A 55209-nucleotide genomic window follows, 5' to 3' on the forward strand; every position below is an offset into this window, starting at 1 on the left:
ATTAGGCACGCCGCCAGCGTTCGTCCTGAGCCAGGATCAAACTCTCCGATAAATGGATCACAGACTAAGTTCACTGCATCCTGCAGTAACGTCTGTGTGATCTGCATCGTGCAGACCTTAGTTTGACTGACTACGCACATCGCTGTGCGATTTATTTAAAACTTTGAATTAACAGGTACGTTTTGTCTTGTTTAGTTTTCAAAGATCATTACCGCTTGTTGAAGCAGCTTTATTATCTTACCACTCAGCTTCTTTTATGTCAACAACTTTTTTCAAGTCGTTTTCGAAGCTTTTTATTTTGTCTGCTGTTCATCAGCGACGAATAATAATATACCATGCATCCGCTAAATATAGCAAGTGTTTTTTTCATCTTTTTTTAAAACTATAATTCGTTATATTCATCTCCGCTACAGCATACGATGTAATCAAGCATGGACAAGATAAGGAGGCGTCATCAGTGAACCACTTCTACGTGTGGCACATCAAAAGGATAAAACAGCTGCTTATTATTATTATTGCCGCATTTGCAGCAGCCAGCTTTTTTTATATACAGAGAGCTGTCCCCCTTCCTGTATTTTTGACTGATAACGGTCCAAAAGCGATTTCTAAAGGGGAGACGAAATCAGACGAAGTGGCATTAACATTCGATATCAGCTGGGGTGATGAAAAGGCGGTTCCGATTCTGAACGCGCTGAAGGCAAACGGCATTAAAAACGCCACTTTTTTTCTGTCAGCTTCTTGGGCGGAACGGCACCCGGACACAGTCGAACGTATGATTAAAGACGGGCATCAAATCGGAAGCATGGGCTATGCGTATAAGAACTATACCAGTCTAGAGGATCAAGACATCAAGAAGGATATCCTCAGAGCCCAGACAGCATTTAAGAAGATGGGTGTGAAGAATGTTCATTTACTCCGCCCGCCGACCGGACAATTTAATAAAAAGGTTCTTACCATTGCACAGCAGTACCACTATTCAGTGGTTCATTACAGCATTAACTCACAGGATTGGAGAAATCCCGGCCCTGATAAAATCATTGAAAATGTAAACAGTCATATAAAAGGCGGCGACATTGTTCTGCTGCACGCCTCTGATTCAGCAACGCAAACCGAAGAAGCGCTCCCCGCCATCATTCACAATTTAAAACAAAAGGGTCTTAAAAACGTGACTGTCGGTGATCTGATCGCAAATACTGACGTCAAGTCATCAGAAGTGAAATAGGCTACCTCTGGGCAAACTTCGGCAGCATTAACAGCTGAAATGCGTTGCAGCCCATCAGCGGAATCAGCATCAAATAAAGCCAGTCCTCATTATTCACCCTTAACGCAGGAACCCATTCAAGCGCTGTAATTACGACCATTAAAAATAACGATGAAACGAACGTATTTTTTGAGGACTGCTTTTGTTTTATATATGCCGTCAACAGGCCGACGGCAAGAAGAGCAAGCGGAAGCCAGACAAACCCTGCAATCGAGTCATCCCGCTCACCAAAAAACAAAAATCTCACATACATTAAATCAAAAGCAACAAACAGAATGATAAACAGCTGAAGCAGATTCCAAAGCGAGCTTGATCTGAGGATTTCAAGGGCAAAACGGTGCACTGTCAAAAATACGAAAAATCCCATTTGACTGATCACACTGAAGATCATGCCTACTCCGATAAACCAGATCAGAACGGAGAAAATCTGACCGGCCTCAAAATTCAGAAAGAACCCCTTGTACTCCCCCCACTTCAGTGCAAATCCCACGACGCTTGTAATAAGAGCGCCCACAGCTAAAATCGAAAAGAAAAATCGAACAAGCCCGCGGCTTTTCATCTCTTATTCATCCCCCTGACAATCGCGTTCAGCGATATTTTGTTATGTATAAATCCATTCTGGTGAATCATATTAAAAGTAAGAACAAGTAAGGAAGGAGCTTACGCATGTCAAAAGCCAAAACGCTATTGATAAGCTGTTTTGTTGTATTATCTGTAACAGCTTGCGCTCCAAAAGACCAAGCAGCGGATATGGATTATGACCAGACTAAAAAAATGGTTGTCGATATATTAAAAACAGATGATGGAAAAAAAGCAATTAAGGAAATATTAAATGACGATGCGATGAATGAGGCATTGGTGATTGATCAGAATGCCATTAAAGGCACAATAGAGAAAACCCTCACCTCTAAAAAAGGGGCGGAGTTCTGGAAAACCATCTTTGAAGACTCAAAGTTCGCCGAGAGCTTTGCAAAGACACTTCAGCCCGAGCACGAAAAAATCATAAAAAAACTGATGAAAGACCCTGATTATCAGAAAAGTTTTATGCAGATCATGCAGGACCCCGGCATGGATAAAAAATACTACGAGCTGGTGAAAAGCCAAAAATTCCGCAGTTACTTAGAAGATGTGATTACAGAGACACTTTCCAGCCCGCTTTTCAAAAAGCAATTTGAGGATGAACTGAAAAAAGCGGCTTCAAGCTCAGAAAAAGAAAGCTAATAAAAGGCCGGGCCGTTTGATCCCGGCCCCTTTTTTATTCAGCTGTTTTTTCAATAACTTTTTGGGCGATCCCCATATAAATTTCTCCGATCGGATGGCTTCTGTCATAAACAGAAGGCGCAAACTGGTCTTTGTCCCAATCAGGCTGTTTTAAAGGAATTCTGCCAAGCAGCGGCACCTGCAATTCCTCTGCAAGCTTATCCCCTCCGCCTTGGCCGAACACGTATTCTTTCTCGCCGGTTTTTGCACTTTCATAGTAAGCCATATTTTCAATGACCCCTACCACTTCATGATCTGTCTTAATCGCCATAGAACCCGCTCTCGCCGCTACAAATGCAGCCGTAGGGTGCGGCGTTGATACGATAATCTCTTTGCAGCTCGGAAGCATCGTGTGTACATCGAGCGCAACATCACCCGTACCCGGCGGCAGATCGAGAACGATATAGTCAACCTCTCCCCAGTCAACCTCATGGAAGAAGTTGTTCAGCATCTTACCGAGCATAGGCCCTCTCCAAACAACCGGAGCGTTCTCTTCGACGAAAAAGCCCATAGACATGACCTTTACTCCAAATCTTTCGACAGGAAGCAGTTTTTCTCCTTCTACTGTAGGACGAACTGTAATACCCATCATGTCAGGCACGCTGAATCCGTATATATCCGCATCGATCAGACCGACTTTTTTGCCGAGCCGAGCAAGAGAAATGGCCAGATTGACGGAAACCGTTGATTTGCCGACTCCGCCTTTTCCGCTTGCCACTGCCAGAAAGACCGGCGGATGTTTCCTATTCAGCAGGGTTTCGCTTTCAGACGCCGGCTGGCTGAATTTCGCCAATGTCTCTTCCGGCAGCTCTTCAAACCGAAGACCGACAGTTTCCGCTCCTGCTTCTTTCAGAACGGATACCATTTCCTGCTGAATGCTCATTTGCTCAGCCGTCCCCGTTTTTGCCAATGCAATTTTCACACTGACATGCCGTTTTTCCGGCTTGATCTTTACTTCCTTAACGGCATCCAATTCTCCCAGCGGTCTATGAAGAAAAGGTTCGCGCATTTTTCCGATTATATTTCTTACTTCATCTTCTCTTATCATCGAACCCTCACCCTTTGTGTATTCGTTTACAAATGGTATTATACCATATATTAATTATAGAATCGGCGAAAAACCCTCCTTACTCGGGAGGGTCGCCTTTCTCTGTGAAGTATCTCAATACGCCCTTATACACGGAAGAAGCGATGATATCCTGATATTTAGGCTGGCCGAGCCTCTTCGCTTCTGCCGGATTGGATAAAAATCCGATCTCCACCAGCGCGCCCGGTTTGGTTACATTCTGCATTAAATATATGCCGTGTATCCGTTTCGCCTTTCTCGTCGTATTCTCCAGGTTAATTCTCAGTTCATCTTGTATATACTTTGCCACTTTTTCATTCTCTTCGTATTTTCCATAGTAGAAACTTTGGGCGCCGCTCCATCTCGGTGACGGTATGGCGTTCAAATGAATGCTGATATAAAGCTCCGCCTCTGAACGGTTGATGAGTTCCACACGCTTTCTAAGGTCTTCCGCTTTGCGTCTGCTGTAGCCTTTCGTCCCTTCAGGCGCCAAGTCGGTATCCGTCTCCCGCGTCATGATGACCAAAGCCCCTTGCTCCTGTAAATAGTCTCTCACCCTGGAGGCCACCTCAAGAGTAATATCTTTTTCAAGATGACTGCCTCCCGTAGCGCCGCCGTCCGGTCCGCCGTGTCCCGGATCGAGATAGATGATTTTCCCGCTCAGCGGCAGGCTCCACGGCCGCCAGGAATCATCATTATGAAATTGAAACCGGAATAAACATAATAATATGATAAAGCCAAGTAAAAAACCGAGCCATTTCAGTTTTTTTCTCATACTTTTCCCTCCCGCTTGTCCCCGTTATTAATAAGTATGGGACAAGGGAAGAAATTATGATTACCTCATGCGGAGCTTACATTGTTTTTCTCTTTGCAGGAATCCTTCCGTCCACCAGCTGTTGATAAACCGGCAGGACGCTTCATAGATTTCTTTTTGTTCTACTGAAGAGTATTGCTCATGCGTCCAATTGCAAAGATATTCAAAAAAATCGACCGTCAGTTCTTCCTCTTCTTCAGCCGAACGCGCGTTTGCCCTCTGCAGGGACTCGCCATAATAGCCAAAGACGCCGAACCGGCCGCCTAATAAATACGCTTCTATTGCAAAATCTATGCATCCTTCACTGAGAATGCCGTTTTCGTCCTGAAAAAAGGGAAACAAGGGGGTAAGACACGCTTTTACGGATTGAATGATTTGCGTCAGTGACAGCTCCTTGAGTAAATTTTTCTCAAGCTCATAATCCTTCTGCCGTTTCACGTCTGAAAAAGATAAAACCTCTGCCATTGCCATTTCACTCTCCTTTTTACTGTTATTTTGAAAGGAATAAGGAAAAAGCATGCTTTGTTGATAGTGGAAATCCTCCCAAATGAAGGGGTTTCATGTTAACTGGGAGAATAAAGAGCAGAGGTGACGTTATGAAAAAGCTGTTTCAATACAATTGGACGGTGCGTGATGAGTGGTTTGCGATATGTGAGAAGCTGAGCCGAGAGGAACTGACGAAATCCCGGACGGGCGGAATGGAGAGCATCTTGCGGACTTTATTTCATATCATTGATGTCGAGATCAGCTGGGCTCGTGCCATTTTAGGTAAAGCTGATGTTTTGCCTGCTGAGTCTGATTATGCCAGCATACAGGATCTCCGGAAGCTCTCTGAACAGTATCGGGAGGATGTCATTCAAGCGGTCTCCGGCAAAGGAACGGATCTTGTTAAGCCGGGCTGGATGGACCAAACCTTTCATAAAGACGATATTCTCCGCCACATCCTTGCGCATGAGATTCACCATATGGGACAACTATCGGTTTGGACCAGAGAAATTGGAATAGAACCGGTTTCAGCTAATGTGATCAGCCGTCCGCAGTAAAAAGCCGCAAAAAAACAGCACCGGTGACGGGATGCTGTTTTTATATTTTGATGCTTCTTGTTACGGAGTATGTATTAATGTATTCATCCAGAACGAGGCCGCCCTTGTCCTCATAAAAGCCCGCAACCATGAAGCCTGCGTCAATCTGGCCTTTAATTTGATCCTCTAACGTATGGCCGAATTCAAATGCTTCATGATTCTCAATGAGTTCCTGTACTTTTTTCTTGCTCAGATCTTTTTCATCCGAAAACGGAATGGAATACTTTACTTTTAGGACGCCCTCCTGCTCTAAATCCATATCAAATAAGAACACGACGGGATTTACAAAACCGGAGACTAACGATCCGCCCTTTTTTAATACGCGATAGGCTTCTTTCCATACCGGAAGAACTGAATCAACAAAGCAATTCGATACCGGATGCACGATAAAATCAAATGACTCATCATCAAAACAGCTCAGATCATTCATGCTGCCTTTGACAGTCCGAAGTGTAAGGTGATCCCGTTCGGCAACCATTCTGTCTTGCGCAAGCTGCTTTTCCGAATTGTCAAAGACGGTGACATCAGCACCTGCAGCAGCCAGCACCGGGCCTTGCTGTCCTCCTCCTGAAGCGAGACAAAGAACCTTCAAACCGTCTATGGATGGGAACCAATCCTCCGGCACGCCTTTTGCGGGGGTCATTCTGATGCTCCAATTGCCTTTTTTCGCTTCACCAATCGTATGGGAATCAACCGCAACCGTCCATTCATTGCCCGTTTCGACTTTTTTATCCCATGCCTTGCTGTTATGTATGGCTAACTGATTCATTATAACTGCGCTCCTTATTGGTAATGAATAGAGTATAACAAAACAATTCTAGAAAAACATTGGATAACCTCTTCGATATGAGAAAAAAATACAAAAAAACCACAACCAAGAAGTTGTGGTTTTTGCAATCCAAAACGATTAACGTTTTGAGAACTGAGGTGCACGACGAGCGCCTTTAAGACCGTATTTTTTACGTTCTTTCATACGAGCGTCACGAGTCAGAAGACCAGCACGTTTAAGTGTTGCACGGTATTCTGGATCTGCTTCAAGCAAAGCACGAGCGATACCATGACGGATTGCTCCAGCTTGACCAGATAAGCCGCCTCCATGTACGTTTACTAAAACATCATAAGTACCAGCTGTTTCAGTTAAAGTTAATGGTTGTTTGATATCTTCGATTAGAGCTGGAGATGGAATGTGCTCGCTGATTTCACGATTATTAACGACGATACGACCTTCTCCTGGAACTAAGCGCACACGCGCTACAGAACTTTTACGACGGCCAGTACCGTAATATTGAACCTGTGCCAAATTGGTAACCTCCTTTTTAATTAACCGCGAAGTTCGTAAACTTCAGGTTGTTGTGCTTGGTGTGGATGCTCAGAACCACGGTATACGTTCAATTTTTTGAACATTTGACGACCTAGAGAACCTTTTGGAAGCATGCCTTTGATAGCAAGCTCAAGCATTTTCTCAGGGTAGTTTGTACGCATTTCAAGAGCAGTTCTTGATTTCAGACCGCCTGGGTGCATTGTGTGACGGTAGTAGATTTTATCAGTTAACTTTTTACCAGTTAACTCGATTTTTTCAGCGTTGATGATGATCACATGATCTCCTGTATCAACGTGCGGTGTATAAGTCGGTTTGTGTTTTCCGCGAAGGATAGATGCAACTTCTGTAGAAAGACGTCCTAGAGTCTTGCCAGCAGCATCAACAACTAACCACTTGCGTTCAATAGTACTTGCGTTAGCCATAGGTGTTGTACGCATTGAATTTCCCTCCTAAATGATCTGTCATTTTCAATAAACTTCTGTTACGTTCTATTTCACAACACAATAAGTTCCGGGGCTTATCGTGGGGTTGAAATACATACCATATGATATCTTATAACTTTATGCAGACTCTGTCAAGAAAATGTTACACCTGGTTTAGTTGTCATAGCAGACGCGCCATAAATACAGCCCGTGCCCCGGTGCGGTGCGCCCCGCGGCTTCGCGATCCTTCGCTTCCAGCATTGCTTTTACATCATCAGGAGAAAATTTTCCAGTTCCTGTGTCCAATAACGTTCCGGCAATGATTCTGACCATATTATACAGAAATCCGTTTCCGGTGATCCGCATTTGCAGGCCGTCTCCGGTCTCAGTCCAATCCAGTTCGTAAACTGTTCTGACTTTATCCTGAACCGCGGTATCAGCCGCGCAAAAACTTGTGAAATCATGTGTCCCGATGAGGTGCCTTGAAGCTTCCCTCATTTTCTGCACATTAAGCTGATATGCAAAATGGTAAGCGTAATGTCGTTTAAATACGTCCGGGTGTTTCTCCGTATATACAAAGTAGCGATATTCCTTTTGGACTGCGCTAAATCGTGCATGGAACCCATCATCCGCAATCTCTGCTGTTTTGACGGCAATATCATCAGGCAGCAGGGCATTGAGCGCAAACGGCCATTTTTCAGCCGGAATGGACAGCGGCGTATCAAAATGAATGACCTGCCCGGCAGCATGAACATCGCTGTCAGTGCGGCCCGATGAGATGACAGGCACCCTGCCGTCCGTTTTGTGAATAACGGCGAGCGCCTTTTCCAATTCACTTTGAACGGTCCGTTTTCCAGGCTGAACCTGATATCCGTTAAACAAATGCCCGTCATAAGCAATGGTACATTTCATTCTCATTCAGCAGCACCTCTAACTTCTTAAGAAAAACAATAATACGGCTAATACGATGATGAGCAGAATAGCTCCGGTATCCTTGCCGGTCCAGACAAGCTTTCTGTATTTCGTTCTCCCCTCACCACCCTGGTAGCCTCTCGCCTCCATGGCGACCGCGAGCTCTTCCGCGCGTTTAAAGGCGCTGACAAACAGCGGAACAAGCAGCGGAACAACAGCTTTGATTCTGTCTTTCACCGGGCCGCTTGTAAAATCCGCCCCCCTCGCCATTTGCGCCTTCATGATCTTATCCGTCTCCTCCATCAGCGTCGGGATAAAGCGCAGCGAAATCGACATCATCAACGCGAGTTCGTGTACGGGCAGCTTCACCTTTTTAAATGGATTCAAGAGCTGCTCCATTCCATCCGTTATTTCAATCGGCGTTGTCGTCAGCGTCAGCAGCGTCGTCATAAAGATGAGGTAGACGAAACGGAGAGAGATAAAAATCCCCTGTACAAGTCCGCCCTCATACACTTTAAACCAGCCAAGCTGAAAAATGACAGACCCTTCATGCGTCATGAAGATGTGTAGTAAAAACGTAAACGCCACAATCCAGATAATCGGCTTAAGCCCCTTCAGTAAAAAGCTGAAAGGCACTTGCGTTAAGGCGATCACCCCGAATGTAAATAAACCGAGCAAAGCGTACGTCTGCACGTTGTTTGCCAAAAAGACGATACATACAAAAAGAAAGATGCTGACAAGTTTTGTTCGCGGGTCCAATCGGTGAATAAGCGATGAACCGGGGACATACTTTCCGATAATCATGCTGTCCATCATTGGTCCTTTTCCTCCTGAAAGAAAGCCTTAATTTCGCTGGCGGCATCCTGCAGGGTCAGCATGGGTTTCTCATACTTGACGCCGAGAGCCGCCTCAAGCCGTCTCTGAAACTTCACCGATTCAGGAAGATCCAGGCCCATTTCGGCCATCTCTTCACCTTTTGCAAACAAGTCGCGCGGACTTCCCGTCGCTTTAATGGTTCCTTTGTGCATGACGATCATCTCGTCGGCATAGCGGGCGGCATCCTCCATACTGTGGGTGACGAGAACGGTAGTCAGGTTCCCACGCTTATGAAGCGCATAGAACATGTCCATAATGTCCTGGCGCCCTCTGGGATCAAGGCCGGCCGTCGGTTCATCCAAAACCAGCACTTCCGGCTCCATCGCGAGAACGCCGGCAATCGCCACTCTGCGCATCTGACCGCCGCTGAGCTCAAACGGCGAACGATCCAAAATGTCTTCCGGGAGGCCCACAAGCTCCAGCATCTCTTTCGCCTTTCGTTCAGCGTCTTCTTTTTTCACACCGAAATTCATCGGTCCGAATGAGATGTCCTTCAGCACAGTCTCCTCAAACAGCTGATGTTCGGGAAATTGGAAAACGATTCCGACTTTTTTTCGCAAAGTCTTAAGATTTTTATTCTTTTTACCGGCTGCCAAAATCGTGCTGCCGAGTTCCAGCTGTCCTTTAGTAGGTCTCAGCAAACCGTTTAAATGCTGTAAGAGCGTCGATTTGCCCGACCCTGTATGTCCGATGACGGCCACATAGCTGCCCTCTTTTATCACGGCATTGATATCATACAGAGCAAGCCGTTCAAACGGTGTCTTCATTTGATAGCGATGTTCTACATCTTTGATTTTAATGTCCACAGCTCATTCACCAGCCCTTCCTGAGTCAGATGGTTTTTCGTTAACGCCAGTCCGCTTTCTTTCAAAAGCAGGCTGAGCTGGAATGAGAAAGGCAAATCAAGACCGATGCGAACCAAGTCTTCATTTAATTTAAAGATCTCTTCAGGCGGGCCTTCTGCATACTTCCTGCCGCCGTTCATTACAATGATTCTGTCCGCCCTTGCGGCTTCTTCCAGGTCATGTGTAATCGAAATGACGGTGGCCGTGCCCTGATCTTTTAAGCGTCTGACAGTATCAAGGACTTCTTCTCTCCCGATCGGGTCAAGCATGGATGTCGCTTCATCCAAAATCATAATATCAGGACGCGCAGCAATAATCCCTGCGATCGCCACTCTTTGTTTTTGACCTCCGGAGAGATGGTGCGGCTCTTGATCAAGAAAATCCTGCATATTGACTTGTTTGACAGCCCAATCTACTCTCTCGATCATTTCTTCGCGCGGAACACCATTGTTTTCTAAACCAAAAGCCACATCATCGCGAACCGTTGTTCCGACAAATTGGTTATCGGGATTCTGAAAGACCATCCCTATTTTTTTTCGCACATCCCACACGGTATCTTCAGTCAGTTTGATGCCGCCGACTTCAATATCTCCGGCCTCAGGCAAAATCAGTCCGTTCAGCGCTCTGGCCAAAGTCGACTTCCCTGAACCATTGTGGCCTACGATAGCAAGCCATTCTCCTTCGTATACCTCCAGACTCACACCGTCCAGCGCCGGTCTTTCTGCATCTTTGCGGTATCGAAATAAGATGTCTTTTACGGATATAAGCTGTTTTTGATCCACGGGTGCCTGGCCTCCTCTCAGCTATAGCTCTGCTTTTCTGTCTCATAATAAAAAGTTCTGGTATCTAAAAAAAGGGCATAGATCCAGTTAGAAACTGTCCCGCCCTTCTTTAGATACACAAAAATATGTGATTAAACCAATTCGATGATTGCCATTGGTGCACCGTCACCACGGCGAGGACCAAGCTTCATAATACGTGTGTATCCGCCTTGGCGCTCCTCGTAACGAGTTGCAATGTCAGAGAATAATTTTTGAAGTGCATCTTGGTTATTTTCTTCATTTGCAACCTCGTTGCGAATGTATGCAGCAGCTTGACGACGAGCATGCAAGTCACCGCGCTTACCAAGAGTGATCATCTTTTCAACAACAGAGCGAAGTTCTTTCGCACGTGTTTCAGTTGTTTCAATTCTTTCGTTGATGATCAAATCTGTTGTAAGATCACGAAGCATAGCTTTACGCTGTGAACTCGTACGTCCTAGTTTTCTGTATGACATGTGATGTCCCCTCCTTTAATGGAATGCTGTTTCTAAATAAAAAACACACGAAAATCCTAGTTCACATGGAAACTAGATCAATCGTCTTTGCGAAGGCCGAGTCCAAGTTCTTCTAGTTTCGCTTTCACTTCTTCAAGTGATTTGCGTCCCAGGTTGCGAACTTTCATCATATCTTCTTCCGTCTTGTTCGCAAGTTCTTGAACCGTGTTAATGCCCGCACGCTTCAAGCAGTTGTAAGAACGGACAGAAAGATCAAGTTCCTCAATCGTCATTTCAAGAACTTTTTCTTTTTGATCCTCTTCTTTTTCAACCATGATTTCAGCATGCTGAGCTTCGTCAGTTAAACCAACGAATATATTAAGGTGTTCAGTTAAAATCTTAGAACCGAGAGCAATTGCTTCCTTCGGTCCAGTGCTTCCGTCAGTCCAAACATCAAGTGTAAGTTTGTCATAGTTTGCAACCTGGCCTACACGAGTGTTTTCTACCTGATAAGATAAACGAGAAACTGGCGTAAAGATTGAATCGATCGGAATCACGCCGATTGGCTGATCGTCTCTTTTGTTCGAATCAGCAGGTGTATACCCACGTCCTCTCTGTGCAGTAAGGCGAACTCGGAAACTCGCATTCTCACCAAGAGTCGCGATATGAAGATCCGGATTAAGGATTTCAACATCGCTGTCGTGTGTAATATCAGCTGCTGTGACAGTTCCTTCACCCTGTACATCAATTTCGAGCGTCTTCTCTTCATCAGAGTAGATTTTCAATGCAAGCTTTTTAATGTGCAAGATTATCGTTGTAACATCTTCCACAACGCCTTCGATTGTCGAGAATTCGTGCAGTACACCATCTATCTGGATCGATGTTACAGCGGCACCAGGGAGTGAGGATAAGAGGATACGACGTAAGGAGTTACCCAGAGTTGTACCATATCCACGCTCAAGCGGCTCTACGACAAACTTACCAAATTTGGCATCGTCGCTGATTTCAACCGTTTCGATTTTTGGTTTTTCAATCTCGATCATTACTTAAAACCCTCCTTCAAAACGTCGAAACCTCGAATAGAATCATATGAGATTCCATCCGAAATTCCCCATTGTTTAGTCCCGTATGTGCTCAGGCAACGAGTCGGTGCATTCGTTTCATAAATAACTGTATCATAACCCATTATTGACAGGGACACAAAATCTATACAAACAAATTACACGCGGCGACGTTTTGGTGGACGGCATCCATTATGAGGAACAGGAGTTACGTCTCTGATAGCTGTAACTTCAAGTCCGGCAGCTTGTAAAGCGCGGATTGCAGCTTCACGGCCAGAACCTGGTCCTTTAACAGTTACTTCAAGAGTTTTAAGTCCGTGTTCGATTGAACCTTTAGCAGCTGTTTCAGCAGCCATTTGCGCAGCAAAAGGAGTAGATTTACGAGAACCTCTGAATCCTAGAGCTCCGGCACTTGACCAAGAAAGAGCATTACCATGAGTATCAGTGATCGTAACGATCGTGTTATTGAAAGTTGAACGAATATGAGCGATTCCTGACTCAATATTCTTTTTCACGCGACGTTTACGCGTGTTTTGTTTACGAGCAGCAGCCATTGTTTAGGTACCTCCCTTACTTATTTTTTCTTGTTAGCTACAGTACGACGCGGACCTTTACGAGTACGCGCATTGTTTTTAGAGTTTTGTCCGCGAACAGGCAAACCTCTGCGATGGCGGATTCCGCGGTAGCTTCCGATTTCGATCAGACGCTTGATGTTAAGAGAAACTTCACGGCGAAGGTCACCTTCTACTTTCAGTTTGTCAATAACATCACGGATTTTACCAAGTTCTTCTTCAGTAAGATCACGCACACGAGTATCTTCAGAAACACCAGCCTCTTTCAAGACTTGCTGAGCCGTTGTGCGGCCAATTCCGAAGACATATGTTAAAGAAATAACAACACGTTTGTCACGTGGGATATCTACACCAGCAATACGAGCCATTCTCTGGGCACCTCCTTATTAATTATCCTTGTTTTTGTTTATGCTTTGGATTTTCACAGATCACCATTACTTTTCCTTTTCTGCGAATAACTTTACATTTCTCGCAGATTGGTTTAACTGATGGTCTCACTTTCATGTGTTTCCAACCTCCTTCAGTTTCCGGAGTGCTTTATTTGTAACGGTACGTAATCCTGCCACGAGTTAAGTCATATGGAGATAATTCTACCGTAACTTTGTCTCCAGGTAAAATGCGAATGAAGTGCATGCGGATTTTACCAGATACGTGAGCCAAAACCGTATGGCCATTTTCGAGTTCAACTTTGAACATCGCGTTTGGCAGAGTTTCGACTATCGTACCTTCCACTTCAATTACATCGTCTTTCGCCATTCAAGTGTTCTCCCTTCTTCAAATCAGTAACTTGCTCTCTGACAAATTTCAAAAGAGAAAATCTCAGTTATCCGTTTGTCACACGCCCTGTTTCGTTTATACTGTTCTGAACTTCCGGAGATACGCAATCATAAAGGGTGAATGATTGATATTCTTTTTCTAAGGAGAATGAAATGTACGCTTTTCTCCGTCTGCTTTAGTACATGATGATGAATCGTCATTCCGATAACAGCAGCTAGCCGGTTTTTCCTCCGACCAATTGTAAACCTACAATCTGCCCAGGTGCGGAATGAAAAACATGTGTCACGGAATTCATTTCATCATCTAGACTTTTGTCAGTATATCAAAACCCGTTTCCGTAATCGCAATCGTATGTTCAAAATGAGCACACTTTTTCCCATCTACCGTTACAACCGTCCAGTTATCAGCCAATGTTTTCACATACCGGCTGCCAGCGTTAACCATCGGTTCTATAGCGAGAACCATACCAGGCTTCAGCCTAGGTCCTTTGTTTGGCGGACCGTAATGAGGAATTTGCGGATCCTCATGCAAGTCTTGACCAACACCATGTCCGACATACTCCCTAACAACTGAAAACTGCTCATTTTCGACATACGTTTGTATTGCGTGGGAAATATTCGACAAACGTTCACCTGGTTTTGCTTCCTTCAAGCCTTTATATAAAGACTCCTCTGTCACTTCCAGCAGTCGTTTATCATCATCACTGATGTTTCCTACCGGATATGTCCAAGCAGAGTCACCATGATAACCATTTAATTTAGCACCGATATCAATGCTGATAATGTCACCGTCACGCAAAACCCTTTTACCGGGAATTCCGTGAACGAGTTCTTCATTAACTGATACACAAATGCTCCCGCGAAACCCATTATACCCCTTAAAAGATGGGATTGCACCCTGCTTCTCAATAAAACGTTCGGCAATTTGATCCAATTCTTTTGTCGAGATTCCTGGTTTAATGTGCTTTTTCATCTCTTCATGAGTCAAAGCCACGATTCGCCCTGCTTCCCGCATGATGCTAAGCTCACGAGGGGTCTTACAGATAATCATTTGCTCAATCCTCCAAGAAGCTCTTTCACATCTTTGTACACGTCATTAATGTCCTGCTGGCCATTGACGTTGACAAGATACCCTTTCCCGGAATAAAAATCCAGTAAAGGCTGAGTCTGCTTCATGTTGACCTCAAGCCGTTTTGAGACGGTTTCCTCATTATCATCTGCCCGTTGATAAAGGTCTCCTCCGTCTTTATCACAAACACCCGGCGTTTTCGGCGGATTGAAAACCAAATGATAGGTTGTACCGCAAACACTGCAAATTCTGCGTCCAGTCAAACGTTCCATTAAAGAGTCTTTGTCTACTTTAATGTTGATGACATAATCAATCGGCTTGCCGTATTCCTCAAGAATGTTTTCAAGAGCTTCAGCCTGAGCGACTGTTCGCGGAAATCCGTCCAGAAGAAAACCTCTTTCACAATCATCTTTGCCGAGTCTTTCTTTGACAATGCCGATTGTGACTTCGTCCGGTACGAGCTCGCCTTTATCGATATAAGACTTTGCTTCGAGTCCGAGTGGTGTTTCTTCTTTCATAGCAGCACGGAACATATCTCCCGTTGAGATATGAGGTATCCCATAATCCTCAACAATTCGTTCTCCCTGTGTGCCTTTACCGGCTCCAGGAAGTCCCATTAAGACTAAGTTCATTCGGATTTCCCCCGTCCTCTCTTATTTAGAGGAATGGTTAAAACCAGTCCTCTAATTTTTCATAAATCCTCGGTAATTACGTTTCACTAACTGGCTCTCCAGCTGCTTCATTGTCTCCAAGGCTACCCCCACGACAATTAACAAAGATGTTCCGCCAATCTGTGCACTTTGAGGCAATCCAGCGAATTGAATGAAAAAGATAGGAAGAATGGAAATCACGGCTAAGAATATAGAACCCACAAACGTAAGTCGATACAAAATGCTCGTAATTCTATCTTGAGTCATTTTCCCTGGACGAACCCCCGGGATATAGCCACCCTGTTTTTTAAGGTTATCTGCCATTTGTTCAGGGTTTACCTGCACAAAAGCATAGAAGTACGTAAAGGCGATAATTAATGCGACATAAACCGTCATGCCCACCGGATGTGTATTGTCAAAGTTGGCTTGAATCCACTTTGTCACATCGTTTGTTCCGAAAAATGACGCGATAGTACGCGGCGTTATAAGAAACGCAACCGCAAAGATTACCGGAATAACCCCTGCCGGATTCACTTTAAGCGGAAGGTGAGTTGACTGGCCTCCGCCAGCAGGTGAACGACCTTGCCCTTTTGCATATTGAATCGCGATTTTGCGTACGGCCTGCTGAATGAAAATAACACCAACAATTACGGCCAAAATCGCAATCACCAGTAAGGCGATTTTTACAATATGAATAAACAGCTGATCGCTGCTGCCGACAAATTGAGTCTCATAAATCTGCCCAACAGTTTTCGGAATACTAGCCACAATCCCCGCGAAGATGATGATCGAAATTCCGTTTCCTACTCCATTGGAAGTAATTTGTTCTCCCAGCCACATTAAAAAAGCAGTTCCTCCAGTGAGTACTAAAGCAATAATCAGATATGTCGATATGCCGGATTTCTCAATCAGCATACCATTTGCCAGGTTGTTAAACCCGTAAGACATACCTAATGCCTGGATAAAACCAAGCACAATCGTAGAATATCTCGTGAACTGAGCTAATTTACGGCGGCCGACTTCACCTTGCTTAGACCACTCGGTAAACTTCGGCACAACATCCATCTGAAGCAGCTGAATGATGATCGAAGCAGTGATGTAAGGCGTAATTCCCATCGCAAAGATGGAGAACTGATAAAGCGCACCGCCGCCAAATGTATTAAGGAGATCAAAAACCCCCATCGAACTTTGTGTCTGCAACGCCTGAGCATTAACATATGGCACAGGGATAAACGCACCTATGCGAAAGACGATAAGCATGAGTAATGTGAAAATGATTTTATTCCGAATATCACTCACACGCATAAAGTTGGAGATTGTCTTAAACAAGTTAGATCACCTCAGCTGTACCGCCAGCAGCTTCAACAGCTTCTTTCGCAGAAGCAGAGAATTTATTGGCTTTTACAGTTAATTTTTTCTCTAATTTACCGTTGCCAAGAATCTTTACTCCTGCATTTAGTTTGCTAATAACACCAGTCTCAAGAAGAAGTTCAGGAGTGACTTCCGTTCCTTCCGCAAAACCGTTCAATTTGTCTACGTTCACAATAGCGTATTCCTTACGGTTGATGTTTGTAAAACCACGCTTAGGAAGACGTTGGAATAAAGGCATTTGTCCCCCCTCGAATCCAGGGCGCACACCGCCGCCGGAACGAGCGTTTTGACCTTTGTGACCTTTACCAGCTGTTTTACCGTTACCAGAACCAATACCACGACCTACGCGATTGCGCACTTTGCGTGAACCTTCTGAAGGCTTTAATTCATGAAGTTTCATTAGGACACCTCCTTAGCCTATAATTTATTTTTATTGTTCTTTAACAGAAACTAGATGAGATACTTTATTAATCATACCGCGGATCGCAGCGTTATCTTCATGAACGACAGTTTGGTTCGTTTTCTTTAAACCAAGTGTTCTGACAGTAACGCGCTGATCTTCCGGGCGACCGATTACACTGCGTTTGAGGGTAATTTCTAATTTAGCCATTAATGTTCCCTCCTTATCCTAACAGTTCTTCTACAGATTTTCCACGAAGCTTCGCAACATCTTCGGCACGTTTAAGCTCACTTAAACCTTGAAGTGTTGCACGGATCATGTTGATCGGTGTGTTAGAACCTAAAGACTTAGAAAGGATATCAGCAACGCCAGCAAGCTCAAGTACCGCACGTACAGGGCCTCCAGCGATAACTCCAGTACCTTCAGAAGCAGGTTTCAACAAGATATTGCCTGCACCGAAACGTCCGATGATTTCGTGTGGAATCGTAGTTCCAACCATTGGTACTTCAATCAAATTCTTTTTCGCATCTTCAACAGCTTTGCGGATTGCTTCAGGTACTTCTTGTGCTTTACCAGTACCGAAACCTACGTGACCGTTTTTGTCACCGACAACGACTAGAGCTGCGAAACGGAAACGACGACCACCTTTAACAACTTTCGCTACGCGGTTAACCGTAACTAAGCGTTCTTCTAACTCTAATTTGCTTGGGTCAATACGACGCATAATCATGTGTCCCTCCTTTTTTTATTAAAATTTCAGTCCGGCTTCACGAGCTGCATCGGCCAGAGCTTTTACACGTCCATGGTATAAGTATCCGCCGCGGTCAAATACTACGTCAGAAACACCTTTCTCAGAAGCGCGTTTCGCAACGAGTTCACCGACTTTAGCAGCAGCAGCGCTGTCACCAGTGCTTTCCACGTTCAAATCTTTGTCGAGAGTAGAGGCACTAACAAGTGTAACGCCATTTACATCATCGATGATTTGAGCATAAATGTGTTTGTTTGAACGGAACACATTCAGACGAGGTCTTTCAGCTGTGCCTGAAAGTTTAGCACGAACACGAGCATGTCTTTTTTGACGAGCAGCATTTTTGCTAGTTTTCGTAATCATCCTTGGTCACTCCTTTCTTCACTTTAAGCGGTCTTACTTAGCAGATTTACCTTCTTTACGGCGAACAACTTCACCTTCGTAGCGAATTCCTTTACCTTTGTAAGGCTCTGGAGAACGTACAGCGCGGATGTTAGCAGCAGTAGCTCCTACACGCTCTTTGTCTGTACCTTTTACAACTACTTTCGTTTGAGAAGGAACTTCGATTTCGATGCCCTCTTCAGGAACCATCTCAACAGGGTGAGAGTATCCAACGTTTAAAACAAGTTTGTTACCGGATTTAGCCGCACGATAACCGACACCGACTAATTCCAAACCTCTTTCAAATCCTTTAGATACGCCTTCAACCATGTTTCCAAGCAGACTGCGAGTCGTACCATGCAATGCACGGTGCTCTTTATGATCAGATGGACGAGTGACTGTAAGCACGTTGTCCTCAATTTTGATTTCCATATCAGGATGGAAAGTACGAGTTAATTCTCCTTTTGGTCCTTTTACAGATACAGTGTTGCCTTCGTTCAGCGTTACTGTAACTCCAGAAGGAATCTCAAGCAGTTTTTTACCTACACGAGACATACTAAAACACCTCCATTCTTGTTAAACTTCTTACCAAACGTATGCTAGAACTTCTCCACCAGCTTGTTTTGCACGGGCTTCTTTGTCCGTTAAAACACCTTGTGATGTAGAAATAATCGCGATTCCAAGACCGTTAAGTACGCGAGGTACTTCATTTGATTTAGCGTATACACGCAAACCTGGTTTGCTGATTCTTTTAAGACCAGTGATAACGCGCTCGTTGTTTTGTCCGTATTTCAAGAAAACGCGGATGATACCTTGTTTGCTGTCTTCTACGAACTCAACGTCACGAATGAAACCTTCACGCTTTAAAATGTCAGCAATTTCTCTTTTCAATTTAGAAGCAGGAATTTCAAGCTTCTCATGACGTACCATGTTTGCATTGCGAATACGAGTCAGCATATCTGCAATTGGATCTGTCATAACCATTATATAATTACCTCCTTCCCATTCTTGGGGATTACCAGCTGGCTTTTTTCACGCCAGGAATTTGTCCTTTATATGCAAGCTCACGGAAACAAATACGGCAAAGTTTAAATTTACGAATGACTGAGTGCGGACGTCCGCAGCGTTCACAGCGAGTGTACTCTTGCACTTTAAACTTTGGTGTACGTTGTTGTTTCGCAATCATTGACTTTTTAGCCACGATTTCGCCTCCCTTTCATTGATTATTTCTGGAACGGCATACCTACTTGAGTTAATAGCTCACGAGCCTCTTCGTCAGAGTTAGCAGTCGTTACGATAACGATGTCCATTCCGCGAACCTTTGTTACTTTATCGTAGTCAATTTCAGGGAAGATTAACTGTTCTTTGATACCAAGAGTGTAGTTTCCGCGACCGTCGAAAGATTTCTTAGAAATCCCGCGGAAGTCACGTACACGCGGTAAAGATACAGAAATAAGTTTATCAAGGAAATCATACATGCGCTCTCCGCGAAGAGTTACTTTCGCACCGATAGGCATTCCCTCACGAAGACGGAATCCAGCAATTGATTTCTTCGCACGAGTAACGACAGGTTTTTGACCTGCGATAAACGTTAATTCTTCAACAGCACTGTCAATTGCTTTCGCATTTTGAACAGCATCACCAACACCCATGTTGATTACGATTTTTTCGATTTTCGGCACCTGCATAACAGAGTCGTAGTTGAACTTCGTCATTAAAGCAGGTGAAATTTCTTTATTGTACTTTTCTTTAAGGCGGTTCATGAGATAGACCTCCCTTCCTTTAATTACTATTTATCTAAAACTTGCCCAGATTTTTTAGCAATACGAACTTTTTTGCCATCTTCCACTTTGTATCCTACGCGAGTCACTTCACCTGTTTTAGGATCGAGCGGCATAACGTTTGATACATGAATTGGCGCCTCTTGATTAGAAATACCGCCTTGAGGGTTTGTTTGAGTCGGTTTAGAGTGTTTCTTCACCATGTTTACGCCCTCAACTAGAACGCGGTCCTTTTTAGGGAAAGCAGCAAGGATCGTACCTTGTTTGCCTTTATCTTTACCAGAGATAACCATAACTTTATCGCCTTTTTTCACATGCATCCTGATCGCACCTCCTTGAGTAAGGCATTTATTTCATTAGATAACTTCTGGAGCCAGAGAAACAATTTTCATGAAGTTGTTTTCACGTAATTCACGAGCAACCGGTCCGAAGATACGAGTTCCACGCGGGCTCTTGTCGTCACGGATGATAACACATGCATTCTCATCGAAGCTGATGTATGATCCGTCAGTTCTGCGTGCTCCGCTTTTTGTGCGAACGATAACAGCTCTTACGACTTCACCTTTTTTGACAACGCCTCCTGGTGTTGCTTGTTTAACCGTGCAAACAATTACATCACCAATGTTAGCCGTTTTACGTCCAGAACCGCCAAGAACTTTAATAGTAAGTACCTCACGCGCACCGGAGTTGTCAGCAACTTTTAAACGAGTCTCTTGTTGAATCATTATTTGTTACCTCCCTTCGGAAAAAGAATTCCGAACTTTATTAGATAATAACAGCTTCTTCGACAACTTCTACTAGACGAAAACGTTTAGTTGCAGATAATGGACGAGTTTCCATGATCTTTACGATGTCTCCGATTTTAGCTTGATTATTTTCATCATGTGCTTTTAATTTCTTTGAGTATTTTACGCGTTTACCGTAAATAGGATCCTTTTTGTATGTTTCAACAACAACAGTGATGGTTTTATCCATTTTGTCAGAAACAACACGGCCTTGGTAAACCTTGCGTTGGTTACGTTCGCTCATGCTCACGACCTCCCCTCAGTGATTATTTGTTAGCAGCAATTTCTCTTTCACGAATCACAGTTTTCATGCGCGCGATAGCTTTGCGCACTTCACGAATGCGAGCAGTATTTTCAAGTTGTCCTGTCGCTAATTGAAAGCGAAGATTGAAAAGTTCTTCTTTAAGAGACTTTACTTTTTGTTCAATTTCAGCAGTGGTAAGGTCACGAATTTCATTAGCTTTCATTTGATTCACCACCAATTTCTTCACGTTTTACGAACTTCGTTTTAATTGGCAATTTGTGAGATGCAAGACGAAGCGCTTCACGAGCTACCTCTTCAGACACACCAGAAATCTCAAATAAAACTTTGCCCGGTTTTACAACAGCTACCCAGCCTTCAGGAGCCCCTTTACCGGAACCCATCCGTACCTCAAGCGGTTTAGCAGTGTAAGGTTTTGAAGGGAAAATTTTAATCCAAACTTTACCGCCACGTTTCATGTAACGAGTCATCGCAATACGTGCAGCTTCGATTTGGCGGTTCGTGATCCAAGAAGCTTCAAGAGCCTGGATACCGTACTCACCAAAATGTACTTCAGTACCGCCTTTAGCGCGACCGCGCATTTTTCCGCGATGCTCTCTGCGATATTTAACGCGTTTTGGTAATAACATATTATTTTCCTCCTTCCTCAGTTTTCTTCTTAGTAGGAAGAACCTCTCCACGATAGATCCAGACTTTTACACCGAGCTTACCGTAAGTTGTGTCAGCTTCAGATGTTGCATAGTCGATGTCAGCACGTAAAGTGTGCAATGGAACAGTTCCTTCACTGTAGTATTCAGAACGAGCGATGTCAGCTCCGCCAAGACGGCCGGAAACCATTGTTTTCACACCTTGTGCTCCAGCACGCATAGTGCGTTGGATTTGTTGTTTCTGCGCACGGCGGAAAGAAATACGGTTTTCTAGTTGACGAGCGATGTTGTCAGCTACAAGCTGAGCATCAAGATCTGCTCTTTTGATTTCAAGAATGTTAATGTGTACACGCTTGCCAGTTAGGCTGTTAAGGGCTTTACGAAGTGCTTCAACTTCAGATCCGCCTTTACCGATTACCATACCAGGCTTAGCAGTGTGGATCGTAATGTTAACGCGGTTTGCTGCGCGCTCGATTTCTACTTTAGAAACAGAAGCGTCAGAAAGGCGTTTGCTAATGAATTCACGAATTTTTAAATCTTCGTGCAGGAAGTCAGCGTAATCTTTACCAGCGTACCACTTAGATTCCCAATCACGAATGACTCCGATACGAAGACCGACTGGATTTACCTTTTGACCCACTACTTATCCCTCCTTCTTTTCTGATACAACGATTGTAATGTGGCTCGTACGTTTGTTGATTTGGCTCGCACGTCCCATAGCACGCGGGCGGAATCTTTTTAACGTTGGGCCTTCGTCAACAAATGCCTGAGAAATAACCAGATTGTTAGCGTCCATCTCGTAGTTGTGCTCAGCATTTGCGATAGCAGATTTTAAAACTTTTTCGATGATTGGAGAAGCAGCTCTCGGTGTTAGGTTCAAGATAGATACTGCTTCGCCTACTTGCTTACCTCGAATCAGGTCCATTACTAGACGTGCTTTACGAGGAGCAATACGGACTGTTCTTGCAACAGCTTTAGCTTGCATTTAAAAGCCTCCTCTCTTAGCGTCTTGTTTTTTTATCGTCACTGGCGTGGCCTTTGTAAGTACGAGTCGGTGCGAATTCGCCCAACTTGTGGCCTACCATGTCTTCAGAAATGAATACAGGCACGTGTTTACGTCCGTCATATACTGCGATTGTGTGACCGATAAATTGTGGGAAAATAGTTGAACGGCGAGACCAAGTTTTTACAACTTGTTTCTTGTCCGTTTCATTTAATTTCTCGATTTTTGTCATCAAGTGTCCATCGACAAATGGTCCTTTTTTCAAGCTGCGAGCCATTTTGGAACCTCCCTTCGTGATTGCACTACGGTCCGAAATGAACCGTAGACAACCCCGTTATTTATTTTTACGACGACGTACGATAAATTTATCAGATTTGTTCTTTTTCTTACGTGTCTTGAATCCAAGAGTCGGTTTGCCCCAAGGAGACATTGGTGATTTACGTCCGATTGGCGCGCGACCTTCACCACCACCGTGCGGGTGATCGTTAGGGTTCATTACAGAACCGCGGACTGTAGGGCGGATGCCTTTCCAGCGAGAGCGTCCTGCTTTACCAACGTTGATAAGTTCGTGCTGCTCGTTACCTACTTGACCGATAGAAGCACGGCAAGCAGAAAGGATCATGCGAACTTCACCAGAGTTAAGACGTACAAGAACGTATTTGCCTTCTTTACCAAGAACCTGAGCAGATGTACCAGCTGAACGTACAAGCTGTCCGCCTTTGCCAGGTTTTAATTCAATGTTATGCACAACAGTACCAACAGGGATGTTGATAAGTGGAAGTGCGTTACCTACTTTGATGTCAGCTTCAGGGCCGGACATGATTTCAGTACCTACTTGAATTCCTTTTGGTGCAAGAATGTAACGTTTTTCTCCGTCTACATAGTTGATTAGTGCGATGTTAGCTGAACGGTTTGGATCGTATTCAACTGTAGCAACGCGTCCAGGTATACCATCTTTATCGCGTTTGAAGTCGATAACACGGTATTGGCGTTTGTGTCCGCCACCTTGGTGACGTACAGTCAATTTACCTTGGTTGTTACGTCCGCCTTTTTTGTGAAGGGGAGCAAGCAAGGATTTTTCCGGCTGGTCAGTCGTGATTTCAGCAAAATCTGAAGTTGTCATGCCACGACGTCCGTTAGAGGTCGGTTTATACTTTTTAATCGCCATTTTGAATTTCCCTCCTTCTTTTTACAGATAATTAAGCTTCAAAAATTTCGATTTCTTTGCTGTCTGCAGTAAGTTTTACGATCGCTTTTCTGCGACGGCTAGTCATACCAGTATAGCGGCCGACACGTTTTGATTTCCCTTTGTAGTTCATGATGTTGACTTTGTCAACTTTCACTCCAAAGATACTTTCAACTGCATCTTTCACTTCTGTTTTATTAGCTCTTACATCAACTTCAAAAGTATATTTCTTTTCAGTCATTAAATCAGCAGAACGTTCAGTAATGACGGGGCGCTTAAGAACATCACGAGGATCTTTCATTATGCAAGCACCTCCTCTACTTTTTCAACCGCAGCTTTTGTAATCAGAAGCTTCTCGTGGTTGACAACGTCTAACACGTTGATTCCGTTAGCTTGAACAACTGTAACTCCAGGGATGTTGCGTGCAGAAAGAGATACTGCTTCGTTTGCATCCGCAGTTACGATTAAAGCTTTTTTCTCAACAGACAATCCTTTAAGGATAGCTGTCATTTCTTTTGTTTTAACCGTATCAAGAGTAAGATCTTCAAGAACAATAATGTTGTTGTCGTTCACTTTAGAAGACAATACTGATTTGATTGCCAAGCGGCGAACTTTTTTAGGTAATTTGTAAGAATAGCTGCGTGGTGTTGGGCCGAATACGACACCACCTCCGCGCCATTGCGGTGAACGGATTGAACCTTGACGGGCACGACCTGTACCTTTTTGACGCCATGGTTTGCGACCTCCGCCGCGTACTTCAGAACGATTTTTTACTTTGTGAGATCCTTGACGTAAGGAAGCTCTTTGCATAAGAATAGCGTCGAATACTACGCTCTCATTTGGCTCAATTCCAAATACAGAAGCGTTTAATTCGATATCACCAGCAGTAGAACCGTTTTGGTTGTATAATGCTACTTTTGGCATGATCAATTTCCTCCTTTCCTAAGAGACTTATTTAGATTTAACAGCACTTTTTACAGTGATTAAAGTTTTTCTCGCACCAGGTACGTTACCTTTAATCAAAAGAAGATTGCGCTCAGCATCAACTTTTACGATTTCAAGGTTTTGGACAGTGATTTGATCTCCGCCCATGCGTCCAGGTAATAGTTTACCTTTGAATACACGGTTAGGATCTACAGGTCCCATTGAACCAGGACGGCGGTGGTAGCGTGAACCGTGAGACATAGGTCCGCGAGATTGTCCGTGGCGCTTGATTGCACCTTGGAAACCTTTACCTTTAGATACTCCTGTTACATCTACGATTTCTCCTGCAGAGAAAATTTCAACCTTGACTTCCTGACCAATTTCATACGCATCCATATCCACGCCGCGTAATTCTTTAACGAAGCGCTTAGGAGCAGTTTCCGCTTTTGCAACGTGTCCTTTTTCCGGTTTGTTTGAAAGCTTTTCACGCTTATCGTCAAAACCAAGCTGGATCGCTTCATAGCCATCGTTTTCAGCTGTTTTCTTTTGAAGAACAACGTTTGGAGCTGCTTCAATAACAGTTACCGGGATAAGATCACCGTTCTCTGCGAATACTTGCGTCATACCAATTTTTCTTCCTAAGATTCCTTTGGTCATTCGTCACACCTCCTATTAAGATCATTCTATATTTTTGAATTAAAGTTTGATTTCGATATCGACACCAGATGGTAAGTCTAATCGCATGAGAGCATCAACAGTTTGTGGTGTTGGGTTCACAATGTCGATTAAACGTTTATGTGTACGCATTTCAAATTGCTCACGAGAATCTTTGTATTTGTGCACCGCACGAAGGATTGTGTAAACTGATTTTTCAGTTGGCAACGGAATCGGACCAGATACGCTGGCACCAGAACGTTTTGCCGTTTCAACAATCTTCTCTGCAGATTGATCAAGGATTCTATGATCATATGCTTTTAAACGAATACGAATTTTTTGTTTTGCCATTATTTTCCCTCCTTTTCGCCTACATCACGTTAGACAGTTCTCCGTGAGAAAAACCTGATCACCTTGCCATGGCAAAGCGGCCGGGTGTGTCAGCAACCTCTCACTTCATCGCAGTCAAAGACCAACATACACTATTATACAGAAAATAGACGTATGTTGCAAGGTTTATTTGAAGAACCTTGTGGTTTTCACACTTTGATTATTATACAGGTGATGTCTTGATTAATCAAGGATATGCCTGTTTTCTTTCAGAGATGGAAAGATGCGAACCGGCTGACAACTTCGGCAAAGCGCTCAGGCTCCTCTAAGTGAGGCGAATGGGCTGAGTTTTCAAACCAGTGCCATTCTTTATACGGCGCTTCAACCATCTGATAATATTCGTAAGATGTCGTTCCCGGAACCGTCAAATCGAATTTGCCTGACATAAAACAGCATGGTATTTCAATAGAAGAAACTGATTCCCCGGCATCAAAGAAAATGAGATCTTCCCACAGATGTTTCAGGCTGAACATTTGTCCCCGCGCAGCCAAAAAGCTCCCTCTCACACCGTACGGTTCCCCAAACAGCATTCGTCCGCCTGCTTTTAGAGCGCCGATCGGATTGTGGGTGAAGCCTCCTCCCTTCATCTCGATACAAAGCAGAAACAGCGACCGCTGCAGCTGTCCGTTCCATGGAGGTACACCGATAAAATCCAGCGTCTTTTGCAGCAGGCGGTGTTTACGCTCCCTGCTCCATGCTGTCAGCTGCCGGTAAGCTTCTGCTTCCTCTTTTTGAATATTAACCACTTGACTGATACCGATATACGCATAATACAAATCAGATCTCTTTTGGAGAGCGTGAAGCGCCAAAACTGATCCCCACGAGTAGCCTGCGATATATACTTTTTGCCTGCCGAATTGCTTACATAAACGTTCGGTCAAATGAATGGTGTCGGCCGTCAGCTGATCCAAAGTCATAGATGATTCCGGAATATCTTTTGAATACGAGAGTCCCGCCCCTCTCTGATCCCAGTTCACAACAGTGAAATGCTTTTCCAGCTTGTTTTGGTACTTTCTCGCATAGCCGATTTGAGGGGTGCCGGGGCCGCCGTGCAAAAACAGAAGCAGCGGATTATCCCTGTCGTCGCCATTAATCATAATGGTCTGTTCGCTGTCGTTAATCAGCAATTGCTGAAGCATTGAAATCCGTTTGTTTGTCTTGAAGTTATCATTCATCGCTCTGCTCCTAAAATTTGTATAATCTCTATTATACATTGAATCAGCCGGGAAACAAAAAAACGAGGCCCCATAAGGGACCCCGCATGTATGAACGAGTCGATTACTCAGTGATTGTAGAAACAACGCCTGAACCAACTGTACGTCCGCCTTCACGAATAGAGAAACGAGTTCCTTCTTCGATAGCGATTGTAGAGATAAGTTCAACGATCATTTCAGTGTTATCTCCAGGCATAACCATTTCTACGCCTTCTGGAAGATTGATGATACCAGTTACGTCAGTTGTACGGAAGTAGAACTGAGGACGGTAGTTAGAGAAGAATGGAGTATGACGTCCACCCTCTTCTTTAGAAAGAACGTAAACTTCAGCTTTGAATTTGCTGTGTGGAGTGATTGTACCTGGTTTAGCAAGTACTTGCCCACGTTGGATGTCTTCACGAGCTACACCGCGAAGAAGTGCACCGATGTTGTCTCCAGCTTCAGCGTAATCAAGAAGCTTACGGAACATTTCAACACCTGTAACAGTTGTTTTGCTGTTTTCTTCTTGAAGACCGATGATTTCAACTTCGTCACCGACTTTAACTTGTCCGCGTTCTACACGGCCAGTAGCAACTGTACCACGACCAGTGATTGAGAATACGTCCTCAACTGGCATCATGAATGGTTTTTCAGTATCGCGTTCTGGAGTTGGGATGTACTCGTCAACTGCAGCCATAAGTTCAAGAATTTTTTCTTCGTACTCAGCGTCGCCTTCAAGAGCTTTAAGAGCAGAACCTTTAACAACTGGTACATCGTCACCAGGGAAGTCGTATTCGCTAAGAAGATCGCGAACTTCCATTTCAACAAGCTCAAGAAGCTCTTCGTCGTCTACCATGTCGCATTTGTTAAGGAATACAACGATGTATGGTACACCAACGTTTTTAGAAAGAAGGATGTGCTCACGAGTTTGTGGCATTGGGCCATCAGCAGCAGATACTACAAGGATAGCTCCGTCCATTTGCGCAGCACCAGTGATCATGTTTTTAACATAGTCAGCGTGTCCTGGGCAGTCAACGTGTGCATAGTGACGAGTGTCAGTTTCGTACTCAACGTGTGCAGTAGAGATTGTGATACCGCGCTCACGTTCTTCTGGAGCACCATCAATTTGATCGTACGCCATAGCTGTACCTTTACCAGATTTCTTATGAAGTACTGTTGAGATAGCAGCAGTTAATGTTGTTTTACCATGGTCAACGTGTCCAATTGTACCGATATTGGCATGTGATTTGGAACGGTCGAATTTTTCTTTAGCCATTCTAAAATCCTCCTTAAGAGCTTTTAATTAGTGATGTATAGAGTGATAGAAAGTGAAAGCAAGCTTTCACGTTCTCATCTTACAATAGTAGTTATACTTGAGTTAAGTGGCAAAATCAATTATTCGCCTTTATTTTTTTTGATAATTTCTTCAGCAATGCTCTTCGGCACTTCTTCGTAGTGATCCATGAACATAGTGAACGTACCGCGACCTTGCGTGTTAGAACGAAGGGCAGTAGCGTAACCGAACATTTCAGCAAGAGGTACCATCGCACGAACAACTTGAGCGTTACCGCGCGCTTCCATACCTTCTACGCGTCCGCGGCGAGAAGTAATATCGCCCATGATGTCTCCCATGTATTCTTCAGGAATAACCACTTCAACTTTCATGACTGGTTCAAGAAGAACTGGGTTACATTTGCTGACTGCATTTTTCAATGCCATAGAAGCAGCGACTTTAAACGCCATTTCGTTTGAGTCAACATCATGGTAAGATCCATCAAAAAGTTTCGCCTTGATGTCGATTAGCGGGAATCCTGCTAGGACACCATTTTCAAGAGAGTCTTCGAGACCTGCTTGTACGGCTGGGATGTATTCACGAGGAACAACACCACCGACGATTGCGTTTTCGAATTCAAAGCCTGCGCCTTCTTCGTTCGGTTCAAATTCGATCCAAACGTGACCGAACTGACCGCGTCCGCCTGATTGACGTACGAATTTACCTTCAACTTTTGCACCGCTACGGAATGTCTCACGGTACGCAACTTGAGGAGCACCAACGTTAGCTTCAACTTTGAACTCACGCTTCATACGATCAACAATGATATCAAGGTGAAGCTCACCCATACCAGAGATGATTGTTTGACCCGTTTCAGGGTTTGTTTGTGTGCGGAATGTAGGATCTTCTTCAGCAAGTTTTGCTAAAGCGATACCCATTTTATCTTGGTCAGCTTTTGATTTAGGCTCAATCGCTACGTCGATAACTGGCTCTGGGAATTCCATGGATTCAAGGATTACAAGATCCTTCTCATCACAAAGAGTATCTCCAGTAGAAGTATCTTTTAGACCTACAGCAGCTGCGATGTCTCCAGCGTAAACAGTAGAGATCTCTTCACGGCTGTTAGCGTGCATTTGAAGGATACGTCCTACGCGCTCACGCTTGCCTTTTGTAGAGTTCTTTACATATGAACCGGAATCAAGTGTACCGGAATATACGCGGAAGAACGTCAGCTTACCGACATAAGGGTCAGTCATAACTTTAAATGCAAGTGCAGAGAATGGCTCTTCATCAGAAGAATGACGAACGATCTCTTCATCTGTATCAGGACGTACACCTTTGATTGCAGCAACATCAGTTGGCGCAGGAAGGTAGTCAAGAACAGCATCAAGTACAAGCTGAACACCTTTGTTTTTGAAAGCAGAACCAACAAGTACAGGGTAGAATTCAACATTCAGTGTACCTTTACGGATTGCAGCTTTCAGTTCAGGGATAGTGATTTCTTCACCTTCAAGGTACTTTTCCATAAGCTCTTCATCAAGCTCAGCTACAGCTTCAATCAGGCTGTTGCGAAGCTCTTCAGCTTGTTCTTTGTACTCTTCAGGGATTTCTTTCGCATCTGAACGAGTTCCAAGGTCATCTTCGTAGAAATACGCAACGTTTTCTACTAAGTCGATGATACCTTCGAAGTTGTCTTCAGCACCGATCGGCAATTGAATTGCGTGAGCGTTAGCTTGAAGACGGTCTCTTAAAGTTCCTACAGAGTAAAGGAAGTCTGCGCCGATTTTGTCCATTTTGTTGACAAATACAACACGCGGCACTCCGTAAGTTGTTGCTTGGCGCCATACAGTTTCTGTCTGAGGCTCAACACCTGATTGAGCATCAAGTACAGCAACCGCACCATCAAGTACACGGAGTGAACGTTCAACTTCAACTGTGAAGTCCACGTGTCCCGGTGTATCGATGATGTTTACACGGTAACCTTTCCACTGTGCAGTTGTTGCTGCAGAAGTGATTGTGATACCGCGTTCTTGTTCCTGCTCCATCCAGTCCATTTGCGAAGCACCTTCGTGAGTTTCGCCAATTTTGTGGATACGGCCTGTGTAGAACAAGATCCGTTCTGTAGTCGTCGTTTTACCGGCATCGATGTGAGCCATGATCCCGATATTACGAGTTTTTTCTAAGGAGAACTCTCTTGCCATTGGGTAATTTCTCCTTCCTTATTAGGGAATTATTATTTTGATTATATGAATCCTACCAGCGGTAGTGAGCAAATGCTTTGTTCGCTTCTGCCATCTTGTGAGTGTCTTCACGTTTCTTAACGGCAGCACCAGTGTTGTTAGCTGCATCAAGAATTTCGTTAGCCAGGCGCTCTTCCATTGTTTTTTCTCCGCGAAGACGCGCATAGTTAACCAACCAGCGAAGACCAAGAGTTGTACGGCGTTCTGGACGAACTTCTACAGGCACTTGGTAGTTAGCTCCACCTACACGGCGTGCTTTTACTTCAAGTACAGGCATGATGTTTTTCAATGCTTGTTCGAAAACCTCCATTGCATCATTGCCAGTGCGTTCTTTAATGATATCGAATGACTTGTATAGGATTGTTTGAGATTTACCTTTTTTACCGTCGATCATCATTTTGTTGATCAGGCGGGATACCAGCTTAGAGTTGTAAAGCGGATCAGGTAAAACATCTCTTTTTGCTACAGGACCTTTACGTGGCATCTGAATATCCTCCCTTCATAGTTTTAATGATTTATTTAATTACTTTGCTTTAGGGCGTTTCGTACCGTACTTAGAACGGCCTTGCGCACGGTTTTCAACTCCGGCAGTATCAAGCGCACCACGAACGATGTGGTAGCGTACCCCCGGTAAGTCTTTTACACGTCCGCCGCGGATCAGTACAACGCTGTGCTCTTGCAGGTTGTGACCGATACCAGGAATGTAGGCAGTAACCTCGATTCCGTTAGTCAAACGAACACGAGCATATTTACGAAGTGCTGAGTTCGGTTTTTTCGGTGTCATTGTACCCACACGAGTACATACCCCGCGTTTTTGTGGAGAAGATACGTTAGTGTGCTCTTTTTTAAAGCTGTTGTATCCTTTGTTTAGTGCAGGTGACTTAGAGTTTTCAACTTTGCTCACGCGTCCCTTGCGAATTAGCTGATTAATTGTAGGCATGTTGTGTTCCTCCCTTCATTACGTTTTATAACCCACATACCCAGGTGGTTCATCATTAGGCAAAAAACAATGTCTTTACACAAGATTGAAATCTTATATAAAAACAAAAAGTACGCTATAACATAATGGCAACAGCTGCTGCTCCCACTTCAATTCCGCAGGCTTTGCCGAGCTTTTTCATGGAATTTACCATACAGACGTCGATGTCCCGGTTCTTTGCAAGCTGGATAACGCTAGCCGTAAGAACTGTATCCGCGTCTTTTGCCACGACGACTTCCTTTACTGAACCTCGTTTCAGAGCTTTCACTGTTTGCTTCGTACCAATAATAATTGATTTGGCCTGTGATACTTTATCATAAGACATAAACATATCCTCCAAAGTAACAGGTTTTATTTCGAGCACCTTGGTTATATTATCACTCCGCGGAACGGATGTCAACATCGTATGACATTTTTTAGTGCAGTCCGCCGCCAGAATAATTGTAATACTGAGGAAAAGCTGTCGAAACAGCCTTTCCTGCAGCAGTTTCTATTATTCAGCCGGAACCATATCTTCCGAAGGCTGAACGTTTGAAACAGGTTTTACTTTTCTGTAATTCATCATACCGGTACCGGCCGGAACCAGTTTACCGATGATAACATTTTCTTTCAGGCCGAGAAGCTCATCGCGCTTGCCTTTAATCGCAGCATCCGTAAGAACGCGTGTTGTTTCTTGGAATGATGCGGCAGACAAGAATGAATCTGTCTCGAGTGAAGCTTTCGTGATACCGAGAAGGACAGGACGCCCTGTAGCAGGCCGGTTGCCTTCAAGCAGCACTTTTTTGTTCGCTTCTGTGAATTGGTGAATATCAAGCAATGTGCCAGGAAGAACATCAGTATCTCCGGCATCGATCACACGGACTTTGCGAAGCATCTGGCGAACCATTACTTCTACGTGTTTATCGCCGATTTCAACCCCCTGCATACGGTAAACCTTCTGAACCTCGTGCAGAAGATATTCTTGAACCGTTGTCAGGTCAGTGACTTTAAGAAGTTCTTTCGGATCGATAGAACCTTCTGTCAGCACTTGACCGCGAGTAATCTGATCACCCTCAGCCACTTTCAGACGTGAGTTGTAAGGTGCTGTGTATGAACGTGTCTCAACAGCGCCTTGAACAACAATTTCCTGCTGTTTGTCGCGGACTTCATTGATTTCGGCAATTGTACCGTCAATCTCAGAAATCGTCGCTTGACCTTTAGGATTACGCGCTTCGAAAAGCTCTTGGATACGCGGAAGACCTTGTGTGATATCGTCTCCGGCAACCCCGCCTGTGTGGAACGTACGCATTGTTAACTGTGTTCCAGGCTCACCGATAGATTGGGCAGCGATAATACCTACTGCTTCGCCGACTTCAACATCAGTTCCGGTTGCAAGGTTTCGTCCGTAGCATCGTTTACATACACCATGAGGAGTGTTACATGTGAACGCAGAACGGATCCACACTTCTTCGATTCCGGCTTCAACGATTTCCAGCGCTTTATCTTCATCGATCAATTCGTTTTCGTTAATGAGCACAGCACCCGTTTCAGGATGTTTGATCTGTTTTCTGGCGAAACGTCCGATCAGACGCTCTTCCAGACGCTCGATGATTTCCGTACCTTCTTTAAGCGGTTTTGCAAGAATACCGCGGTCAGTTCCGCAATCTGTTTCACGAATGATAACATCCTGCGCAACATCAACAAGACGGCGTGTAAGGTAACCTGAGTCAGCTGTTTTCAGGGCGGTATCGGCAAGACCTTTACGCGCACCGTGAGTGGAGATAAAGTACTCCAATACCGTCAGACCTTCACGGAAACTTGATTTGATAGGCAATTCAATGATTCGTCCAGCCGGGTTGGCCATCAGACCGCGCATACCCGCAAGCTGCGTAAAGTTAGATGCGTTACCACGGGCTCCTGAGTCACTCATCATGTAGATCGGGTTGACTTCGTCTAATGATTTCATCAGTTTGCCTTGGATAACATCTTTCGCTGAACTCCAAATTGAAATGACTCTTTCATATCGTTCTTCTTCGGTGATTAAACCGCGTCTGAACTGTTTCAAGACATTATCAACTTTGCTTTGTGCTTCTTCGAGGATTTCCTGCTTATCATCGAGAACGACGATATCAGAAACCCCTACCGTGATACCGGCTTTCGTTGAATATCTGAAACCGAGGTTTTTCATACGGTCAAGCATCTTAGACGTTTCCGTGATATGGAATCGTTTAAAGATTTCCGCGATGATTTTACCCAAAATACCTTTTTTAAACGGTGCGTTGATCGGCTGGTCTGCAATCACAGCTTTTACGTCTGCACCTTTATCTAAGAAGAAACGGTCAGGCGTTTTCTCTTCAATGTTGCTCTTCGTAGGTTCATTCATGTAAGGGAATGACTCAGGAAGAATTTCATTGAAGACCAACTTACCGACTGTTGTAATTAACAGTTTTGAACGCTGCTCATCCGTAAATGTCACATTCTTCAGGGAGTTCGCTGCAACAGCTACTCTCGTATGAAGGTGAACATAACCGTTTTGATAAGCAAGAAGCGCTTCATCCGTATTTTTGAAGACCATACCCTCGCCGACTGCTCCGGCGCGCTCAAGTGTCAGGTAGTAGTTTCCTAATACCATATCCTGAGACGGCGTAACAACCGGTTTACCATCTTTAGGGTTCAAGATGTTTTGGGCCGCAAGCATCAGAATGCGGGCCTCAGCTTGAGCCTCAGCTGATAAAGGTACGTGAACCGCCATTTGGTCACCGTCAAAGTCAGCGTTATAAGCTGTACATACTAACGGGTGAAGACGGATGGCGCGTCCTTCAACAAGCGTAGGTTCGAAAGCCTGGATACCTAATCTGTGAAGCGTAGGGGCACGGTTCAGTAAGACCGGATGCTCCTTAATGACAGATTCAAGTACATCCCATACTTCTGGCTGCACGCGTTCGATTTTGCGTTTTGCGCTCTTGATGTTGTGAGCGAGACCTTTTTCAACAAGCTCTTTCATAACGAATGGCTTGAAGAGCTCAAGCGCCATTTCCTTCGGCAATCCGCACTGATACATTTTCAGATGCGGACCTACGACGATAACGGAACGTCCTGAGTAGTCTACACGTTTACCAAGAAGGTTCTGACGGAAACGTCCTTGTTTCCCTTTCAGCATGTGAGAAAGAGATTTTAACGGTCTGTTACCAGGACCTGTTACAGGACGTCCGCGGCGGCCGTTGTCAATTAAAGCATCGACAGCCTCTTGAAGCATACGTTTTTCGTTCTGAACGATGATGCTTGGCGCACCAAGGTCCAAAAGGCGTTTCAAACGGTTGTTACGGTTGATGACACGACGGTAAAGGTCATTCAGGTCAGACGTTGCGAAACGTCCGCCGTCAAGCTGAACCATCGGTCTTAATTCAGGCGGAATAACCGGAAGCACGTCGAGAATCATCCAAGACGGCTTGTTTCCTGAATTACGGAAGGCTTCAAGCACTTCAAGGCGTTTGATCGCACGTGTGCGGCGCTGGCCTTGAGAAGTTTTCAGCTCTTCTTTTAACATATCAACTTCTTTGACAAGGTCGATGTCCTGCAGAAGTTTATTAATGGCTTCCGCACCCATAGAGGCTTGGAATTTGTTTCCGTACTTATCCAGATACGCACGGTATTCCTTTTCGGATAAAAGCTGTTTCTTTTCGAGCGGTGTATTGGCCGGGTCAGTTACGACGTAAGAAGCAAAGTAGATGACTTCTTCCAGCGCACGCGGTGACATATCCAATACAAGACCCATACGGCTCGGAATACCTTTGAAATACCAAATGTGAGAAACCGGGGCAGCCAGTTCAATATGCCCCATTCTCTCACGACGGACTTTAGCCCGCGTTACTTCAACTCCGCAACGGTCACAAACTACGCCTTTATAACGAACCCGCTTGTACTTGCCGCAATGACATTCCCAGTCCTTAGTCGGTCCGAAAATGCGTTCGCAGAACAGGCCGTCCTTTTCAGGTTTCAATGTACGATAGTTTATCGTTTCAGGCTTTTTCACTTCACCAAAAGACCATGAACGGATTTTATCCGGTGAAGCAAGACCGATGTTCATATACTCAAAATTGTTCACATCTAGCAAGGGGCCTACCTCCCTTTTTATCTTCGGATTAACCGATGTCACTTGCCTTTATCAATCACAGACTATTCTTTCGTTACTGCGTCACGTTCAACGTCTGGAGATGCTGTTTCTTCCGGCGCTTCATCACCTGATAATGCAAGGCCGTCAGCTTGTTTCGCATCTTCCTCGTCTTCTAGATCTCTCATTTCTATTTCTTCTTCATCGCCTGAAAGGATTTTCACGTCCATACCTAAGCTTTGAAGCTCTTTGATCAATACTTTGAATGATTCCGGAACACCAGGCTCTGGAACATTGTCGCCTTTGACGATGGCTTCATATGTTTTCACACGTCCGACCACGTCATCGGACTTCACAGTCAGGATTTCTTGAAGCGTGTAAGCTGCGCCGTAAGCTTCAAGCGCCCAAACCTCCATCTCACCGAAACGCTGTCCGCCGAATTGGGCTTTACCGCCGAGAGGCTGCTGCGTAACAAGTGAGTAAGGACCTGTAGAACGGGCATGAAGTTTATCATCAACCATGTGTGCCAGTTTGATCATGTACATGATTCCGACAGATACACGGTTGTCGAACGGTTCTCCTGTACGGCCGTCATAAAGGACTGTTTTAGCGTCTCTTGACATGCCTGCTTCTTCAAGTGTTTCCCACACATCTTCTTCACGCGCGCCGTCAAATACAGGTGACGCGATGTGAATGCCGAGGTAGCGGGCAGCCATACCCATGTGAAGTTCTAATACCTGACCGATATTCATACGTGATGGTACACCCAGCGGGTTAAGCATGATATCGATCGGCGTGCCGTCAGGAAGGTAAGGCATATCTTCTTCAGGAAGAATCTTCGAGATAACCCCTTTGTTTCCGTGACGTCCGGCCATTTTATCACCTTCAGAAATCTTACGTTTCTGAACGATATATACGCGTACAAGCTGGTTCACTCCCGGAGGAAGTTCGTCTCCGTCTTCACGGTTGAAGACTTTTACGTCGTGGATAATTCCGCCGCCGCCATGAGGCACACGGAGGGAAGTATCACGGACTTCACGCGCTTTTTCTCCAAAGATTGCGTGCAGAAGGCGTTCTTCAGCCGTAAGCTCAGTTACACCTTTAGGCGTTACTTTACCCACGAGAAGGTCTCCGTCGTTGACTTCCGCGCCGATACGGATAATTCCGCGGTCATCAAGGTTGCGAAGCGCGTCTTCCCCTACGTTTGGAATATCGCGGGTGATCTCTTCCGGTCCAAGCTTTGTATCACGTGCTTCTGATTCATATTCTTCAATGTGAATTGATGTGTATACATCATCTTTCACAAGGCGTTCACTCATGATGATGGCATCCTCATAGTTGTAGCCATCCCATGTCATGAAGCCGACCATTACGTTGCGGCCGAGAGCAAGTTCACCAAGCTCCATTGAAGGGCCGTCAGCAAGGATTTCTCCTTTTACTACTTCATCGCCGACACTGACGATCGGACGCTGGTTGTAGCACGTACCTTGGTTGGAGCGGACAAATTTCAGCAAGCTGTACTTATCCAGGTTGCCTTTTACTTTTTGGCCGTCAATTTCTTCATAGCGGCGCACCCATACGTTTTTCGCTTCCACCCGTTCAACGATACCAGGGTGTTTACAAATAACGGCTGCACCGGAGTCTTTACCGGATACGTATTCCATACCCGTTCCGACGATCGGAGCTTCCGGCTGCATCAAAGGCACAGCCTGACGCTGCATGTTCGCTCCCATAAGGGCACGGTTCGAGTCATCGTTTTCCAAGAACGGAATACATGCTGTCGCAGCAGATACAACCTGTTTAGGAGATACGTCCATGTAATCCACGCGGTTGCGGGCTACAACGGTGTTTTCCCCTCTGAAACGGGCTACAATGCTGTCATCCAAGAATGAACCGTCATCGCTCAGCTTAGCGTTCGCTTGGGCTACGACATAGTTATCCTCTTCATCAGCAGTCAAGTAGTCGATTCTAGGCGTTACTTTTCCTGTTTCAGGATCAACGCGGCGGTATGGCGTCTCAATGAAACCAAAGCGGTTTACTTTCGCAAATGATGACAATGAGTTGATCAAACCGATGTTCGGGCCCTCAGGCGTTTCGATCGGACACATACGGCCATAGTGAGAGTAGTGAACGTCACGTACTTCCATACCTGCACGCTCACGCGTCAAACCGCCCGGTCCGAGAGCTGACAGACGGCGTTTGTGCGTCAATTCAGCAAGCGGGTTCGTCTGGTCCATGAATTGAGAAAGCTGTGAGCTTCCGAAGAACTCTTTAATAGACGCAATAACAGGTCTGATGTTAATCAGCTGCTGCGGCGTGATTGTATTTGTGTCTTGAATAGACATTCTTTCACGTACGACACGTTCCATCCGGCTTAAACCGATACGGAATTGGTTTTGCAGGAGCTCACCTACAGAACGCAGGCGGCGGTTTCCGAGATGGTCGATATCGTCAGTGTCGCCCACTCCGTGCAGGAGATTGAAGAAGTAGCTGATAGAAGAAATAATATCAGCAGGCGTAATGTTTTTAATCGCCTCTTCAATGTAAGCATTGCCGATCACATTGATCGTCTGCTCTCCTTCTGCATCAGTAGGAGCATAGATTTTAATGGATTGAAGCATCACTTCATCCTCGACAACGCCGCCGTTAGGATAAAGTTTTCTGAAGCCGATTCCATTTTCTAAGTATGGCAGTACTTTATCAAGTGTTCTTCTGTCAAGAATCTGCCCTTTTTCAGCGAGGATTTCACCTGTTTCAGGATCCACCAGTGTTTCTGCAAGGCGCTGGTTAAACAGACGGTTCTTGATATGAAGCTTTTTATTAATTTTATAGCGTCCTACATTCGCAAGGTCGTATCGCTTAGGATCAAAGAAACGGGAATCCAGCAAACTTTTTGCGTTTTCTACTGTAGGCGGCTCTCCCGGACGAAGGCGCTCATAGATTTCAAGAAGCGCTTTGTCACTGTTTTCAGTGTTGTCCTTATCCAGTGTATTGCGGAGATATTCGTTCTCACCAATGAGATCGAGAATCTCTTGATCGGAACCGAAGCCGAGAGCACGCAAAAGAACCGTAACCGGCAACTTACGTGTGCGATCAATGCGGACATACACAACATCTTTCGCATCAGTTTCGTATTCTAACCATGCGCCACGGTTTGGAATGACAGTCGCGGTAAAACCTTTCTTACCGTTTTTGTCTACTTTACCACTGAAATATACACTTGGAGACCGAACAAGCTGAGATACGATAACACGTTCTGCACCGTTGATGATAAAAGTACCGGTATCTGTCATAATAGGGAAATCACCCATGAAGACATCCTGGTCTTTTACCTCTCCAGTTTCTTTGTTAATTAAACGAACCTTCACTCTTAGCGGAGCTGAGTAAGTCACATCACGTTCTTTTGACTCTTCAACGGGATACTTAGGATCTCCTAAACTGTAGTCAATGAACTCAAGAGAGAGGTTACCAGTGAAATCCTCAATTGGTGATATGTCTTGAAACATCTCTCTAAGACCCTCATCAAGAAACCACTGATAAGAAGAGGTTTGAATTTCAATGAGATTTGGTAATTCTAACACTTCGCTAATGCGAGCATAGCTTCTGCGCTGGCGGTGTCGTCCATACTGAACTAGTTGACCTGTCAACTGATTCACCCCTCAAATCATGCGTATTATATGTGTAATAAGCATTCCTTACGATGAAGAAATACTTTTACAAGACAAAAGAAAAAAGGGTTTCTAATTAAGAAAACCACATCCAAAAACAAATACCGATTTTATTAGCATTTCCATGTTTGTATAATTTATACATGCACTATGATTATTCAGCATATCATGCAAAATATATACATTGGCATTTTACAATATTAACATAGCTGAAAATTCAAGTCAAACTTTTTTTGCTTTTATGATATAATAGCCTTTCTTTTTTTGAACGACGGAAACTTCGTCAAAAAGCTCCTTCAGTTTTTCAATGGCAGAAGGCCCGCCCTGTTTTTTCTGTATAACGATCCACAACTCACCTGAAGCCCTTAAATGCTCAGCGCTTTTTTCAAAAATGGCATGGACAACTTTTTTTCCGGCGCGGATTGGGGGGTTTGTAAAAATAGAAGCAAATGTTTGAGCAGAATCAATATTTGAAAATAAATCACTCTGATAAATCCGAACGTTTTTTATTCCGTTTTTTTCTGCATTTTCATTTGACAGCTCTACGGCTCTTTCATTCACGTCAATCATGTGCACGGTCCGGTCTGTAAATTCACCGGCGAGCGACAGACCGATCGGGCCGTAGCCGCAGCCTGCATCCAGGAAGTCACCATCAACCTCAGGCTCTTCAAACGCTTCAATTAAGACTCGCGAACCGAAATCAACTTCCTTTTTTGAGAAAACGCCGCTGTCACTTGTGAATGTATAAGATCTGTTCCGCAGTGTAAATGACCATGTCTGTTTATCGCTTTTGACTGAAGGTTTTTCTGAATAATAGTGTTCACTCATTATTAGAACCTCCTTTTTTAATGGCGCTTAAAGAAAAGCAAAGAAAAAGCCCGCCTCATAAAAGCGAGCTTCCCCTACAGGCAAGTGAAGATTACTTAACTTCTACAGAAGCGCCAACTTCTTCAAGTTTAGCTTTAAGCTCTTCAGCTTCTTCTTTCGCAATACCTTCTTTAAGTGGTTTTGGAGTGTTGTCAACAAGTTCTTTAGCTTCTTTCAAGCCAAGACCAGTGATTTCACGAACAACTTTGATAACTTTGATTTTCTGAGAACCTGCACCAGCAAGGATAAGGTCGAATTCGCTTTGCTCTTCAGCAGCTCCGCCAGCAGCAGCTCCGCCAGCTACAGCTACAGGAGCAGCAGCAGTTACGCCAAATTCTTCTTCGATTGCTTTTACTAGGTCGTTCAATTCAAGTACAGTTGCTTCTTTAACGGAAGCAATGATTTCTTCGATATTTAAAGCCATTTGAAATTCCTCCATTTGTTTTATTTTAGGGTAAAATCAGATTAAGCGCCTTGTTCTTCCTTTTGATCTGCAACTGCTTTAGCTGCAAGTGCAAGGTTGCGAACTGGAGCTTGAAGTACGCTAAGCAACATAGAAAGTAAGCCATCGCGTGAAGGAAGTTCAGCAAGAGCTTTCACTTCTTCAACAGAAGATACTTTACCTTCGATAACGCCCGCTTTGATTTCCAGAGCTTCGTGGTTTTTCGCGAACTCGTTAAGAACTTTCGCCGGAGCGACAACATCTTCAGTACTGAATGCGATCGCATTCGGTCCAGTTAAGACATCATTCAAACCATCAAGTTCAGCTTGTTCAACCGCACGGCGAGTCATTGTGTTTTTGTACACTTTGAACTCTACGTTAGCTTCGCGAAGCTGTTTACGGAGTTCAGTTACTTCAGAAACGTTAAGTCCGCGATAGTCAACGATGATCGTTGATTTGCTTTCTTTCAGTTTAGAAGCAATCTCTTCAACAACAACTTTTTTTGTATCAATTGCGCTGCTCATGGTTACACCTCCTGTAGATTTTGTGTAACACTTATACCGCTAGGTGATCACGACTGTGACGACGATTTCATATAAAAAGCCTCCATGTGGACATGGAGGCTGTATATACAAGCATACGTAACGTAATAGCTGTGATATATATACACCTCGGCAGGATATTAAGCCTCAGCGGCCCCTGCTGTCTACGGTATAAATGACATATTATATTTTACAACATTTTGAATCATATCAGAATGCTGATCTAAAGTCAAATATTATTTTACGTTGAAAGTTGAAGCGTCTACTTTGACACCAGGTCCCATAGTAGATGTTACAGCAACGTTTTTCACGTAAACGCCTTTAGCTGCAGCAGGTTTAGCTTTCAGGATTGTATCGTACATTGTTGTGAAGTTCTCAACAAGTTTTTCATCCTCGAAAGAAACTTTACCGATAGGAACATGGATGTTGCCAGCTTTATCAGCACGGTATTCAACTTTACCAGCTTTGATTTCGCCGATTGCTTTTTCAACTTCGAAAGTAACTGTACCAGTTTTAGGGTTTGGCATTAAACCTTTTGGTCCAAGTACACGACCGATTTTACCAACCTCACCCATCATGTCAGGTGTAGCTACGATTACATCGAAATCGAACCAGCCTTGTTGAATTTTGTTGATGTAGTCAGTATCGCCAACGAAATCTGCACCAGCAGCTTCAGCTTCTTTCGCTTTTTCGCCTTTTGCGAAAACGAGAACGCGCTGAGTTTTACCAGTTCCGTTTGGAAGCACGACTGCTCCGCGGATTTGCTGATCGTTTTTACGAGTGTCAACCCCTAAACGAAAAGCAACTTCAACTGTAGCGTCGAATTTAGCTGTGTTTGTTTTTTTAGTAAGCGCCACTGCTTCAGCGACGTCGTAAGCCTTTGCACGGTCTACAAGCTTCGCAGCTTCAACGTACTTTTTACCTTTTTTAGCCATTTTAAAATTTCCTCCTTATGTGGTTATAGCGGAATAACCTCCCACGAATAAGGGTTGCGAACTTGTGAAAACTCGCAACCCGACAAGAAACAAATTAATCCTCGATAACGATACCCATACTGCGGGCAGTACCTTCAACCATGCGCATTGCCGCTTCAACGTCTGCTGCGTTTAAGTCAGGCATTTTCGTTTCAGCGATTTCGCGAACCTTATCGCGCTTAACGGTTGCCACTTTATTACGGTTTGGTTCACCAGAACCAGACTCAATTCCAGCTGCTTTTTTAAGCAATACTGCAGCAGGCGGAGTTTTTGTAATAAATGTAAATGAACGGTCTTCGTAAACCGAAATTTCAACAGGAATGATTAAACCAGCTTGGTCAGCTGTACGAGCGTTAAACTCCTTACAGAATCCCATGATATTTACACCGGCTTGACCTAGTGCAGGTCCAACTGGCGGCGCTGGGTTAGCTTTTCCAGCAGGAATTTGCAATTTTACAACTTTTACTACTTTTTTAGCCACGAGACACACCTCCTTAAGTCCGTGATGTGGTAATAGGGTAAACCCTCCCACTCAAGGTTTCATTCTTTATATGAATGACGAAATATCAAGCTAGCTGCCTTGGATTAGTCCAAGACGTACCTTTGCTATATTATCATTAATATATAGCAATTTCAAGTTTTTTCACATTACAATTTGTCGATCTGGGTAAATTCCAGTTCAACCGGCGTTTCACGGCCGAACATGTTAACGAATACCTTCACTTTGCTCTTATCATAATCAATCTCTTCAATTGATCCTGTAAAGTTGGCGAAAGGCCCGTCTATGACTTTGACTGTCTCATTCAATTCAAAATCAATGTCGGTTTTCCGTTCATCCATGCCCATCCGTTTTAAAATGGTTTCCGCTTCGCCAGGAAGAAGCGGAGTCGGCTTTGAGCCTGAACCGGCTGATCCGACGAAACCGGTAACGCCCGGCGTGTTGCGGACCACATACCAAGAATCATCAGTCATGACGATTTCAACAAGCACATAACCCGGGAACACTTTCTTTTTGACTACTTTTTTCTTGCCGTTCTTAATATCAGTCTCTTCTTCTTCAGGAACGACCACGCGGAAAATTTTATCCTGCATTCCCATTGATTCCACACGTTTTTCAAGGTTCGCTTTTACTTTGTTTTCATAACCGGAATACGTATGAACAACATACCAATTCTTTTCCATTCTATCAGGACTCTGCAGTCCTTCCCTCCCCGCATTTAAAAATGAAGTGTAAAACAAAAAATAGGCTCAGAGCCTATGAATCCTTTTTTCAACACAATAAAAAACCCGCTGAACGGGTTTTGGCAAACGATATTATGATCTATTATAGCACGTATTGCTGATCATTATTCAACTATTAAACGAATTAATTGAGAAATTCCTGTATCAAGGAGGGCAAAAAAGATAACAAAAAAGATAACCGTTGAAATCACCGTGATCGTATAGCGCGTTAACTCTTTGCCTTTAGGCCAGCTAACCTTTTTCATTTCTTTCCCAACATCTTTAAAGAAACTCATCATGCGCATGTAAAAGACCTCCACAATTTAAAAAGCGAACACTATTTTGTTTCTAAATGAGCTGTATGTGAATTGCAAGTGCTGCAGTACTTCTTAACTTCTAACCGCTCAGCCGCTGATGCAGAGCTTTTCATTGTCGTATAATTACGATTTCCGCATGTTTTGCATGCCAGCGTAATCTTTTTTCTCATGTCGATACACCTTTTCCTAAATAGACATCATTTATCTTAATAAAATAGCACAGTCAGAAAAATTCTGTCAATATGACATAGAAACCCGCTACAGGCTGATTTCTCTTATTTCTAAATACTTCTCAAGCTTGCGCTTCACGCGCTGCAGGGCATTATCAATTGATTTTACGTGTCGGTTTAAGTCATCTGAAATTTCTTGGTAACTTCTTCCGTCCAAGTACAAAACAAGCACCTTTCTCTCCAGATCGCTCAGCAGTTCTCCCATTTTCATCTCAATATCATCGAATTCTTCCTGATTAATAATCATTTCTTCAGGGTTTAACGTTTTTGCGCCTGAAATGACATCAAGCAGTGTTCTGTCTGATTCTTCATCAAAAATTGGCTTGTCTAAAGAAACATAAGAATTTAAAGGAATGTGTTTCTGACGGGTAGCTGTCTTTATTGCGGTAATAATCTGGCGGGTAATGCATAATTCTGCAAAAGCTTTGAATGAAGTAAGCTTGTCCTCCCTAAAGTCTCGGATAGACTTATATAAGCCTATCATCCCTTCCTGTACAATATCTTCTCTGTCGGCCCCTATTAAAAAATAAGACCTGGCTTTCGCCCGTACAAAATTACGGTACTTCGTAATCAAGTAATCTAACGCATCACTATCCCCAACATGAACCTTTTCAATGACCTGCTCGTCCTCCAACTGGCAAAACTGCACTTTGTTGAATTTTCCCTTGCTGTTCTGTAGATTCACTGCGATCCCCCCGGCGCACGTAGATAGAAATATTATACATTAATGGGCGAAAAAGCGTCAACCTAATCCAGGCCGCCGCGCCGCCACTTTTCAAACGTTTTCAAAACCTCTTCGGACAGCTCGATTTTACCCGGGGGTTTTTCGGAAGTGATCTTTGAAACCCGTCTTTGAATCCGTCGTTCTATCGCATCCACTTCCCTCAGCAGCTCCCGGGCGGATTTACGTAGAGCCCCTTGTCCGAAAATCGCCCACTGCTCCGTGTAATCAGAGGTTGCGACATGAATCTGTGTCGCAATATTATTCAGCGCCTGTGCAAGCTTCTCAATCCGCTCATCCGCCGTTTCATTCTCCCGTGTGAAAATCACTTCGACTCTGTGATTCGTGTGTTTTTTCTCTATGCCTTTTACCAGATGTGCGTCAAACACCACAATGACTTTAATTCCCGTGTACGACTGATACTCCGCCATCTTCTGAATCAGCACATCTCTCGCTTCTTCAAAACTGTTCGCTTTTAAATCCTTTAGCTGCGGCCAAGCTCCTATCATGTTGTATCCGTCTACTAATAGGATGTCCATTTGTCTTTATTCCCCTAAAGGATTGCGTTTCCGGTAGACTTCATACATCAGAAGGCCGGCCGCTACCGATGCATTCAGAGACGTGACTTTTCCGGCCATCGGAAGTTTAATGAGAAAATCACATTTCTCTTTCACAAGACGGCCCATTCCTTTGCCTTCGCTTCCGATAACGAGCGCCAAAGGCATGTTGCCGTCCATAGAGCGGTAGTCTTCCCGGGCGGATGCATCCGTTCCCACGACCCAAATGCCCCGCTCCTTCATTTCATCAAGTGTCCGGGCAAGATTGGTCACCTTCACGACGGGAATATGTTCAATGGCACCGGTCGATGCTTTTGCGACCGTCGAAGTCAGTCCGACCGCTCTGCGTTTCGGAATCACGATGCCGTGCGCGCCGACAGCGTCAGCCGTTCTCATGATGGAACCGAGATTATGAGGGTCTTCCAGCTCGTCCAATATGAGAAAGAAAGGCTGTTCGTTTCTCTGTTCCGCTCTTTTATATAATTCGTCTAATTGTGCATATTCATATGCCGCCACCTGAGCGACAACTCCCTGATGCTGCCCCTCCACCATCTGATCGAGTTTTTTTCTCGGCACAAATTGAATGGTGACGCCGCGCTTTTTAGCAAGCTCCATAACTTGCTGCGCCTGTCCTTTTACTGTGTTTTCCGCCATCCATAACTTATAGAGTTTGCGATCCGACTTTAACGTCTCAATTACCGCGTTTTTTCCTATGACGTAATCATGTTGCTGACTCATTTGTTTTCCTCCCTGACGTCCCGACTTGTATAGCTTCTGTAATCAGCTGATTCAGTCTTTCTTCTCTTTTCTCAAGAAAAAGATATCCGAGCAAAGCCTCAAAAGCTGTACTATGGCGGTACGTCTGTACATCTGTGTTTTTAGGCGTCGTCCCTGATTTCGCGTTTCTTCCCCTTCTCACCACGGCTTCCTCTTCCTCCGTGAAAAAGGATTCTTCCTGAAGGCGGAACAGAATGTCTGCCTGTGATTTTGCCGATACGATCCGGCTCGCCTTCTTATGAAGGTCATTCGGTTTCGTATGGCCCTGCTTAAGCAGGTGATGCCGGACATATATTTCAAAAATGGCATCACCCATATAAGCGAGCGCAAGACCGTTTAACTGCTTTGAATCTTTGATTTGTTCAAATTGAAGCATCCGCTTACTCTCCCCGCTTCCAGCGAGTTCCCTGAGCCGTATCTTCAAGAATGATATTCATGCTTTTCAGCTGATCGCGAATTTGGTCTGACAAAGCAAAATCGCGATTGCGGCGGGCTTCATTTCTCTTCTCGATCAATTCTTCAATCTCTTCATCGACAAGCTCTTCTTCGCCGAGCGTAAGTCCGAGAACGGATCCGATTCGGTCAAACATGCTGATAAAGGCTTTAATGACGTGATCCGCCGTATTGTCCTCCTGCATGTAGTAGTTGGCAAGCTTCGCCAAATCAAACCAAACGGAAATCGCATTCGCCGTATTAAAATCATCATCCATCGCTTCTTCAAATGCAGCGCGGTGCTCTTCTATTTTAGCGAGCCATTCATCATCATTGTCAGTCAGATTCGTGCTGCTAATCAAACGATGGTTTAAATTACTGTAGGCCGTCTTCAGGCGGTTAAACGCGTTTTTTGTTTTCTCAAGCAGCTCTTCCGAATAGTTGATCGGGTGGCGGTAATGAACGGACAGCATGAAAAATCTCAAAAGCTGCGGGTCATACTGCTTAATGATATCGTGCACCAAAACAAAGTTGCCGAGCGATTTTGACATTTTTTCATTATCTATATTGATGTAACCGTTGTGAAGCCAGTATTTTGCGAATGTCTTGCCTGTTAATGCTTCAGATTGGGCGATTTCGTTCTCATGGTGCGGGAATGTCAGGTCCTGACCGCCGGCATGAATATCGATTTCGTCACCCAAATATTTTTTCACCATTGCGGAGCATTCAATGTGCCAGCCCGGGCGGCCTTTTCCCCAAGGGCTATCCCATGAAATTTCTCCGTCTTTGGCGGCTTTCCAAAGAGCAAAGTCCAGCGCATCCTCTTTCTTCTCACCGACACGGATACGAGCGCCCGATCTGAGTTCATCAATTGATTGCTGTGAAAGCTTGCCGTAGCCTTCGAAGGCTCTTGTTTTGAAATAGACGTCGCCTTCCGATTCATAAGCGTAGCCTTTTTTAATCAGCTCGCTGACAAATTCAATAATGGCGTCCATGTTCTCCATGACTCGAGGGTGAAGATCCGCTTTCCGGCATCCGAGGGCGCCCACATCTTCAAAATAAGCTTTAATAAACCGCTCAGAAACGGTCGGAACGTCCTCGCCGAGCTCATTAGCCGCCTTAATCAATTTGTCATCAACATCTGTGAAATTCGATACGTATTGAACATCGTATCCCTTATACTCCAAATAGTTGCGTACGGTATCATACACAATCGCCGGACGGGCGTTTCCGATATGAATATAGTTGTATACAGTGGGTCCGCACACGTACATTTTTACTTTTCCTTCCTCAAGAGGAACGAATGTTTCCTTTTTCCGTGTCAATGTATTATAAAGTGTAATGGTCATTTTTGGTTGATCCTTTCTTTTTTATCTTCCAGTTCAGCCTGCAGCTCAAAAATCTGCTGCTCCAATGCTCTTAACCGGTCAGCAACCGGATCGGGCAAGTCTTGGTGATTGAGATCGCGTTTGATCTTTCTTCCGTTCTGAATGACGACTTTTCCAGGTATGCCGACAACGGTTGAAAAGTCGGGAACATCACGCAGCACAACGGAGCCGGCCCCTACTTTAGAGCCTTGCCCGACTGTTATAGAGCCGAGCACCTTCGCCCCCGTTGCAATTAAAGCATCATCTTTAATGGTCGGATGCCGCTTTCCCTTTTCTTTTCCCGTTCCCCCGAGAGTGACACCTTGGAATACCGTCACGTTATTGCCGATTTCACATGTTTCCCCTATGACGACCCCCATACCGTGATCAATGAAAAACCTTCTCCCGATGGTCGCGCCGGGATGGATTTCAATTCCGGTAAAGAAACGGGCAATCTGTGATATCAGGCGCGCAAGGAAGAAAAATCTCCGTTTATATAAAGCATGTGCAATCCGATGCGCCCATATAGCATGTAAACCAGAATAAGTTAAAACAACTTCAAAATAGCTTCTTGCTGCCGGATCTTGATCGAACACTGTATCTATGTCTTCTTTTAGCATTTTAAAAAACACATGCTTCCCCCCATTCTCTCCCCGCTCCAGTCTGTTTTTCCGCCTATAAAAAAAGCGTCTCTGCATGTAAACATGACAGAGACGCTTTTACCGCGCGGTTCCACTCTGTTTGAAAAACAAAACGTGTTTTCCCAACTTTAAAGCCGGTAACGGCGGCGGCCGCCTTTAAATACTGATTTCCGCAGAAATGTTCTTCAAAGGTCTTAAGGGCGCACTTCTAAAACATAACGCATGAATCTCTCTCAGCCGATGAAGATTCTTTCTGTAATGGTCATTGTTTTATACTCTTCCCTGTCAACAATCGTATATTTAAATGCTTTTCAGGCGTTTTACGGCTGTTTCTCTGCCGATCAGCTCAATAGCCTGCGGAAGCTCCGGACCGTGCGTCTGGCCGGTAACCGCTACACGAATCGGCATGAACAGCTTTTTGCCTTTATGGCCTGTTTCTTTCTGAACGGCTTTAATTGAGGCTTTGATCTGCTCTGGCGTGAATTCTTCAAGCTCTTCAAGCTTCGCAGCAAATGCGCTGAGCACTTCAGGCACCTGTTCTTCCGCCAGAACGGCTTTTGCCTCTTGATTATACTCGATTTCATCATTAAAGAACAAATCAGTCAGCTCGACAATTTCAGCACCGTAGCTCAATTGCTCGTGGTAAAGAGAGATTAACTTACGCACCCATTCCCGCTCTTCGGCAGAAAGCTCAGTGCCGACTTTTCCTGCTTTTTGCAGGTGAGGCAGAGTCAGTTCAACAACTTGATCAAGATCCAGCGCTTTGACGTATTGGTTGTTGACCCATTTCAGTTTATGCATATCAAACAGAGCCGGTGACTTAGATAAACGATTCACATCAAAAATTTCAATAAATTGTTCTCTTGTGAAGAGCTCTTCTTCACCGACAGGAGACCAGCCGAGAAGTCCGATAAAGTTAAACAGCGCTTCAGGCAGGTAACCCAGCTCATCATACTGCTCAATAAACTGGATAATTGATTCATCACGTTTACTTAATTTTTTGCGGCTTTCGTTCACGATAAGCGTCATATGTCCGAATTCAGGAATATCCCAGCCGAACGCCTGGAAAATCATGATTTGTTTCGGTGTATTTGAAATATGGTCCTCACCGCGGAGCACGTGCGTCATTTTCATTAGGTAATCGTCAATTGCGACGGCAAAGTTATACGTCGGTGTACCGTCTTTTTTAACGATGACGAAGTCGCCGATACCGTCTGATTCAAAAGAAATCTCGCCTTTTACGATATCGTTAAAAGTGATGATTTTTCCTTCCGGCACGCGGAAACGGATGCTCGGCTGTCTTCCTTCGGCTAAAAACTGCTCCTGCTCTTCCTGAGTCAGGTTTCTGTGTTTGCCTGAATAGCGCGGCATTTCCCCGCGGGCGATCTGCTCTTCACGTTCTTTCTCAAGTTCTTCTTCCGTACAGAAACATTTATAAGCAAGCCCTTTTTCAAGCAGCGCTTCATAGTACTCTTTGTAAATGTCATTCCGTTCAGACTGGCGGTACGGGCCGTATTCTCCGCCGACATCCACACTTTCATCCCAGTCTATGCCGAGCCATTTCAGATAGTTAAGCTGGCTTTGCTCTCCGCCTTCAATATTTCGCTTTTTGTCCGTATCCTCAATCCGGATAATAAACTTTCCGCCTTGGCTGCGGGCAAATAAATAGTTAAAAAGCGCCGTTCTGGCGTTACCGATATGCAAATGTCCGGTCGGACTCGGTGCATAGCGGACGCGTACTTCATTTCCCATGTTCAAATACTTCCTTTCATCTCGTCTGTAGCCTCTAGCCGAATATATGTATCTATTCTACCACCAAATAGACCGGGCATCAAAATAATGATCAGGCTTTTTGGATCAGAACGGTAGCCTGAGCGGCAATTCCTTCGGCTCTTCCGGTAAACCCGAGCTTTTCTGTCGTTGTTGCTTTTACATTTACTTGGGAGACGTCTGCCTCAAGGCCTTCCGCTATTCGTTTTCTCATCGCATCAATATGCGGCGCCATTTTCGGCTTTTGCGCAATAATCGTGCAGTCTATATTTCCGAGTACGTACCCTTTTTCTTTGACAATGTTCCAGACATGCTGAAGCAGCTTAAAAGAATCCGCATCCTTGAATTCCGGATCAGTATCCGGGAAATGCTTGCCGATATCTCCTTCACCTACCGCTCCGAGGCACGCATCTGCAACCGTGTGCAGCAATACATCCGCATCGGAATGCCCGAGCAGCCCTTTTTCATAAGGAATTTCAATTCCGCCGATGATAAGAGGACGGCCTTCCGTTAGTTGATGCACGTCAAATCCTTGTCCGATTCTAAACATTATGATTCCCACTTTCCGCTTTCATGATTGCTTCCGCTGATATCAGATCATCGGGCGTTGTCAGCTTAATATTGGTATAGCTGCCTTCAACGATACTCACCTGATAGCCATCAAGACGCTCAACGAGACTGGCGTCATCTGTACCTAAGAAGCCTTTGTTTGCCGCTTCCCTATGCGCCTTTTTCAATAAAGAAAGACGAAAAGCCTGCGGCGTTTGAACGGCCCACAAGCTTGAACGGTCAAAGGTCTCCGCAACCCGGGAGCCTTCCGCCCGTTTTATCGTGTCTTTCACAGGAACAGCCAGGACAGCCGCTCCCGTCTCTTCTGCTGTTTCAGCGAGTTTATCGATATGCTGATGCGTGACAAACGGGCGCGCCCCGTCATGAACAAGAACGACGGACTCCTCATCAATCACTTTCAGTCCTTCGTATACACTATGCTGACGCTCCGCTCCGCCGATGACAAGCTCAATTTCCGCTTTAACCGGAAACTGGGCAAGCAGCTGGTGAAAATCTTCCCGTTCACTCTCGTTTATCACCAGGATTATTTTCTGACAAGGCGCGTGGCTTTCAAAAACCCGCAGTGTGTGTATAATAACAGGCGCACCCTTTAAGCCGATGAACAGCTTATTTTTCCCGGCTTTCATCCGTTTCCCTTGTCCGGCAGCCGGAATGACTACGACATACTCCATCATTAACTCCCTCTTAAAGAGCCTTCTCAAGCAGCTTAGGCTTGGCAAAAATCATTCGCCCCGCCGCTGTCTGCAGCACGCTGGTTACGAGCACATCAATATGTTTCCCTATATAATTGCGGCCTTCTTCCACAACGATCATTGTTCCGTCATCCAAGTAAGCCACACCTTGATTATGCTCTTTCCCGTCCTTAATCACCTGCACATTCATTTCTTCACCCGGGAGCACAACCGGCTTCACCGCGTTTGCAAGGTCATTAATATTCAGTACCGCAACCTTCTGAAGCTCACATACTTTATTTAAATTAAAATCATTCGTCACAACGACACCGGATGTCAGCTTCGCAAGTTTGACAAGCTTGCTGTCAACCTCTTGAATGTCTTCGAAGTCGCCTTCATAAATTTCAACCGTAATATCCAGTTCCTTTTGAATGCGATTCAAAATATCCAGTCCGCGGCGTCCTCTGTTGCGTTTTAAAACATCTGAAGAATCAGCGATATGCTGTAATTCCTCAAGCACAAATTGAGGAATTACAATGACTCCTTCTAAAAAGCCCGTCTGACAAATATCTGCAATTCTCCCATCAATAATAACACTTGTATCCAAGATTTTCAGCCTTTTCTCCTGTTCCTCCTGCTCCTCATCGGCACTTCCTTTTTTCTTCTGCATTCTTGCAGAAATGGAGAACAGACCGATCAGTTCATCCTTTTTCTTAAATCCGACCTGGAAGCCCAGGTAACCGAGAAAGAAAGCCAGAAAGACCGGGATGATGGTGCTGAATATACGGTACGGAATATTGTCCAGCGGAATCACGTTTACAATGAGATATGCGATGATAAGTCCAAAAACCAATCCGAGACTTCCGAATAACAGATCCGGCACCGGAGCTCTCAGCAAAGAATCTTCAATCCATTTCACCCAATTAATCACATATTCTGTCGTCCATATACTGATGAGAAAAAAGATAATGGCACCAATTGCAGCAGACGTATATGCGTTTGTTATTAAAGGTATGTCCTGTATATTTGACAGTACAAACAATTCAGGTATTAAAAAGATACCGACAACGCCGCCCACAATAATGAAGAACGCCTGAACTATTCGTTTTAACATACCTCCACCTCCTTTTAAGTAACATTTTTCAGCAGGCTGTCAAAGCCTACAAATATCAGAATAAACAAAAACTAACAATAATATACCCGGATTCTGACAGGTTTAAGCGATACTTAAAGCTGTCTATCTATATAGTGTTTTTCTTGAAGACGTTTTAAACCTTTTTTGATTTTTTGGGCGCGCACCTCGCCGATGCCTTCAACATCATCCAGCTCTTCAACAGTGGCTTCCGTTATGCTTGGCAAAAATCCGAACGCCTCAACCACATTTTCAACAATCGGCATCGGCAGACGCGGAATTTTATTCAGCAGTCTGTACCCTCTCGGCAGCACATAATCATCAAGGTTGGTAGAAGCGGGATATCCAAGCAGCTTAAACAGAATGGAATCATCAAGCAGATCATAGCTGGACATATCCTGAAGCTCTTTTAACAGCACGAACGGATCTTTGATTTTTTCTTTCACATAGTCTTTGATGAAAAGAGCCGCTTCTTCTTCCATATCCGTAATCAGCTCAATCACCTGCAGACGGATTAAGTGGCCTTCCGTTCCGAGTTCTTTAATATACATGTTGATTTCATTTTTTATACGGAGCACCATTTCATAGCGGTGCATGACGGACAGCACGTCACTGAATGTCACGAGCTCCTCAAACTCTAAAGCGTTTAAAGCAGTAATCGTTTTGTCTAAAATGGTTTTATACTTCTCAAGCGTTTGAATGGCCTGGTTTGCTTTTGTTAAAATAAATCCTATGTCCTTCAGTGTGTATTTCATGCTGTCCTGGTATAACGTAATGACATTTCTGCGTTCAGAAATGGCGATGACGAGACAGCCGGTCTGCTTCGCCACCCGTTCCGCCGTACGGTGCCTCATTCCCGTTTCTGAAGAAGAAATGGTCGCTTCCGGCATAAGCTGTGTATTCGCATAAAGAATTTTCTGGCCGGAATCGCTTAAAATAATGGCACCGTCCATTTTGGCCAGCTCGTATAGGTGAGCGGGCGCAAATGATGTATTAATATGAAAACCGCCATCCACGACTTGCTTTACCTTATCATTGTATCCGACAACAATCAGGCCGCCTGTATTTGCCCGCAGTACATTCTCTATCCCGGCTCTGAGCGGCGTGCCCGGTGCAACGAACTGCAGAATTGCAGACAGGTCAAGCTCTTGTTTCGCCCCTTTTTTCTCTTTTTCCATCTATTATGATCCTCCTAATGAAGTACGAAGCGCTTCTGCAACATTTGCTACTCCGACAACCTCAATCCCTTTTGGTATTGTCCATCCGCCTGCATTCGCCTCAGGTATGACCATACGCTTGAAGCCGAGTTTCGCCGCTTCTTTTACGCGCTGTTCGATTCTTGACACCCTGCGGACTTCTCCTGTCAGACCCACTTCACCGATAAAGCAATCTGCAGGATTCGGCGGTGTATCTCTGAAGCTTGAAGCAATGCTGACGGCTACTGCCAAATCAATCGCCGGTTCATCCAGTTTGACCCCGCCGGCGACTTTTAAATATGCATCTTGATTCTGAAGCAAAAGCCCCACCCGCTTCTCAAGCACAGCCATGATTAACGACACCCTATTGTGGTCAATCCCTGTAGCCATGCGGCGCGGGTTTCCAAAGCTGGTCGGTGATATGAGCGCCTGAATTTCAACCAGGATCGGTCTCGTTCCTTCCATTGACGCAACGATACTCGAACCCGAAGCCCCGGCAGAACGCTCTTCCAAGAAAATTTCCGAAGGGTTCAGCACTTCTGTAAGCCCCTCTTCCCGCATTTCAAAGATGCCCATTTCATTTGTTGAGCCGAAACGGTTTTTTACAGCCCGCAAAATACGGAATGTATGGTGCCGCTCTCCTTCAAAGTATAGAACGGTATCGACCATATGCTCAAGCAATCTCGGCCCTGCGATCGATCCTTCTTTTGTGACGTGTCCGACGATAAAAATCGGAATGCCGTTTGTTTTCGCGATTTTCATCAATTCAGCCGTACACTCTCTTACTTGTGATACACTGCCGGGAGCTGAGGTGATGTCGCTTTGGTAAACGGTCTGAATGGAGTCTACGACAACAAATGCGGGTTTCATCTCTTGTATAGCAGACGAAATATACTCCATATCGGTTTCAGATAAAACATGTAACAATTGGCTGTTGATTCCAAGCCTGTCAGCGCGCAGCTTCGTTTGCTTCACGGATTCTTCCCCGGAAATGTAAAGCACGCTGCCGGCCGTGTCTGCTAATTGTGCGGATACTTGAAGAAGGAGCGTTGACTTCCCGATGCCGGGGTCGCCGCCGATTAATACTAACGAGCCCTTCACAACGCCGCCGCCAAGCACTCTGTTAAATTCTTCGAGCTTGGTTTGAACACGGGGTTCTTCTGATGTTTCAATTGATGTAATGGGTGATGGTTTCTGGACGGTTTGAACGGAGTGGGAGAAAGCCGCCCGCCGATTCGCCGGCGCTTTTTTGATGGTTTCTTCCACCATTGTATTCCAAGCCCCGCAACCTGGGCATTTCCCCATCCATTTTGCGGATTCATAACCGCATGAGTGGCAGATGAATTTTGTTTTTGATTTAGCCATATATGCTGTAAGACCTCTTCCTTATCAAATATTTCTCTATATAACAAAGTGAGGCATACACTTGCTTACGTATGCCTCATGTTTGTCACTATATTAGTTCGTTTTAGCAGTTGTTTTTACGACAAATTTGCCGTCTTCAACATCAAGAACGATGTGCTGACCTTTATCAATATTGCCTCTGAGGAGCTCTTCTGATAACC

Annotated in this window: 73 protein-coding genes, 1 pseudogene and 2 other annotated features (1 of these 76 only partly in view); of the genes and pseudogenes, 3 read left to right on the plus strand and 71 right to left on the minus strand. The window is 44.6% G+C overall.

All coding sequences use genetic code 11. The annotated features are described in order from the left end of the window. Positions 1–457 precede the first annotated feature (457 nt). On the plus strand, positions 458–1222 hold the full coding sequence (gene pdaB, locus ACH32G_RS17910; RefSeq protein WP_045926996.1) for a polysaccharide deacetylase family sporulation protein PdaB: 765 nt from the start codon (positions 458–460) through the stop codon (positions 1220–1222). A 1-nt stretch (position 1223) separates the two neighbouring features. Here pdaB and kbaA read toward each other — a convergent pair whose 3' ends face one another. Beyond that, positions 1224–1820, minus strand: coding sequence for a KinB-signaling pathway activation protein (gene kbaA / locus ACH32G_RS17915; protein ID WP_007410420.1), 597 nt, complete (start codon positions 1818–1820; stop codon positions 1224–1226). Between the two features lie 107 nt (positions 1821–1927). Here kbaA and gerD point away from each other — a divergent pair, with 107 nt between their 5' ends. After that, positions 1928–2482 (plus strand): spore germination lipoprotein GerD, encoded by a 555-nt coding sequence (gene gerD, locus ACH32G_RS17920; RefSeq protein WP_016935887.1) that lies wholly within the window; start codon positions 1928–1930, stop codon positions 2480–2482. 34 nt (positions 2483–2516) lie between these two features. Here gerD and ACH32G_RS17925 read toward each other — a convergent pair whose 3' ends face one another. The 3 genes from ACH32G_RS17925 to ACH32G_RS17935 all read right to left on the minus strand — a co-directional run bounded on the left by ACH32G_RS17925 (position 2517) and on the right by ACH32G_RS17935 (position 4866). Continuing rightward, the gene (locus ACH32G_RS17925) at positions 2517–3569 is read right to left on the minus strand and encodes an Mrp/NBP35 family ATP-binding protein (protein WP_047477885.1); all 1053 of its coding nucleotides are present in this window, start codon (positions 3567–3569) and stop codon (positions 2517–2519) included. A gap of 79 nt (positions 3570–3648) precedes the next feature. Continuing rightward, positions 3649–4362 carry an N-acetylmuramoyl-L-alanine amidase CwlD gene (gene cwlD / locus ACH32G_RS17930; protein ID WP_016935889.1) on the minus strand — a complete coding sequence of 238 codons (714 nt, stop codon included), beginning with the start codon at positions 4360–4362 and terminating at the stop codon, positions 3649–3651. Between the two features lie 60 nt (positions 4363–4422). Next, complete coding sequence (locus ACH32G_RS17935; protein WP_029575198.1) at positions 4423–4866, minus strand: DUF2521 family protein; 444 nt, start codon at positions 4864–4866, stop codon at positions 4423–4425. A gap of 131 nt (positions 4867–4997) precedes the next feature. Between ACH32G_RS17935 and ACH32G_RS17940 the strand changes: the two genes are divergently transcribed. After that, positions 4998–5444 (plus strand): DinB family protein, encoded by a 447-nt coding sequence (locus ACH32G_RS17940; RefSeq protein WP_198698305.1) that lies wholly within the window; start codon positions 4998–5000, stop codon positions 5442–5444. A gap of 40 nt (positions 5445–5484) precedes the next feature. On the opposite strand, the gene ACH32G_RS17945 is transcribed toward ACH32G_RS17940, so the two are convergent. The 67 genes and pseudogenes from ACH32G_RS17945 to clpC all read right to left on the minus strand — a co-directional run. Then, complete coding sequence (locus ACH32G_RS17945) at positions 5485–6252, minus strand: class I SAM-dependent methyltransferase (protein WP_198698304.1); 768 nt, start codon at positions 6250–6252, stop codon at positions 5485–5487. 138 nt (positions 6253–6390) lie between these two features. Next, positions 6391–6783: a 30S ribosomal protein S9 gene (gene rpsI / locus ACH32G_RS17950; RefSeq protein ID WP_003225846.1), complete on the minus strand. Its 393-nt coding sequence runs from the start codon at positions 6781–6783 to the stop codon at positions 6391–6393. A 20-nt stretch (positions 6784–6803) separates the two neighbouring features. Beyond that, on the minus strand, positions 6804–7241 hold the full coding sequence (gene rplM, locus ACH32G_RS17955) for a 50S ribosomal protein L13 (RefSeq protein ID WP_013350824.1): 438 nt from the start codon (positions 7239–7241) through the stop codon (positions 6804–6806). A 159-nt stretch (positions 7242–7400) separates the two neighbouring features. Next, positions 7401–8144, minus strand: a complete 744-nt coding sequence (gene truA, locus ACH32G_RS17960) for a tRNA pseudouridine(38-40) synthase TruA (protein ID WP_047477891.1) — start codon at positions 8142–8144, stop codon at positions 7401–7403. Positions 8145–8156: 12 nt separating this feature from the next. After that, the gene (locus tag ACH32G_RS17965; protein WP_095242180.1) at positions 8157–8954 is read right to left on the minus strand and encodes an energy-coupling factor transporter transmembrane component T family protein; all 798 of its coding nucleotides are present in this window, start codon (positions 8952–8954) and stop codon (positions 8157–8159) included. After that, on the minus strand, positions 8951–9820 hold the full coding sequence (locus tag ACH32G_RS17970) for an energy-coupling factor ABC transporter ATP-binding protein (protein WP_045927000.1): 870 nt from the start codon (positions 9818–9820) through the stop codon (positions 8951–8953). The genes ACH32G_RS17965 and ACH32G_RS17970 overlap by 4 nt, the downstream gene beginning before the upstream one ends. Further along, complete coding sequence (locus ACH32G_RS17975) at positions 9796–10641, minus strand: energy-coupling factor ABC transporter ATP-binding protein (RefSeq protein WP_016935896.1); 846 nt, start codon at positions 10639–10641, stop codon at positions 9796–9798. Before ACH32G_RS17975 ends, ACH32G_RS17970 begins: the two co-directional genes overlap by 25 nt. Positions 10642–10772: 131 nt before the next feature. Continuing rightward, complete coding sequence (gene rplQ / locus ACH32G_RS17980) at positions 10773–11135, minus strand: 50S ribosomal protein L17 (protein ID WP_003156550.1); 363 nt, start codon at positions 11133–11135, stop codon at positions 10773–10775. Positions 11136–11212: 77 nt separating this feature from the next. Continuing rightward, entirely contained in the window at positions 11213–12157 is a 945-nt protein-coding gene (locus ACH32G_RS17985; RefSeq protein ID WP_003156549.1) for a DNA-directed RNA polymerase subunit alpha, read from the minus strand. A gap of 176 nt (positions 12158–12333) precedes the next feature. Continuing rightward, on the minus strand, positions 12334–12729 hold the full coding sequence (gene rpsK, locus ACH32G_RS17990) for a 30S ribosomal protein S11 (RefSeq protein ID WP_007410409.1): 396 nt from the start codon (positions 12727–12729) through the stop codon (positions 12334–12336). A 20-nt stretch (positions 12730–12749) separates the two neighbouring features. Then, on the minus strand, positions 12750–13115 hold the full coding sequence (gene rpsM / locus ACH32G_RS17995; RefSeq protein ID WP_003156545.1) for a 30S ribosomal protein S13: 366 nt from the start codon (positions 13113–13115) through the stop codon (positions 12750–12752). A 22-nt stretch (positions 13116–13137) separates the two neighbouring features. Then, the gene (gene rpmJ / locus ACH32G_RS18000) at positions 13138–13251 is read right to left on the minus strand and encodes a 50S ribosomal protein L36 (RefSeq protein ID WP_003156543.1); all 114 of its coding nucleotides are present in this window, start codon (positions 13249–13251) and stop codon (positions 13138–13140) included. A 33-nt stretch (positions 13252–13284) separates the two neighbouring features. Next, positions 13285–13503 (minus strand): translation initiation factor IF-1, encoded by a 219-nt coding sequence (gene infA, locus ACH32G_RS18005; protein ID WP_003156508.1) that lies wholly within the window; start codon positions 13501–13503, stop codon positions 13285–13287. After that, a pseudogene (locus tag ACH32G_RS18010) lies at positions 13481–13763 on the minus strand (KOW domain-containing RNA-binding protein). The gene infA and the pseudogene ACH32G_RS18010 overlap by 23 nt, the downstream one beginning before the upstream one ends. Positions 13764–13827: 64 nt before the next feature. Beyond that, entirely contained in the window at positions 13828–14574 is a 747-nt protein-coding gene (map, locus tag ACH32G_RS18015; RefSeq protein WP_003156505.1) for a type I methionyl aminopeptidase, read from the minus strand. After that, positions 14571–15224 (minus strand): adenylate kinase, encoded by a 654-nt coding sequence (locus tag ACH32G_RS18020; RefSeq protein WP_045927001.1) that lies wholly within the window; start codon positions 15222–15224, stop codon positions 14571–14573. The genes map and ACH32G_RS18020 overlap by 4 nt, the downstream gene beginning before the upstream one ends. 51 nt (positions 15225–15275) lie before the next feature. Continuing rightward, the gene (gene secY / locus ACH32G_RS18025) at positions 15276–16571 is read right to left on the minus strand and encodes a preprotein translocase subunit SecY (RefSeq protein ID WP_016935898.1); all 1296 of its coding nucleotides are present in this window, start codon (positions 16569–16571) and stop codon (positions 15276–15278) included. Position 16572: 1 nt separating this feature from the next. Next, positions 16573–17013, minus strand: a complete 441-nt coding sequence (rplO, locus tag ACH32G_RS18030; protein WP_003156499.1) for a 50S ribosomal protein L15 — start codon at positions 17011–17013, stop codon at positions 16573–16575. 30 nt (positions 17014–17043) lie between these two features. After that, the gene (rpmD, locus tag ACH32G_RS18035; RefSeq protein WP_003156497.1) at positions 17044–17223 is read right to left on the minus strand and encodes a 50S ribosomal protein L30; all 180 of its coding nucleotides are present in this window, start codon (positions 17221–17223) and stop codon (positions 17044–17046) included. A gap of 13 nt (positions 17224–17236) precedes the next feature. After that, positions 17237–17737 carry a 30S ribosomal protein S5 gene (rpsE, locus tag ACH32G_RS18040; RefSeq protein WP_003328273.1) on the minus strand — a complete coding sequence of 167 codons (501 nt, stop codon included), beginning with the start codon at positions 17735–17737 and terminating at the stop codon, positions 17237–17239. A gap of 24 nt (positions 17738–17761) precedes the next feature. Then, a complete protein-coding gene (rplR, locus tag ACH32G_RS18045) occupies positions 17762–18124 on the minus strand; it encodes a 50S ribosomal protein L18 (RefSeq protein WP_013350816.1) in 363 nt (120 codons plus the stop codon). A 33-nt stretch (positions 18125–18157) separates the two neighbouring features. Then, positions 18158–18697 (minus strand): 50S ribosomal protein L6, encoded by a 540-nt coding sequence (gene rplF / locus ACH32G_RS18050; RefSeq protein WP_016935899.1) that lies wholly within the window; start codon positions 18695–18697, stop codon positions 18158–18160. A 30-nt stretch (positions 18698–18727) separates the two neighbouring features. Further along, on the minus strand, positions 18728–19126 hold the full coding sequence (gene rpsH, locus ACH32G_RS18055) for a 30S ribosomal protein S8 (RefSeq protein WP_003156489.1): 399 nt from the start codon (positions 19124–19126) through the stop codon (positions 18728–18730). Positions 19127–19157: 31 nt separating this feature from the next. Then, the gene (gene rpsN / locus ACH32G_RS18060) at positions 19158–19343 is read right to left on the minus strand and encodes a 30S ribosomal protein S14 (protein WP_003156488.1); all 186 of its coding nucleotides are present in this window, start codon (positions 19341–19343) and stop codon (positions 19158–19160) included. A gap of 22 nt (positions 19344–19365) precedes the next feature. Beyond that, a complete protein-coding gene (gene rplE, locus ACH32G_RS18065) occupies positions 19366–19905 on the minus strand; it encodes a 50S ribosomal protein L5 (protein WP_003156487.1) in 540 nt (179 codons plus the stop codon). A 26-nt stretch (positions 19906–19931) separates the two neighbouring features. Continuing rightward, complete coding sequence (gene rplX, locus ACH32G_RS18070; protein WP_014469620.1) at positions 19932–20243, minus strand: 50S ribosomal protein L24; 312 nt, start codon at positions 20241–20243, stop codon at positions 19932–19934. Positions 20244–20279: 36 nt separating this feature from the next. Then, on the minus strand, positions 20280–20648 hold the full coding sequence (gene rplN, locus ACH32G_RS18075; RefSeq protein WP_007410404.1) for a 50S ribosomal protein L14: 369 nt from the start codon (positions 20646–20648) through the stop codon (positions 20280–20282). 40 nt (positions 20649–20688) lie between these two features. Next, a complete protein-coding gene (gene rpsQ, locus ACH32G_RS18080) occupies positions 20689–20952 on the minus strand; it encodes a 30S ribosomal protein S17 (protein ID WP_016935900.1) in 264 nt (87 codons plus the stop codon). Positions 20953–20974: 22 nt separating this feature from the next. After that, positions 20975–21175, minus strand: coding sequence for a 50S ribosomal protein L29 (rpmC, locus tag ACH32G_RS18085; protein WP_003156482.1), 201 nt, complete (start codon positions 21173–21175; stop codon positions 20975–20977). Next, positions 21165–21599 carry a 50S ribosomal protein L16 gene (gene rplP / locus ACH32G_RS18090; RefSeq protein WP_003156478.1) on the minus strand — a complete coding sequence of 145 codons (435 nt, stop codon included), beginning with the start codon at positions 21597–21599 and terminating at the stop codon, positions 21165–21167. Before rplP ends, rpmC begins: the two co-directional genes overlap by 11 nt. A 1-nt stretch (position 21600) precedes the next feature. Beyond that, positions 21601–22257 (minus strand): 30S ribosomal protein S3, encoded by a 657-nt coding sequence (rpsC, locus tag ACH32G_RS18095; protein WP_003156476.1) that lies wholly within the window; start codon positions 22255–22257, stop codon positions 21601–21603. A gap of 3 nt (positions 22258–22260) precedes the next feature. After that, on the minus strand, positions 22261–22602 hold the full coding sequence (gene rplV / locus ACH32G_RS18100) for a 50S ribosomal protein L22 (RefSeq protein ID WP_003156475.1): 342 nt from the start codon (positions 22600–22602) through the stop codon (positions 22261–22263). A 16-nt stretch (positions 22603–22618) separates the two neighbouring features. After that, positions 22619–22897 (minus strand): 30S ribosomal protein S19, encoded by a 279-nt coding sequence (rpsS, locus tag ACH32G_RS18105; RefSeq protein WP_003156472.1) that lies wholly within the window; start codon positions 22895–22897, stop codon positions 22619–22621. Between the two features lie 57 nt (positions 22898–22954). Continuing rightward, on the minus strand, positions 22955–23788 hold the full coding sequence (rplB, locus tag ACH32G_RS18110) for a 50S ribosomal protein L2 (protein ID WP_003156470.1): 834 nt from the start codon (positions 23786–23788) through the stop codon (positions 22955–22957). 31 nt (positions 23789–23819) lie between these two features. After that, positions 23820–24107 (minus strand): 50S ribosomal protein L23, encoded by a 288-nt coding sequence (gene rplW, locus ACH32G_RS18115; protein ID WP_003156467.1) that lies wholly within the window; start codon positions 24105–24107, stop codon positions 23820–23822. Continuing rightward, positions 24107–24730: a 50S ribosomal protein L4 gene (gene rplD / locus ACH32G_RS18120; protein ID WP_016935901.1), complete on the minus strand. Its 624-nt coding sequence runs from the start codon at positions 24728–24730 to the stop codon at positions 24107–24109. Before rplD ends, rplW begins: the two co-directional genes overlap by 1 nt. 27 nt (positions 24731–24757) lie before the next feature. Further along, positions 24758–25387 carry a 50S ribosomal protein L3 gene (rplC, locus tag ACH32G_RS18125; RefSeq protein ID WP_007410402.1) on the minus strand — a complete coding sequence of 210 codons (630 nt, stop codon included), beginning with the start codon at positions 25385–25387 and terminating at the stop codon, positions 24758–24760. 39 nt (positions 25388–25426) lie between these two features. Continuing rightward, positions 25427–25735 carry a 30S ribosomal protein S10 gene (gene rpsJ / locus ACH32G_RS18130; protein ID WP_003156464.1) on the minus strand — a complete coding sequence of 103 codons (309 nt, stop codon included), beginning with the start codon at positions 25733–25735 and terminating at the stop codon, positions 25427–25429. A gap of 248 nt (positions 25736–25983) precedes the next feature. After that, positions 25984–26949 (minus strand): alpha/beta fold hydrolase, encoded by a 966-nt coding sequence (locus ACH32G_RS18135; RefSeq protein WP_448814671.1) that lies wholly within the window; start codon positions 26947–26949, stop codon positions 25984–25986. 103 nt (positions 26950–27052) lie between these two features. Next, positions 27053–28243, minus strand: coding sequence for an elongation factor Tu (gene tuf, locus ACH32G_RS18140; RefSeq protein ID WP_003156451.1), 1191 nt, complete (start codon positions 28241–28243; stop codon positions 27053–27055). A 119-nt stretch (positions 28244–28362) separates the two neighbouring features. Next, positions 28363–30441, minus strand: coding sequence for an elongation factor G (fusA, locus tag ACH32G_RS18145; RefSeq protein WP_016935903.1), 2079 nt, complete (start codon positions 30439–30441; stop codon positions 28363–28365). 52 nt (positions 30442–30493) lie between these two features. Then, complete coding sequence (gene rpsG, locus ACH32G_RS18150) at positions 30494–30964, minus strand: 30S ribosomal protein S7 (RefSeq protein WP_003156447.1); 471 nt, start codon at positions 30962–30964, stop codon at positions 30494–30496. A gap of 39 nt (positions 30965–31003) precedes the next feature. Continuing rightward, a complete protein-coding gene (gene rpsL, locus ACH32G_RS18155) occupies positions 31004–31420 on the minus strand; it encodes a 30S ribosomal protein S12 (protein WP_003156445.1) in 417 nt (138 codons plus the stop codon). A 115-nt stretch (positions 31421–31535) separates the two neighbouring features. Continuing rightward, positions 31536–31784 carry a 50S ribosomal protein L7ae-like protein gene (locus ACH32G_RS18160; RefSeq protein ID WP_448814672.1) on the minus strand — a complete coding sequence of 83 codons (249 nt, stop codon included), beginning with the start codon at positions 31782–31784 and terminating at the stop codon, positions 31536–31538. 168 nt (positions 31785–31952) lie between these two features. Next, positions 31953–35552 (minus strand): DNA-directed RNA polymerase subunit beta', encoded by a 3600-nt coding sequence (gene rpoC / locus ACH32G_RS18165; RefSeq protein WP_448814673.1) that lies wholly within the window; start codon positions 35550–35552, stop codon positions 31953–31955. A 62-nt stretch (positions 35553–35614) separates the two neighbouring features. Beyond that, complete coding sequence (gene rpoB / locus ACH32G_RS18170) at positions 35615–39196, minus strand: DNA-directed RNA polymerase subunit beta (protein ID WP_003156440.1); 3582 nt, start codon at positions 39194–39196, stop codon at positions 35615–35617. Between the two features lie 243 nt (positions 39197–39439). After that, positions 39440–40045, minus strand: a complete 606-nt coding sequence (locus tag ACH32G_RS18175) for a class I SAM-dependent methyltransferase (RefSeq protein WP_095242183.1) — start codon at positions 40043–40045, stop codon at positions 39440–39442. Positions 40046–40136: 91 nt separating this feature from the next. Beyond that, a complete protein-coding gene (gene rplL, locus ACH32G_RS18180) occupies positions 40137–40508 on the minus strand; it encodes a 50S ribosomal protein L7/L12 (RefSeq protein ID WP_003156436.1) in 372 nt (123 codons plus the stop codon). A gap of 41 nt (positions 40509–40549) precedes the next feature. Beyond that, positions 40550–41050, minus strand: coding sequence for a 50S ribosomal protein L10 (rplJ, locus tag ACH32G_RS18185; RefSeq protein WP_003156433.1), 501 nt, complete (start codon positions 41048–41050; stop codon positions 40550–40552). Positions 41051–41113: 63 nt separating this feature from the next. Beyond that, positions 41114–41256: a sequence feature (ribosomal protein L10 leader region), on the minus strand. Positions 41257–41304: 48 nt separating this feature from the next. Beyond that, positions 41305–42003, minus strand: coding sequence for a 50S ribosomal protein L1 (rplA, locus tag ACH32G_RS18190; RefSeq protein WP_016935907.1), 699 nt, complete (start codon positions 42001–42003; stop codon positions 41305–41307). A 94-nt stretch (positions 42004–42097) separates the two neighbouring features. Next, complete coding sequence (rplK, locus tag ACH32G_RS18195) at positions 42098–42523, minus strand: 50S ribosomal protein L11 (protein WP_003156430.1); 426 nt, start codon at positions 42521–42523, stop codon at positions 42098–42100. Positions 42524–42690: 167 nt separating this feature from the next. After that, positions 42691–43224, minus strand: a complete 534-nt coding sequence (gene nusG / locus ACH32G_RS18200; RefSeq protein ID WP_003156423.1) for a transcription termination/antitermination protein NusG — start codon at positions 43222–43224, stop codon at positions 42691–42693. A gap of 164 nt (positions 43225–43388) precedes the next feature. Then, on the minus strand, positions 43389–43568 hold the full coding sequence (gene secE, locus ACH32G_RS18205) for a preprotein translocase subunit SecE (RefSeq protein ID WP_003156422.1): 180 nt from the start codon (positions 43566–43568) through the stop codon (positions 43389–43391). A 32-nt stretch (positions 43569–43600) separates the two neighbouring features. Then, positions 43601–43750 carry a 50S ribosomal protein L33 gene (rpmG, locus tag ACH32G_RS18210; RefSeq protein WP_003156421.1) on the minus strand — a complete coding sequence of 50 codons (150 nt, stop codon included), beginning with the start codon at positions 43748–43750 and terminating at the stop codon, positions 43601–43603. A gap of 88 nt (positions 43751–43838) precedes the next feature. Next, entirely contained in the window at positions 43839–44495 is a 657-nt protein-coding gene (gene sigH / locus ACH32G_RS18215) for an RNA polymerase sporulation sigma factor SigH (protein WP_003156415.1), read from the minus strand. Between the two features lie 62 nt (positions 44496–44557). After that, positions 44558–45070, minus strand: a complete 513-nt coding sequence (gene rae1 / locus ACH32G_RS18220) for a ribosome-dependent mRNA decay endonuclease Rae1/YacP (RefSeq protein ID WP_013350802.1) — start codon at positions 45068–45070, stop codon at positions 44558–44560. 6 nt (positions 45071–45076) lie between these two features. Beyond that, positions 45077–45826 carry a 23S rRNA (guanosine(2251)-2'-O)-methyltransferase RlmB gene (gene rlmB / locus ACH32G_RS18225; RefSeq protein ID WP_016935908.1) on the minus strand — a complete coding sequence of 250 codons (750 nt, stop codon included), beginning with the start codon at positions 45824–45826 and terminating at the stop codon, positions 45077–45079. After that, complete coding sequence (locus ACH32G_RS18230; RefSeq protein ID WP_016935909.1) at positions 45810–46241, minus strand: Mini-ribonuclease 3; 432 nt, start codon at positions 46239–46241, stop codon at positions 45810–45812. The genes rlmB and ACH32G_RS18230 overlap by 17 nt, the downstream gene beginning before the upstream one ends. 4 nt (positions 46242–46245) lie before the next feature. Further along, positions 46246–47646, minus strand: coding sequence for a cysteine--tRNA ligase (gene cysS / locus ACH32G_RS18235; protein ID WP_016935910.1), 1401 nt, complete (start codon positions 47644–47646; stop codon positions 46246–46248). Next, a complete protein-coding gene (cysE, locus tag ACH32G_RS18240; protein ID WP_007410393.1) occupies positions 47643–48296 on the minus strand; it encodes a serine O-acetyltransferase in 654 nt (217 codons plus the stop codon). The genes cysS and cysE overlap by 4 nt, the downstream gene beginning before the upstream one ends. A 74-nt stretch (positions 48297–48370) precedes the next feature. After that, positions 48371–48603 (minus strand) — a binding site (T-box leader). A gap of 2 nt (positions 48604–48605) precedes the next feature. Beyond that, entirely contained in the window at positions 48606–50057 is a 1452-nt protein-coding gene (gene gltX / locus ACH32G_RS18245) for a glutamate--tRNA ligase (RefSeq protein ID WP_016935911.1), read from the minus strand. A 91-nt stretch (positions 50058–50148) separates the two neighbouring features. Beyond that, on the minus strand, positions 50149–50625 hold the full coding sequence (ispF, locus tag ACH32G_RS18250) for a 2-C-methyl-D-erythritol 2,4-cyclodiphosphate synthase (protein WP_016935912.1): 477 nt from the start codon (positions 50623–50625) through the stop codon (positions 50149–50151). Then, positions 50618–51316 (minus strand): 2-C-methyl-D-erythritol 4-phosphate cytidylyltransferase, encoded by a 699-nt coding sequence (gene ispD, locus ACH32G_RS18255; protein ID WP_029575199.1) that lies wholly within the window; start codon positions 51314–51316, stop codon positions 50618–50620. Before ispD ends, ispF begins: the two co-directional genes overlap by 8 nt. Before the next feature lie 13 nt (positions 51317–51329). After that, positions 51330–52430, minus strand: a complete 1101-nt coding sequence (locus tag ACH32G_RS18260) for a PIN/TRAM domain-containing protein (protein ID WP_016935914.1) — start codon at positions 52428–52430, stop codon at positions 51330–51332. Between the two features lie 113 nt (positions 52431–52543). Continuing rightward, positions 52544–53626: a DNA integrity scanning diadenylate cyclase DisA gene (disA, locus tag ACH32G_RS18265; RefSeq protein ID WP_003156401.1), complete on the minus strand. Its 1083-nt coding sequence runs from the start codon at positions 53624–53626 to the stop codon at positions 52544–52546. Between the two features lie 3 nt (positions 53627–53629). Next, the gene (gene radA, locus ACH32G_RS18270) at positions 53630–55009 is read right to left on the minus strand and encodes a DNA repair protein RadA (RefSeq protein ID WP_016935915.1); all 1380 of its coding nucleotides are present in this window, start codon (positions 55007–55009) and stop codon (positions 53630–53632) included. Between the two features lie 93 nt (positions 55010–55102). Next, a protein-coding gene (gene clpC / locus ACH32G_RS18275; protein ID WP_095242184.1) for an ATP-dependent protease ATP-binding subunit ClpC crosses the window boundary here: on the minus strand, positions 55103–55209 show its end. Its footprint extends 2329 nt past the window's final position; the window shows 107 of its 2436 coding nt (coding positions 2330–2436); its start codon lies beyond the right edge, outside the window; it ends in the stop codon at positions 55103–55105.

It is taken from the genome of Bacillus sp. CIS52, assembly GCF_053545315.1.

Coding starts and splice junctions, on each gene's coding strand:
- kbaA (WP_007410420.1), bottom strand. CDS start 1,820: ATGAAAAGCCGCGGGCTTGTTCGATTTTTCTTTTCGATTTTAGCTGTG.
- gerD (WP_016935887.1), top strand. CDS start 1,928: ATGTCAAAAGCCAAAACGCTATTGATAAGCTGTTTTGTTGTATTATCT.
- ACH32G_RS17925 (WP_047477885.1), bottom strand. CDS start 3,569: ATGATAAGAGAAGATGAAGTAAGAAATATAATCGGAAAAATGCGCGAA.
- cwlD (WP_016935889.1), bottom strand. CDS start 4,362: ATGAGAAAAAAACTGAAATGGCTCGGTTTTTTACTTGGCTTTATCATA.
- ACH32G_RS17935 (WP_029575198.1), bottom strand. CDS start 4,866: ATGGCAGAGGTTTTATCTTTTTCAGACGTGAAACGGCAGAAGGATTAT.
- ACH32G_RS17940 (WP_198698305.1), top strand. CDS start 4,998: ATGAAAAAGCTGTTTCAATACAATTGGACGGTGCGTGATGAGTGGTTT.
- ACH32G_RS17945 (WP_198698304.1), bottom strand. CDS start 6,252: ATGAATCAGTTAGCCATACATAACAGCAAGGCATGGGATAAAAAAGTC.
- rplM (WP_013350824.1), bottom strand. CDS start 7,241: ATGCGTACAACACCTATGGCTAACGCAAGTACTATTGAACGCAAGTGG.
- truA (WP_047477891.1), bottom strand. CDS start 8,144: ATGAGAATGAAATGTACCATTGCTTATGACGGGCATTTGTTTAACGGA.
- ACH32G_RS17965 (WP_095242180.1), bottom strand. CDS start 8,954: ATGATGGACAGCATGATTATCGGAAAGTATGTCCCCGGTTCATCGCTT.
- rplQ (WP_003156550.1), bottom strand. CDS start 11,135: ATGTCATACAGAAAACTAGGACGTACGAGTTCACAGCGTAAAGCTATG.
- ACH32G_RS17985 (WP_003156549.1), bottom strand. CDS start 12,157: ATGATCGAGATTGAAAAACCAAAAATCGAAACGGTTGAAATCAGCGAC.
- rpsK (WP_007410409.1), bottom strand. CDS start 12,729: ATGGCTGCTGCTCGTAAACAAAACACGCGTAAACGTCGCGTGAAAAAG.
- rpsM (WP_003156545.1), bottom strand. CDS start 13,115: ATGGCTCGTATTGCTGGTGTAGATATCCCACGTGACAAACGTGTTGTT.
- rpmJ (WP_003156543.1), bottom strand. CDS start 13,251: ATGAAAGTGAGACCATCAGTTAAACCAATCTGCGAGAAATGTAAAGTT.
- infA (WP_003156508.1), bottom strand. CDS start 13,503: ATGGCGAAAGACGATGTAATTGAAGTGGAAGGTACGATAGTCGAAACT.
- map (WP_003156505.1), bottom strand. CDS start 14,574: ATGATTATCTGTAAGACCCCTCGTGAGCTTAGCATCATGCGGGAAGCA.
- ACH32G_RS18020 (WP_045927001.1), bottom strand. CDS start 15,224: ATGAACTTAGTCTTAATGGGACTTCCTGGAGCCGGTAAAGGCACACAG.
- rplO (WP_003156499.1), bottom strand. CDS start 17,013: ATGAAACTTCATGAATTAAAGCCTTCAGAAGGTTCACGCAAAGTGCGC.
- rpmD (WP_003156497.1), bottom strand. CDS start 17,223: ATGGCTAAATTAGAAATTACCCTCAAACGCAGTGTAATCGGTCGCCCG.
- rpsE (WP_003328273.1), bottom strand. CDS start 17,737: ATGCGTCGTATTGACCCAAGCAAATTAGAGTTAGAAGAACGCTTAGTT.
- rplR (WP_013350816.1), bottom strand. CDS start 18,124: ATGATTACGAAAACTAGCAAAAATGCTGCTCGTCAAAAAAGACATGCT.
- rplF (WP_016935899.1), bottom strand. CDS start 18,697: ATGTCTCGTGTAGGTAAAAAACTGCTTGAGATTCCTTCTGGAGTTACA.
- rpsH (WP_003156489.1), bottom strand. CDS start 19,126: ATGGTTATGACAGATCCAATTGCAGATATGCTGACTCGTATTCGCAAT.
- rplE (WP_003156487.1), bottom strand. CDS start 19,905: ATGAACCGCCTTAAAGAAAAGTACAATAAAGAAATTTCACCTGCTTTA.
- rplX (WP_014469620.1), bottom strand. CDS start 20,243: ATGCATGTGAAAAAAGGCGATAAAGTTATGGTTATCTCTGGTAAAGAT.
- rplN (WP_007410404.1), bottom strand. CDS start 20,648: ATGATTCAACAAGAGACTCGTTTAAAAGTTGCTGACAACTCCGGTGCG.
- rpsQ (WP_016935900.1), bottom strand. CDS start 20,952: ATGAGCGAACGTAACCAACGCAAGGTTTACCAAGGCCGTGTTGTTTCT.
- rpmC (WP_003156482.1), bottom strand. CDS start 21,175: ATGAAAGCTAATGAAATTCGTGACCTTACCACTGCTGAAATTGAACAA.
- rplP (WP_003156478.1), bottom strand. CDS start 21,599: ATGTTATTACCAAAACGCGTTAAATATCGCAGAGAGCATCGCGGAAAA.
- rplV (WP_003156475.1), bottom strand. CDS start 22,602: ATGCAAGCTAAAGCTGTTGCAAGAACAGTCCGTATTGCTCCTCGTAAA.
- rpsS (WP_003156472.1), bottom strand. CDS start 22,897: ATGGCTCGCAGCTTGAAAAAAGGACCATTTGTCGATGGACACTTGATG.
- rplB (WP_003156470.1), bottom strand. CDS start 23,788: ATGGCGATTAAAAAGTATAAACCGACCTCTAACGGACGTCGTGGCATG.
- rplW (WP_003156467.1), bottom strand. CDS start 24,107: ATGAAAGATCCTCGTGATGTTCTTAAGCGCCCCGTCATTACTGAACGT.
- rplD (WP_016935901.1), bottom strand. CDS start 24,730: ATGCCAAAAGTAGCATTATACAACCAAAACGGTTCTACTGCTGGTGAT.
- rplC (WP_007410402.1), bottom strand. CDS start 25,387: ATGACCAAAGGAATCTTAGGAAGAAAAATTGGTATGACGCAAGTATTC.
- rpsJ (WP_003156464.1), bottom strand. CDS start 25,735: ATGGCAAAACAAAAAATTCGTATTCGTTTAAAAGCATATGATCATAGA.
- ACH32G_RS18135 (WP_448814671.1), bottom strand. CDS start 26,949: ATGAATGATAACTTCAAGACAAACAAACGGATTTCAATGCTTCAGCAA.
- tuf (WP_003156451.1), bottom strand. CDS start 28,243: ATGGCTAAAGAAAAATTCGACCGTTCCAAATCACATGCCAATATCGGT.
- fusA (WP_016935903.1), bottom strand. CDS start 30,441: ATGGCAAGAGAGTTCTCCTTAGAAAAAACTCGTAATATCGGGATCATG.
- rpsG (WP_003156447.1), bottom strand. CDS start 30,964: ATGCCACGTAAAGGTCCTGTAGCAAAAAGAGATGTTTTACCTGATCCG.
- rpsL (WP_003156445.1), bottom strand. CDS start 31,420: ATGCCTACAATTAATCAGCTAATTCGCAAGGGACGCGTGAGCAAAGTT.
- ACH32G_RS18160 (WP_448814672.1), bottom strand. CDS start 31,784: ATGTCTTATGATAAAGTATCACAGGCCAAATCAATTATTATTGGTACG.
- ACH32G_RS18175 (WP_095242183.1), bottom strand. CDS start 40,045: ATGAGTGAACACTATTATTCAGAAAAACCTTCAGTCAAAAGCGATAAA.
- rplL (WP_003156436.1), bottom strand. CDS start 40,508: ATGGCTTTAAATATCGAAGAAATCATTGCTTCCGTTAAAGAAGCAACT.
- rplJ (WP_003156433.1), bottom strand. CDS start 41,050: ATGAGCAGCGCAATTGATACAAAAAAAGTTGTTGTTGAAGAGATTGCT.
- rplA (WP_016935907.1), bottom strand. CDS start 42,003: ATGGCTAAAAAAGGTAAAAAGTACGTTGAAGCTGCGAAGCTTGTAGAC.
- nusG (WP_003156423.1), bottom strand. CDS start 43,224: ATGGAAAAGAATTGGTATGTTGTTCATACGTATTCCGGTTATGAAAAC.
- secE (WP_003156422.1), bottom strand. CDS start 43,568: ATGCGCATGATGAGTTTCTTTAAAGATGTTGGGAAAGAAATGAAAAAG.
- rpmG (WP_003156421.1), bottom strand. CDS start 43,750: ATGAGAAAAAAGATTACGCTGGCATGCAAAACATGCGGAAATCGTAAT.
- rae1 (WP_013350802.1), bottom strand. CDS start 45,070: ATGGACATCCTATTAGTAGACGGATACAACATGATAGGAGCTTGGCCG.
- rlmB (WP_016935908.1), bottom strand. CDS start 45,826: ATGAGTCAGCAACATGATTACGTCATAGGAAAAAACGCGGTAATTGAG.
- ACH32G_RS18230 (WP_016935909.1), bottom strand. CDS start 46,241: ATGCTTCAATTTGAACAAATCAAAGATTCAAAGCAGTTAAACGGTCTT.
- cysS (WP_016935910.1), bottom strand. CDS start 47,646: ATGACCATTACACTTTATAATACATTGACACGGAAAAAGGAAACATTC.
- gltX (WP_016935911.1), bottom strand. CDS start 50,057: ATGGGAAATGAAGTACGCGTCCGCTATGCACCGAGTCCGACCGGACAT.
- ispF (WP_016935912.1), bottom strand. CDS start 50,625: ATGTTTAGAATCGGACAAGGATTTGACGTGCATCAACTAACGGAAGGC.
- ispD (WP_029575199.1), bottom strand. CDS start 51,316: ATGGAGTATGTCGTAGTCATTCCGGCTGCCGGACAAGGGAAACGGATG.
- ACH32G_RS18260 (WP_016935914.1), bottom strand. CDS start 52,430: ATGTTAAAACGAATAGTTCAGGCGTTCTTCATTATTGTGGGCGGCGTT.
- disA (WP_003156401.1), bottom strand. CDS start 53,626: ATGGAAAAAGAGAAAAAAGGGGCGAAACAAGAGCTTGACCTGTCTGCA.
- radA (WP_016935915.1), bottom strand. CDS start 55,009: ATGGCTAAATCAAAAACAAAATTCATCTGCCACTCATGCGGTTATGAA.